73 protein-coding genes, 1 tRNA gene and 1 riboswitch are annotated in these 55,632 nt (G+C 34.2%); of the genes, 69 read left to right on the top strand and 5 right to left on the bottom strand.

The genetic code is table 11. The annotated features are described in order from the left end of the window. Window positions 1-133 precede the first annotated feature (133 nt). The 14 genes from polA (at window position 134) to BG262_RS02800 (ending at window position 10,979) form a co-directional block, all read left to right on the top strand. The gene (gene polA, locus BG262_RS02735) at window positions 134-2,758 is read left to right on the top strand and encodes a DNA polymerase I (protein ID WP_070787372.1); all 2,625 of its coding nucleotides are present in this window, start codon (window positions 134-136) and stop codon (window positions 2,756-2,758) included. Window positions 2,759-2,959: 201 nt separating this feature from the next. Continuing rightward, window positions 2,960-3,400: a CoA-binding protein gene (locus BG262_RS02740; RefSeq protein WP_070787373.1), complete on the top strand. Its 441-nt coding sequence runs from the start codon at window positions 2,960-2,962 to the stop codon at window positions 3,398-3,400. A gap of 82 nt (window positions 3,401-3,482) precedes the next feature. After that, window positions 3,483-3,875, top strand: a complete 393-nt coding sequence (locus BG262_RS02745; RefSeq protein ID WP_233278814.1) for a DUF1033 family protein — start codon at window positions 3,483-3,485, stop codon at window positions 3,873-3,875. Window positions 3,876-3,963: 88 nt separating this feature from the next. Beyond that, entirely contained in the window at window positions 3,964-4,902 is a 939-nt protein-coding gene (gene comGA / locus BG262_RS02750) for a competence type IV pilus ATPase ComGA (RefSeq protein ID WP_070787375.1), read from the top strand. Continuing rightward, complete coding sequence (comGB, locus tag BG262_RS02755) at window positions 4,826-5,869, top strand: competence type IV pilus assembly protein ComGB (RefSeq protein ID WP_070787376.1); 1,044 nt, start codon at window positions 4,826-4,828, stop codon at window positions 5,867-5,869. Before comGA ends, comGB begins: the two co-directional genes overlap by 77 nt. Continuing rightward, window positions 5,866-6,180 carry a competence type IV pilus major pilin ComGC gene (gene comGC, locus BG262_RS02760; protein WP_070787377.1) on the top strand — a complete coding sequence of 105 codons (315 nt, stop codon included), beginning with the start codon at window positions 5,866-5,868 and terminating at the stop codon, window positions 6,178-6,180. The genes comGB and comGC overlap by 4 nt, the downstream gene beginning before the upstream one ends. Further along, a complete protein-coding gene (gene comGD / locus BG262_RS02765) occupies window positions 6,140-6,574 on the top strand; it encodes a competence type IV pilus minor pilin ComGD (protein WP_083312879.1) in 435 nt (144 codons plus the stop codon). The genes comGC and comGD overlap by 41 nt, the downstream gene beginning before the upstream one ends. Beyond that, a complete protein-coding gene (gene comGE / locus BG262_RS02770; protein WP_070787378.1) occupies window positions 6,546-6,839 on the top strand; it encodes a competence type IV pilus minor pilin ComGE in 294 nt (97 codons plus the stop codon). Before comGD ends, comGE begins: the two co-directional genes overlap by 29 nt. After that, window positions 6,826-7,263, top strand: coding sequence for a competence type IV pilus minor pilin ComGF (comGF, locus tag BG262_RS02775; RefSeq protein WP_070787379.1), 438 nt, complete (start codon window positions 6,826-6,828; stop codon window positions 7,261-7,263). The genes comGE and comGF overlap by 14 nt, the downstream gene beginning before the upstream one ends. Beyond that, window positions 7,263-7,571 (top strand): competence type IV pilus minor pilin ComGG, encoded by a 309-nt coding sequence (gene comGG, locus BG262_RS02780; RefSeq protein ID WP_070787380.1) that lies wholly within the window; start codon window positions 7,263-7,265, stop codon window positions 7,569-7,571. The genes comGF and comGG overlap by 1 nt, the downstream gene beginning before the upstream one ends. Window positions 7,572-7,596: 25 nt before the next feature. Beyond that, window positions 7,597-8,445 carry a 4-(cytidine 5'-diphospho)-2-C-methyl-D-erythritol kinase gene (gene ispE / locus BG262_RS02785; protein ID WP_070787381.1) on the top strand — a complete coding sequence of 283 codons (849 nt, stop codon included), beginning with the start codon at window positions 7,597-7,599 and terminating at the stop codon, window positions 8,443-8,445. Window positions 8,446-8,523: 78 nt separating this feature from the next. Further along, window positions 8,524-9,459 carry a metal ABC transporter substrate-binding protein gene (locus tag BG262_RS02790; protein ID WP_070787382.1) on the top strand — a complete coding sequence of 312 codons (936 nt, stop codon included), beginning with the start codon at window positions 8,524-8,526 and terminating at the stop codon, window positions 9,457-9,459. Beyond that, complete coding sequence (locus BG262_RS02795; RefSeq protein ID WP_070787383.1) at window positions 9,460-10,167, top strand: metal ABC transporter ATP-binding protein; 708 nt, start codon at window positions 9,460-9,462, stop codon at window positions 10,165-10,167. Next, complete coding sequence (locus BG262_RS02800; RefSeq protein ID WP_083312880.1) at window positions 10,167-10,979, top strand: metal ABC transporter permease; 813 nt, start codon at window positions 10,167-10,169, stop codon at window positions 10,977-10,979. The genes BG262_RS02795 and BG262_RS02800 overlap by 1 nt, the downstream gene beginning before the upstream one ends. A gap of 62 nt (window positions 10,980-11,041) precedes the next feature. Here the strand turns inward: BG262_RS02800 and BG262_RS02805 are convergent, their stop codons facing one another. Next, on the bottom strand, window positions 11,042-11,908 hold the full coding sequence (locus BG262_RS02805; protein WP_070787443.1) for an RluA family pseudouridine synthase: 867 nt from the start codon (window positions 11,906-11,908) through the stop codon (window positions 11,042-11,044). A gap of 65 nt (window positions 11,909-11,973) precedes the next feature. Here BG262_RS02805 and BG262_RS02810 point away from each other — a divergent pair, with 65 nt between their 5' ends. From BG262_RS02810 to thrC, 5 genes are all read left to right on the top strand, one after another. Next, window positions 11,974-14,238, top strand: coding sequence for a PBP1A family penicillin-binding protein (locus BG262_RS02810; protein WP_083312881.1), 2,265 nt, complete (start codon window positions 11,974-11,976; stop codon window positions 14,236-14,238). Window positions 14,239-14,291: 53 nt separating this feature from the next. Further along, a complete protein-coding gene (rpmG, locus tag BG262_RS02815; protein ID WP_070787386.1) occupies window positions 14,292-14,441 on the top strand; it encodes a 50S ribosomal protein L33 in 150 nt (49 codons plus the stop codon). Between the two features lie 23 nt (window positions 14,442-14,464). Then, window positions 14,465-14,647, top strand: a complete 183-nt coding sequence (gene secE / locus BG262_RS02820; RefSeq protein ID WP_070787387.1) for a preprotein translocase subunit SecE — start codon at window positions 14,465-14,467, stop codon at window positions 14,645-14,647. A 135-nt stretch (window positions 14,648-14,782) separates the two neighbouring features. Next, window positions 14,783-15,337, top strand: a complete 555-nt coding sequence (gene nusG / locus BG262_RS02825) for a transcription termination/antitermination protein NusG (RefSeq protein ID WP_070787388.1) — start codon at window positions 14,783-14,785, stop codon at window positions 15,335-15,337. A 258-nt stretch (window positions 15,338-15,595) separates the two neighbouring features. Continuing rightward, entirely contained in the window at window positions 15,596-17,086 is a 1,491-nt protein-coding gene (gene thrC, locus BG262_RS02830; RefSeq protein WP_070787389.1) for a threonine synthase, read from the top strand. On the opposite strand, the gene BG262_RS02835 is transcribed toward thrC, so the two are convergent. The 3 genes from BG262_RS02835 to BG262_RS02845 are packed head-to-tail and all read right to left on the bottom strand — an operon-like array spanning window position 17,078 to window position 18,333. Next, the gene (locus tag BG262_RS02835) at window positions 17,078-17,602 is read right to left on the bottom strand and encodes a hypothetical protein (protein WP_070787390.1); all 525 of its coding nucleotides are present in this window, start codon (window positions 17,600-17,602) and stop codon (window positions 17,078-17,080) included. The two genes, thrC and BG262_RS02835, sit on opposite strands and share 9 nt — an antisense overlap. 60 nt (window positions 17,603-17,662) lie before the next feature. Beyond that, window positions 17,663-18,127, bottom strand: coding sequence for a hypothetical protein (locus BG262_RS02840; protein WP_070787391.1), 465 nt, complete (start codon window positions 18,125-18,127; stop codon window positions 17,663-17,665). After that, the gene (locus tag BG262_RS02845) at window positions 18,124-18,333 is read right to left on the bottom strand and encodes a helix-turn-helix transcriptional regulator (RefSeq protein WP_070787392.1); all 210 of its coding nucleotides are present in this window, start codon (window positions 18,331-18,333) and stop codon (window positions 18,124-18,126) included. The genes BG262_RS02840 and BG262_RS02845 overlap by 4 nt, the downstream gene beginning before the upstream one ends. Before the next feature lie 288 nt (window positions 18,334-18,621). Between BG262_RS02845 and rpsJ the strand changes: the two genes are divergently transcribed. The 43 genes from rpsJ (at window position 18,622) to BG262_RS03060 (ending at window position 47,395) form a co-directional block, all read left to right on the top strand. Then, window positions 18,622-18,930, top strand: coding sequence for a 30S ribosomal protein S10 (gene rpsJ, locus BG262_RS02850; protein ID WP_070787393.1), 309 nt, complete (start codon window positions 18,622-18,624; stop codon window positions 18,928-18,930). 14 nt (window positions 18,931-18,944) lie between these two features. Beyond that, entirely contained in the window at window positions 18,945-19,571 is a 627-nt protein-coding gene (rplC, locus tag BG262_RS02855; protein WP_070787394.1) for a 50S ribosomal protein L3, read from the top strand. A 24-nt stretch (window positions 19,572-19,595) separates the two neighbouring features. Beyond that, window positions 19,596-20,222: a 50S ribosomal protein L4 gene (gene rplD, locus BG262_RS02860; RefSeq protein ID WP_070787395.1), complete on the top strand. Its 627-nt coding sequence runs from the start codon at window positions 19,596-19,598 to the stop codon at window positions 20,220-20,222. Next, window positions 20,222-20,509 carry a 50S ribosomal protein L23 gene (locus BG262_RS02865; RefSeq protein WP_070787396.1) on the top strand — a complete coding sequence of 96 codons (288 nt, stop codon included), beginning with the start codon at window positions 20,222-20,224 and terminating at the stop codon, window positions 20,507-20,509. The genes rplD and BG262_RS02865 overlap by 1 nt, the downstream gene beginning before the upstream one ends. A gap of 16 nt (window positions 20,510-20,525) precedes the next feature. Continuing rightward, a complete protein-coding gene (gene rplB, locus BG262_RS02870; RefSeq protein ID WP_070787397.1) occupies window positions 20,526-21,359 on the top strand; it encodes a 50S ribosomal protein L2 in 834 nt (277 codons plus the stop codon). 128 nt (window positions 21,360-21,487) lie between these two features. Continuing rightward, window positions 21,488-21,766, top strand: a complete 279-nt coding sequence (rpsS, locus tag BG262_RS02875; protein WP_000533765.1) for a 30S ribosomal protein S19 — start codon at window positions 21,488-21,490, stop codon at window positions 21,764-21,766. A gap of 15 nt (window positions 21,767-21,781) precedes the next feature. Beyond that, window positions 21,782-22,126, top strand: a complete 345-nt coding sequence (rplV, locus tag BG262_RS02880; protein WP_070787398.1) for a 50S ribosomal protein L22 — start codon at window positions 21,782-21,784, stop codon at window positions 22,124-22,126. Window positions 22,127-22,138: 12 nt separating this feature from the next. Continuing rightward, window positions 22,139-22,792, top strand: a complete 654-nt coding sequence (rpsC, locus tag BG262_RS02885; protein WP_070787399.1) for a 30S ribosomal protein S3 — start codon at window positions 22,139-22,141, stop codon at window positions 22,790-22,792. Window positions 22,793-22,795: 3 nt separating this feature from the next. After that, the gene (gene rplP / locus BG262_RS02890; RefSeq protein ID WP_070787400.1) at window positions 22,796-23,221 is read left to right on the top strand and encodes a 50S ribosomal protein L16; all 426 of its coding nucleotides are present in this window, start codon (window positions 22,796-22,798) and stop codon (window positions 23,219-23,221) included. Next, window positions 23,211-23,417 carry a 50S ribosomal protein L29 gene (gene rpmC, locus BG262_RS02895; RefSeq protein WP_070787401.1) on the top strand — a complete coding sequence of 69 codons (207 nt, stop codon included), beginning with the start codon at window positions 23,211-23,213 and terminating at the stop codon, window positions 23,415-23,417. The genes rplP and rpmC overlap by 11 nt, the downstream gene beginning before the upstream one ends. Before the next feature lie 19 nt (window positions 23,418-23,436). Then, a complete protein-coding gene (rpsQ, locus tag BG262_RS02900; RefSeq protein ID WP_070787402.1) occupies window positions 23,437-23,700 on the top strand; it encodes a 30S ribosomal protein S17 in 264 nt (87 codons plus the stop codon). A 21-nt stretch (window positions 23,701-23,721) separates the two neighbouring features. Then, window positions 23,722-24,090 carry a 50S ribosomal protein L14 gene (rplN, locus tag BG262_RS02905; protein WP_070787403.1) on the top strand — a complete coding sequence of 123 codons (369 nt, stop codon included), beginning with the start codon at window positions 23,722-23,724 and terminating at the stop codon, window positions 24,088-24,090. A gap of 83 nt (window positions 24,091-24,173) precedes the next feature. Continuing rightward, window positions 24,174-24,479, top strand: coding sequence for a 50S ribosomal protein L24 (rplX, locus tag BG262_RS02910; protein WP_070787404.1), 306 nt, complete (start codon window positions 24,174-24,176; stop codon window positions 24,477-24,479). Between the two features lie 23 nt (window positions 24,480-24,502). Next, entirely contained in the window at window positions 24,503-25,045 is a 543-nt protein-coding gene (gene rplE, locus BG262_RS02915) for a 50S ribosomal protein L5 (RefSeq protein WP_070787405.1), read from the top strand. A 17-nt stretch (window positions 25,046-25,062) separates the two neighbouring features. Then, window positions 25,063-25,248: a type Z 30S ribosomal protein S14 gene (locus BG262_RS02920; protein WP_070787406.1), complete on the top strand. Its 186-nt coding sequence runs from the start codon at window positions 25,063-25,065 to the stop codon at window positions 25,246-25,248. 124 nt (window positions 25,249-25,372) lie between these two features. Next, window positions 25,373-25,783 carry a 30S ribosomal protein S8 gene (rpsH, locus tag BG262_RS02925; RefSeq protein ID WP_070787407.1) on the top strand — a complete coding sequence of 137 codons (411 nt, stop codon included), beginning with the start codon at window positions 25,373-25,375 and terminating at the stop codon, window positions 25,781-25,783. Window positions 25,784-25,866: 83 nt separating this feature from the next. Next, on the top strand, window positions 25,867-26,403 hold the full coding sequence (rplF, locus tag BG262_RS02930; RefSeq protein WP_070787408.1) for a 50S ribosomal protein L6: 537 nt from the start codon (window positions 25,867-25,869) through the stop codon (window positions 26,401-26,403). A 146-nt stretch (window positions 26,404-26,549) separates the two neighbouring features. Next, window positions 26,550-26,897, top strand: coding sequence for a 50S ribosomal protein L18 (gene rplR / locus BG262_RS02935; RefSeq protein ID WP_070787409.1), 348 nt, complete (start codon window positions 26,550-26,552; stop codon window positions 26,895-26,897). Window positions 26,898-26,917: 20 nt separating this feature from the next. After that, complete coding sequence (gene rpsE / locus BG262_RS02940; RefSeq protein WP_070787410.1) at window positions 26,918-27,412, top strand: 30S ribosomal protein S5; 495 nt, start codon at window positions 26,918-26,920, stop codon at window positions 27,410-27,412. Between the two features lie 10 nt (window positions 27,413-27,422). Then, window positions 27,423-27,602, top strand: a complete 180-nt coding sequence (gene rpmD, locus BG262_RS02945) for a 50S ribosomal protein L30 (RefSeq protein ID WP_070787411.1) — start codon at window positions 27,423-27,425, stop codon at window positions 27,600-27,602. Between the two features lie 95 nt (window positions 27,603-27,697). Beyond that, the gene (rplO, locus tag BG262_RS02950) at window positions 27,698-28,150 is read left to right on the top strand and encodes a 50S ribosomal protein L15 (RefSeq protein WP_070787412.1); all 453 of its coding nucleotides are present in this window, start codon (window positions 27,698-27,700) and stop codon (window positions 28,148-28,150) included. Window positions 28,151-28,162: 12 nt separating this feature from the next. Next, complete coding sequence (gene secY / locus BG262_RS02955) at window positions 28,163-29,476, top strand: preprotein translocase subunit SecY (protein ID WP_070787413.1); 1,314 nt, start codon at window positions 28,163-28,165, stop codon at window positions 29,474-29,476. Between the two features lie 114 nt (window positions 29,477-29,590). Continuing rightward, complete coding sequence (locus tag BG262_RS02960; protein ID WP_070787414.1) at window positions 29,591-30,238, top strand: adenylate kinase; 648 nt, start codon at window positions 29,591-29,593, stop codon at window positions 30,236-30,238. A gap of 107 nt (window positions 30,239-30,345) precedes the next feature. Continuing rightward, window positions 30,346-30,564 (top strand): translation initiation factor IF-1, encoded by a 219-nt coding sequence (infA, locus tag BG262_RS02965; protein ID WP_070787415.1) that lies wholly within the window; start codon window positions 30,346-30,348, stop codon window positions 30,562-30,564. A gap of 44 nt (window positions 30,565-30,608) precedes the next feature. After that, window positions 30,609-30,725 (top strand): 50S ribosomal protein L36, encoded by a 117-nt coding sequence (gene rpmJ, locus BG262_RS02970; RefSeq protein ID WP_070787416.1) that lies wholly within the window; start codon window positions 30,609-30,611, stop codon window positions 30,723-30,725. 17 nt (window positions 30,726-30,742) lie between these two features. Further along, on the top strand, window positions 30,743-31,108 hold the full coding sequence (gene rpsM, locus BG262_RS02975) for a 30S ribosomal protein S13 (RefSeq protein WP_070787417.1): 366 nt from the start codon (window positions 30,743-30,745) through the stop codon (window positions 31,106-31,108). A 25-nt stretch (window positions 31,109-31,133) separates the two neighbouring features. Continuing rightward, window positions 31,134-31,517, top strand: a complete 384-nt coding sequence (rpsK, locus tag BG262_RS02980; RefSeq protein ID WP_070787418.1) for a 30S ribosomal protein S11 — start codon at window positions 31,134-31,136, stop codon at window positions 31,515-31,517. Window positions 31,518-31,566: 49 nt separating this feature from the next. Further along, window positions 31,567-32,505, top strand: coding sequence for a DNA-directed RNA polymerase subunit alpha (locus BG262_RS02985; protein WP_070787419.1), 939 nt, complete (start codon window positions 31,567-31,569; stop codon window positions 32,503-32,505). Window positions 32,506-32,525: 20 nt separating this feature from the next. Next, a complete protein-coding gene (gene rplQ, locus BG262_RS02990; RefSeq protein ID WP_070787420.1) occupies window positions 32,526-32,906 on the top strand; it encodes a 50S ribosomal protein L17 in 381 nt (126 codons plus the stop codon). Between the two features lie 336 nt (window positions 32,907-33,242). Beyond that, on the top strand, window positions 33,243-34,622 hold the full coding sequence (locus BG262_RS02995) for a glutamate--cysteine ligase family protein (RefSeq protein ID WP_070787421.1): 1,380 nt from the start codon (window positions 33,243-33,245) through the stop codon (window positions 34,620-34,622). A 189-nt stretch (window positions 34,623-34,811) separates the two neighbouring features. Then, window positions 34,812-35,348 carry a VanZ family protein gene (locus tag BG262_RS03000; protein ID WP_070787422.1) on the top strand — a complete coding sequence of 179 codons (537 nt, stop codon included), beginning with the start codon at window positions 34,812-34,814 and terminating at the stop codon, window positions 35,346-35,348. A gap of 161 nt (window positions 35,349-35,509) precedes the next feature. Then, complete coding sequence (gene ilvD, locus BG262_RS03005) at window positions 35,510-37,225, top strand: dihydroxy-acid dehydratase (RefSeq protein ID WP_070787423.1); 1,716 nt, start codon at window positions 35,510-35,512, stop codon at window positions 37,223-37,225. 145 nt (window positions 37,226-37,370) lie between these two features. Next, complete coding sequence (gene ilvB / locus BG262_RS03010; RefSeq protein WP_070787424.1) at window positions 37,371-39,080, top strand: biosynthetic-type acetolactate synthase large subunit; 1,710 nt, start codon at window positions 37,371-37,373, stop codon at window positions 39,078-39,080. Next, entirely contained in the window at window positions 39,070-39,333 is a 264-nt protein-coding gene (locus BG262_RS03015) for an ACT domain-containing protein (protein ID WP_070787425.1), read from the top strand. Before ilvB ends, BG262_RS03015 begins: the two co-directional genes overlap by 11 nt. 71 nt (window positions 39,334-39,404) lie before the next feature. After that, window positions 39,405-40,751, top strand: coding sequence for a branched-chain amino acid transport system II carrier protein (gene brnQ / locus BG262_RS03020; protein ID WP_070787426.1), 1,347 nt, complete (start codon window positions 39,405-39,407; stop codon window positions 40,749-40,751). A gap of 65 nt (window positions 40,752-40,816) precedes the next feature. Continuing rightward, window positions 40,817-41,143, top strand: coding sequence for a bacteriocin immunity family protein (locus tag BG262_RS03025; RefSeq protein WP_070787427.1), 327 nt, complete (start codon window positions 40,817-40,819; stop codon window positions 41,141-41,143). Window positions 41,144-41,262: 119 nt separating this feature from the next. Further along, the gene (locus tag BG262_RS03030; protein ID WP_070787428.1) at window positions 41,263-41,529 is read left to right on the top strand and encodes an ACT domain-containing protein; all 267 of its coding nucleotides are present in this window, start codon (window positions 41,263-41,265) and stop codon (window positions 41,527-41,529) included. A gap of 12 nt (window positions 41,530-41,541) precedes the next feature. Continuing rightward, window positions 41,542-42,891, top strand: a complete 1,350-nt coding sequence (locus tag BG262_RS03035; RefSeq protein WP_070787429.1) for a PFL family protein — start codon at window positions 41,542-41,544, stop codon at window positions 42,889-42,891. 251 nt (window positions 42,892-43,142) lie between these two features. Then, a complete protein-coding gene (gene ilvC, locus BG262_RS03040) occupies window positions 43,143-44,165 on the top strand; it encodes a ketol-acid reductoisomerase (protein ID WP_070787430.1) in 1,023 nt (340 codons plus the stop codon). A gap of 16 nt (window positions 44,166-44,181) precedes the next feature. Further along, window positions 44,182-45,435, top strand: coding sequence for a threonine ammonia-lyase IlvA (gene ilvA / locus BG262_RS03045; protein ID WP_070787431.1), 1,254 nt, complete (start codon window positions 44,182-44,184; stop codon window positions 45,433-45,435). Window positions 45,436-45,528: 93 nt separating this feature from the next. Further along, window positions 45,529-46,305, top strand: a complete 777-nt coding sequence (locus BG262_RS03050; RefSeq protein WP_070787432.1) for a PHP domain-containing protein — start codon at window positions 45,529-45,531, stop codon at window positions 46,303-46,305. Window positions 46,306-46,317: 12 nt separating this feature from the next. Beyond that, window positions 46,318-46,815, top strand: a complete 498-nt coding sequence (locus tag BG262_RS03055) for a methylated-DNA--[protein]-cysteine S-methyltransferase (RefSeq protein WP_070787433.1) — start codon at window positions 46,318-46,320, stop codon at window positions 46,813-46,815. Window positions 46,816-46,855: 40 nt separating this feature from the next. Then, the gene (locus BG262_RS03060; protein ID WP_070787434.1) at window positions 46,856-47,395 is read left to right on the top strand and encodes a GNAT family N-acetyltransferase; all 540 of its coding nucleotides are present in this window, start codon (window positions 46,856-46,858) and stop codon (window positions 47,393-47,395) included. 54 nt (window positions 47,396-47,449) lie between these two features. Here the strand turns inward: BG262_RS03060 and BG262_RS03065 are convergent. After that, window positions 47,450-47,522: transfer RNA gene (locus BG262_RS03065), tRNA-Thr, on the bottom strand. Between the two features lie 212 nt (window positions 47,523-47,734). Between BG262_RS03065 and BG262_RS03070 the strand changes: the two genes are divergently transcribed. The 7 genes from BG262_RS03070 to upp all read left to right on the top strand — a co-directional run bounded on the left by BG262_RS03070 (window position 47,735) and on the right by upp (window position 55,383). Next, window positions 47,735-48,631 (top strand): GRP family sugar transporter, encoded by an 897-nt coding sequence (locus BG262_RS03070; protein ID WP_070787435.1) that lies wholly within the window; start codon window positions 47,735-47,737, stop codon window positions 48,629-48,631. Between the two features lie 154 nt (window positions 48,632-48,785). Further along, window positions 48,786-49,799 (top strand): alcohol dehydrogenase AdhP, encoded by a 1,014-nt coding sequence (gene adhP / locus BG262_RS03075; protein WP_070787436.1) that lies wholly within the window; start codon window positions 48,786-48,788, stop codon window positions 49,797-49,799. 360 nt (window positions 49,800-50,159) lie between these two features. After that, window positions 50,160-50,255, top strand: a riboswitch (purine riboswitch). 76 nt (window positions 50,256-50,331) lie between these two features. Continuing rightward, complete coding sequence (locus BG262_RS03080) at window positions 50,332-50,913, top strand: xanthine phosphoribosyltransferase (protein ID WP_070787437.1); 582 nt, start codon at window positions 50,332-50,334, stop codon at window positions 50,911-50,913. Between the two features lie 15 nt (window positions 50,914-50,928). Continuing rightward, window positions 50,929-52,200 carry a nucleobase:cation symporter-2 family protein gene (locus tag BG262_RS03085; protein ID WP_070787438.1) on the top strand — a complete coding sequence of 424 codons (1,272 nt, stop codon included), beginning with the start codon at window positions 50,929-50,931 and terminating at the stop codon, window positions 52,198-52,200. Window positions 52,201-52,414: 214 nt separating this feature from the next. Further along, entirely contained in the window at window positions 52,415-53,500 is a 1,086-nt protein-coding gene (locus BG262_RS03090) for a cystathionine gamma-synthase (RefSeq protein WP_070787439.1), read from the top strand. 21 nt (window positions 53,501-53,521) lie between these two features. Then, window positions 53,522-54,688: a MalY/PatB family protein gene (locus BG262_RS03095; RefSeq protein WP_070787440.1), complete on the top strand. Its 1,167-nt coding sequence runs from the start codon at window positions 53,522-53,524 to the stop codon at window positions 54,686-54,688. A gap of 65 nt (window positions 54,689-54,753) precedes the next feature. Further along, entirely contained in the window at window positions 54,754-55,383 is a 630-nt protein-coding gene (gene upp / locus BG262_RS03100; protein WP_070787441.1) for a uracil phosphoribosyltransferase, read from the top strand. The last annotated feature ends 249 nt before the right edge of the window (window positions 55,384-55,632 follow it).

Here is a 55,632-nt window from a genome sequence, read left to right on the forward strand (position 1 = left end):
GTAATATTATCTTGTACTTCTTCTGAAGTACTTTTTTTGTGCAAAATTTTGGCTTTTGTATAGTGTATGCTGGCTTACTTTTTAACTCTTTTATGTTAACATTAATATATAAATAGAAAACACAGAGGAATCAATGAAAAAATTATTATTAATAGATGGAAGTTCCATTGCTTTTAGAGCTTTTTTTGCCTTATATACTCAAATAGACAAATTTAAAGCTCCTAATGGACTACATAATAATGCTATATATGGTTTTCACACAATGCTTTCAAATGTAATTGCTGCTGAAAATCCTACTCATATCTTAATAGCTTTTGACGCTGGAAAGACTACTTTTAGAACAAAGATGTATCCTGACTATAAAGGTGGTCGTGCAAAAACTCCTGATGAATTTAGAGAACAATTTCCGTTCATTAGAGAGATGATTGACGCATTAGGTATTAAACATTATGAGTTAGATGATTACGAAGCTGATGACATAATTGGAACTCTTGCTCATCAAGCAGAACTTTCCGATTTTGATGCTATTACTGTTGTAAGTGGAGACCGAGATTTAACACAATTAACTAGTGAAAAGACTACTGTTGAAATTACTATAAAAGGTGTTGGTGAGCTTGAAACTTATACACCTGATTATATGATGGAAAAACTTAGCTTAACAACTGATCAATTTATTGACTTAAAAGCATTGATGGGTGATAAATCTGATAATATTCCTGGAGTAACTAAAATCGGTGAGAAAACAGGTATAAAACTACTTTTAGAGTATGGAAGTCTCGAAGGTATTTATGATAATATCGATAGTATGAAGAAATCTAAAATGAAAGAAAACCTTATCAATGATAAGGATCAAGCTTTCTTATCAAAAGAACTTGCTACAATTGATAAACATTCTCCTGTTACAATTACTCTTGATGATACTGTTTATAACGGTCCAGATTTTGATAAACTTATTAAATTTTATGATACTATGGGATTTAAAAAATTTAAGGATGAGCTATCTAGTGATAATATTCCGCAAGTTGAAAAGTCAGAAATTGCTTATACAGTGATATCCAACCAAGACGAATTGAATGATCTGGAGTTTTCAAGTGATCAGTTCCTATATTTAGAAATTTTAGGTGAAAGCTATCACAAGGCTGATATTATCGGTTTTGCTTGGGGTAATAAAGATAACTTTTATGTGTCTAAAAATCTTTCACTTCTTTCAGATGAAAGATTCAAAATTCCACAAAATACTTATGATTTTAAGAAAAATAAGGTTCTTTTCCATCGTCAAGGTGTAGATTATCCGTTAGTTGAATTTGATAGTATGCTTGCTAAGTATCTCATTAGTACGACTGAAGATAACAAGATTTCAACTATAGCTGACTTCTATGAATTGGAGCCGATTGCTAGTGATGACGAAGTATATGGTAAGGGGGCTAAGATTGCTGTACCAGAAGATGAGGTGTTATTTGACCATCTAGCTCGTAAAGTGAGAGTTCTTGCTGAATCAAAAGGACTTATGGAAGAAGATTTGAATAACTATTCTCAAAAAGAACTGCTATCGGATATGGAAATGCCTTTATCTGACGTCTTGGCGAAAATGGAAATTCGCGGTATAAAAGTAAACCGTGATACCCTTAATCAAATTGGCCAAGAAAATGAAAAGTCGATTGAAAAGTTAACTTCAGAAATCTATGAGATGGCTGGTGAAGAGTTTAATATTAATTCTCCTAAGCAACTCGGTGTAATTCTTTTTGAAAAAATGGGACTTCCTGTCATTAAGAAAACGAAAACTGGCTACTCTACTGCTGTTGATGTGTTAGAAATTCTTGCGCCACAAGCTCCAATTGTAGATAAGATTTTAAAATATAGACAGCTTACTAAGATTCAATCTACCTATGTACAAGGATTAAGTAGTGAGATTGCTCCAGATGATAAAATTCATACAAGATATGTTCAGGACTTAACTCAAACTGGTCGTTTAAGTAGTGTTGAACCTAATCTTCAAAATATTCCAGTTCGTCTTGAAGAAGGTAGAAAAATACGTAAAGCTTTTGTTCCAGAATGGGATGATAGCGTACTTTTATCAAGTGATTATTCTCAAATTGAGTTACGTGTTTTGGCACATATTTCTGGCGATGAACACTTGATTGCTGCTTTTGAGAATGGTGATGATATTCATACTTCAACGGCTCAACGTGTGTTTGATATTGAAAACCCTGATGATGTAACTGCTAATGATAGAAGAAATGCTAAGGCAGTAAACTTTGGTGTAGTTTATGGTATTTCTGATTTTGGATTATCAAATAATTTAGGTATTTCAAGAGCTGAAGCTAAGAAATATATTGATACTTATTTTGAACGCTATCCTGGTATCAAAAATTATATGGAAGAAATAGTACGATTTGCTAAGGATAAAGGTTATGTTGAAACTCTTTATCATAGACGTCGTAAACTTCCAGATATCAATGCCCGTAATTTTAATGTTCGCCAATTTGCTGAAAGAACAGCTATTAATTCGCCAATTCAAGGAAGTGCGGCAGATATTTTAAAAGTAGCCATGATTAATTTAGATAAGAAATTAACTGAAGGAAACTTTAAATCTAAGATGTTACTTCAGGTACATGATGAAATTGTTTTAGAAGTTCCTAGTTCAGAACTAGAAGAAGTTGGGAAATTAGTTAAAGATACAATGGAAAGTGCCATTGAATTGAAAGTTCCACTAATTGCAGATGAAAATAGTGGTAAAACATGGTACGAAGCTAAGTAATATACTTGGCTTTTTTCTTTTATGGTTACTTAAAAATAGATTAATACATCATTACGATTTATACTAATAAGCTTGCTTATTAAAGTGTAATAGACAGTGTAGTAAAACGAAGATATTTCTATTTTAATCAACTATAGGACTTTGTGTAATTAAACGCTTACAAAATGTGATAAAATATACTTATACAAAGGAGGATGAATAATGACTTATGAATTTAAAAATCCATCAGATGATGTGATTTATTCTTATCTAGAAAATGCTAAAAATATTGCAGTAGTAGGTCTTAGCAATGATGAAAGTAAGACAAGTAATAGGGTTGCTAAGGTACTGAAAGATTTTGGTTACAAGATTATTCCTGTAAATCCTAGCCTTGCTGGACAAGAAGTACTTGGTGAAAAGGCATATGCGAGTATCAAGGATATTCCAGTTCATGTTGATATAGTAGATGTATTTCGTAGAAGTGAATTTTTACCACAAGTTGCTGAGGAATTTATTACAACAGATGCTGACGTTTTCTGGGCTCAACTTGGGTTACAAAATGAAGAAGCAGCAGAAATTTTACGTTCTAATGGTAAAAATGATATTGTAATGAACAGATGTATAAAGATAGAATTAGCAAATTCAGGACTTGTACGTAAATAATAAACAAATCTTTTGGCAAATTCTTTTTCACTTGCTAGAATGAATACAACGTAATATTAATAAGTGAAGGAGAGAAGACTGCTTGCAGTCTTTTAATAATTATATGTATCAAGTTGTAAAATTGGTTGGAGATACCGAACCCTGGTGGTTTTTTGAGGATTGGAAAAAAGATATCATAACTTTAGAAGAATTTGATAACTTTTATGAAGCATTAAAAATATATAAAAAGAATATAGAGCAGGCAGTTGATTCCTATGAAATGTACCAAAGTAGATCAGATTTTCTAGCAACATTTTGGAATACCCAGGAACAAATTTGGTGTGAAGAATGTGGTGATTATTTACAACAGTATCACTCTTTAACTCTGCTAGAAGATTGGCATCCAGTAACTAGTTATGAGAAAAGAAATGCCTATTCAAAAAAAACAGGATGTGTTCCTTTCAAGGTATGTTCAAGAAAATTAAAAAATGAATAATAAAAAATCGTTTCTTTTAAATAAAGAAGCGATTTTTTTGTTATAACTTATTCTAATTTTCGTATTAAAATTTACAAAGGAGAAGTACATGGTGCTAGAAAAAGCAAAAATAATAATTCAATTAGCTATAGAAAGAAGTGTTCATGATATATACTTCTTACCTAAAGAAAATTTTTATGAGATTAGATATAGATCATCCAAGGAAAATAGATTGCATGAAAAGCTTTCTATTGAAGAATCATTAGCATTAATTTCACACTTTAAATTTATCTCAGGTATGAATGTAGGTGAAAAGAGACGTTCGCAACTAGGATCTTGTAATTATAGTCTTGATTCAGTAAAGAAAAGGTTACGTCTTTCAACTGTTGGTGATGTATTCGGAATGGAAAGTATGGTAATTCGAATTCTCTATAGTGAGGAGGATGACGCACAATTTTGGTTTAATGGACAAGTAGAAATCGAAAAAATCATAAATAGACGTGGTCTCTATCTATTCTCAGGTCCTGTAGGGAGTGGGAAGACGACCCTGATGTACCTTTTAGCTAGATTGAAATTTGAAGGTAAGCAAGTTATTACCATTGAAGATCCAGTTGAAATTATTCAAAAAAATTTTTTACAACTTCAATTAAATAGAGCGATAGGAAATGACTATGATAATTTGATAAAACTATCTCTCAGACATATGCCTGATTTGGTTATTGTTGGAGAAATTAGAGATGAACAAACAGCTCGTGCGGTAATACGCGCTAGTTTGACTGGCTATACAGTTTTTTCAACAATTCATGCAAAGAGTGTTGGAGGTGCCTATGAAAGACTTTTAGAACTAGGAATAAGTAAATCAGAAATTGAAAATTCCGTATCAGCAGTTATTTATCAACGTCTTTTAGTTGGTAAAGGCCTAATTGACTTTTCTATAGGTAATATACAAAATCATAGAGGGGAGAAATGGAATGAACAACTTGAAAAATTATTTGCAAATGGACATATCTCTCATGATGAGAAAGAATCCGAAAAAATTATCACTTAAAAAACAAGTGAAGCTTATTCAACTCATGAATAATTTATTCTCAAGTGGATTCACATTAACCGAAATTGTTAATTTCCTGTCAAAAAGCGGACTAGTAGAACAAGGATTTACACAAGTAATGCATAAAGACTTGACGGAAGGGAAAAATTTGTCAGAAATATTGGATCATTTAGGTTTTTCTAAAAATGTTGTAACTCAGGTTACACTTGCTGATTATCATGGAAATATTGAACAATCATTAAATTTGATAGAAATAAATTTGAGAAAGATACTTGATGTTAGAAAGAAAATAATTCAAGTTGCTACATATCCAGTAATTCTTGTTTTTTTCTTAATAGCTATTATGGTCGGACTTAACAAATATTTATTTGAACAAAATGACTCTGAGAATTATGCAAGTTTTTTTGTAAGGAACTTACCACAAATATTTTTTATTGGATCTGTATTTATAAGTATTGTAATAATATGCATATTTCTATATTTCAAGAGAAAAAAATCAATTAATAACTATCAAATAATAATGAAAATCCCTTTTATTTCTTCAGTTGTACAAACATATTTGACCGCATATTACGCGCGTGAATGGGGAAATTTAATTGGACAAGGAATTGAAATGAATAGTATTGTAAGTTTAATGCAGAGCCAAAAAAATAAACTTTTTTCTGAACTTGGATTTGAATTTTCAAAGAGAATGGAAAAAGGTCAGGAATTTAGCAAACAAGTTGAATCATATTCTTTTTTTAAAAGAGAATTAGCACTTATTATCGAATATGGAGAGATGAAATCGAAACTTGGTAAGGAGCTAGAAATTTATTCAGATGAGTGCTGGAATGAATTTTTTATAAAAATAGATAGATATCTTCAACTTATACAACCTGTAATTTTTCTTTTTGTAGCACTTATGATAATTATGATTTATGCGGCTATGTTGCTGCCAATTTACCAAAATATGGAGGGATTTATATGAGAAAAATCTTAAGAAAACGTCTACCAGCCTTTACTTTAATTGAAATGTTAATCGTCCTTCTTATAATCAGTGTTTTGATTTTATTATTTGTACCAAATTTATCTAAACAAAAAGAAAAAATAAATGAAACCGGCCAAGGAGCAGTAGTAAAAGTTGTGGAGAGCCAAGCGGAGTTATTTGAGCTAAATAATGGAAAATCAGCTAGTTTAAAAGAATTACTAGCAGATAACAGTATCACACAGGAACAGTATAAGACTTATAAGGAATACTATGAAAAAAATTCAAATAAGACAGCTAAGATTCCGAATTAGTGCCTTTACATTATTAGAAAGTCTGATGAGTTTATTTGTAATATCCTTTATTCTTATTGTGTTTACAATATCATTTACAAATAAAATAAATATTATAAAAGGAGAGCTATTTATTTTGAGATTTGAGCGTATTTATAGGGATACACAATTTCAAAGTATGGTAAGAAAACAATCCAATAATTTAGAGATTGTAAATAAAAAGCTTTTGTATCTTGGAAAGGAAGTTGAAATTCCTAATCAAGTAGAATTTGTTAATTCATATAATATACGCTTTTCTGAAGATGGGGGAAATTCAAGTTTACAAAAAATTGAAATTTATCTTCCGTATACGAAGAAGAAGTTGAATTATCAGTTGTATGTAGGGAGTGGTAAATATAAAAAAAGTATTAGTTAAGGGATATATATTATTAGAAAGCCTATTTGCATTATCACTTCTATCTATACTTACTACGATTATCCTTTTCGAAGTAGATAAAAGTCGTAAAGAACATACGGAATTATTGCATCAAGCAGAAGTCTTAAATGTTGCTAAAATGGCTTACGATTCTGAGATAAATGATTTACAGATAAATGGCGTATCTGTAAAGATTGAAAAAAGCGAAACTACAATAAAAATTTATGACAATCAAAAGGAGGTATTAAAGCTTGAATTTAAATAGAATCAAAGCTTTTACTTTGATTGAGTGTTTAGTAGCTCTTTTTGTAATATCTGGAAGTTTAATGGTTGTACAAGGATTAACAAAACTGTTAAGTGAAGATATGAGGTATATAAATACAGATAAAACGCTTGATTGGCAACTTTTTTGTGGCATGCTCAGAAGAGAATTAGATGGAAGCGAATTAATAAAAGTTGAAAATAATTATTTATATGTGAAGAAGGATAATAGTCTTAGATTTGGTCAACCAGTGGGAAGTCCAGATTTTCGTAAGACACATTCGAGTGGTAGAGGGTATCAACCAATGATTTTTGGCCTAAAATCCACACAAATTAAAGAACTTGATAAATTGGTTACATTTGAAATTACTTTTGATAATGGACAGAGCTTTAGTATGCTCTATAAATTTCAAGAAGGGATGGAATAATGAAAGTTAGAGCAGGTATATTAATACATGTTTTATTTTTAGCAATAATTTTTACATTCATTTTAGAATTTTATATCACGGCGACTATAGATGATAGGAAAAATATCGAATCTCAAATAAATCAAATTAAGGCAGAAATGATTATCGATCTTGCTAAGAATAAAATTAAAACAAATAGGGAGGAGAAAGGACAATTAGAATTCGATAATGGAATTTGCTATTTTGAAACTGAAGATGAGCATTATAATTTTAAGATTCAATTTACAAAAGAAAAAGAACAGCCTTACTTCTTTAAGGTCGCAAAATAAATTTGATTTTGCTATACTTTAGATTATGGAAATAACAGAAAAAGCACCCGCGAAAATTAATTTAGGATTAGATATAATCGGAAAAAGATCAGATGGCTTTCATGAGCTTGATATGATTATGGCAAGTGTAGATTTAGCAGATCGAATAACTATCAAGGAGCTTGATAGAGATAAGATAGTTATCAAGTCGAATAGTATATCAGTTCCACAAAATAGTAAAAATCATGCTTATAAAGCTGCTCAAGTAATTAAACGAGAATTTAATATAAAAAAAGGAGTAGAAATTTTCATTCATAAGATTACACCTGTTGCAGCTGGTTTAGCAGGGGGATCAAGCGATGCTGCTGCCACACTTCGTGCTTTGAATACTTTATGGAATCTACAACTTTCTAAAGAAGAGCTTGCTAAACTAGGTGAAGAGGTAGGAAGCGATGTCCCATACTGTGTCTATGGTGGAATAGCACGTGTTGGTGGACGTGGTGAAATCGTAAACCCACTACCTAATAATTTAAACTATTGGGTAGTGCTAGTTAAACCAGAATTTGGAGTATCAACACCAGCAGTTTTTAAAAAAGTTAGCCTAGACTCAGTCAAACATGCTAATATTGATATTTTAGAAGAAGCTGTCATCAACAAAAATATGGACATAATAAATGAAAATTTAGCAAATTCATTGGAACCCATAACAGTAAATATGCACCCAGAGATATTAAAGATAAAACAAGTTCTTTCTGAGGCTGGTGCCGATGGTGTTCTAATGAGTGGTAGTGGTCCTACAGTATTTGCAATTTTTGATAAAAAAAGTAGAGCTGAAAGAGCAGTAAATAGCATAAAGGGATTTTGTAAAGAAGTATATTTAGTAAGAAATTTATGATTACACTTGTAAACGATAAATGTATTTGTTATAATTCAAACATACATTAATAAAGAAAGTATAGGATATAATAAACATATGAAAAAAATAGCAACTGTTTTTACAATTTTAATCGTGGCAGTAGGTTTAGTAGCCTGCAGTAAACAAAAAACAAGTGATAAGATTCAAATAATTACAACTTTTTATCCCATGTATGAATTTACTAAAGAAGTAGCTGGAGATCATGCTGACGTGTCTTACCTAGTACCAGCAGGTCAAGAAGTTCATGATTATGAACCAAGTGCGCGTGATATGGCAAAAATTACTAACAGCGATGTCTTAGTATATAATAATGATAATTTAGAAAAATGGTTCAGCAATGCTAAAAAGAACATCAAAAATAAAACATTAATTATTGAAGCAAGTAAAAATGTAAAAATGTTAGAATTTGATAAAGAGGCTGGACATGATCATAAGGAAGATTCTGATAGTGACCATAGTCATGACGAGGGATCTGTTGACCCTCATACATGGCTTTCGTTGAAAAATGCTCAGATTGAAGTTCAAACTATTGCTGATGATCTTTCAAAAAAATATCCGGATTATAAAGAAGATTTTCAAAAAAATGCCCAAGCATATTTGGAGAAACTTGATAATTTGGAGAAAGAGTATGCGACTAGTTTGGATTCTGCTAGTAATAAGAAATTTGTAACTCAGCATGCAGCATTTGGTTACTTGGCTAATGATTATGGATTGACACAAATAGCAATTGCAGGTCTTACTCCTGATGCTGAACCATCAAGTGCTACTCTTGCAAAACTCAAAAAAATAATGCAAGAAAATAATCTCAATATTGTTTACTTTGAAGAAAATGCTGACGATAAGATTGCTAAAACTTTAGCTAATGAGGTTGGTGCAGAAACACTAGTTCTTAATACTGTTGAAGGTATAACAAAGGATGAGCAGAAAAATGGAGCCACTTATATTTCAATAATGGAGGCAAACCTAGAAAATCTAAAGAAGAGCGTAAAGTAAATGCGATATATTGATGTAAAAGATTTGTCTTTTTACTATGATGACGAGCCTGTGTTAGAAGATATAAGTTATTATGTGGATGACAAAGAGTTTGTAACGTTGACAGGAGAAAATGGGGCTGCTAAGTCTACTCTACTAAAAGCAACTCTTGGAATATTACATCCTCAAAAAGGAATCGTAGAAATATCAAAACTTAATAATAAAGGAAAGAAATTAAGAATTTCATACCTACCTCAACAAGTGGCAAGTTTTAATGCTGGATTTCCTAGTACAGTTTATGAATTTGTATCTAGTGGGCGTTTCCCAAGAAATGGATGGTTTAAGAAACTAACCGCTCATGACTATGAGCATGTTGAAAAATCTTTGAAGTCAGTCGGAATGTGGGGATTTAAGGATAAGAAAATTGGGGAACTATCTGGTGGGCAAAAGCAAAGAATAGTCATTGCTAGAATGTTTGCTTCTGATCCTGATTTATTTATTCTTGATGAGCCTACAACTGGGATGGATGATGTAAGTAGACGTGATTTTTATGAATTAATGCACCATAGTGTTCATCATCATGGAAAATCAGTTTTAATGATTACACATGATGCTGAGGATGTTAAAGAATTTGCTGATAGAAATATTCATTTAGTGCGAAATCAAGATTCGCCTTGGCGTTGTTTTAGCGTCCATAATGAAAGTCATGACGATTGGAGGAGTGAGTGATGGAGATACTTCAATATGACTTTATGGTACGTGCCCTTCTAGCAATTGTTGCAATGTCACTTTTTGCCCCATTACTTGGTGTATTTCTGATTTTAAGAAGACAAAGTTTAATGAGTGATACACTGAGTCATGTTTCATTGGCTGGTGTTGCTTTTGGATTGTTACTCGGCATCTCTCCAACTATTACAACTCTAATAGTTGTAGTTTTAGCTGCAATATTACTCGAATATCTGAGAACCGTTTATAGTGATTTTCTCGAAGTAGCAACAGCCATATTGATGAGTTTGGGGTTATCAGTTGCTCTGATTGTTACAAGTAAATCAGGTGGTGCAAATTCGGTAAATATAGATCAATACCTTTTTGGTTCAATTGTTACAATTTCAAATACTCAAGTTATACTACTTTTTGTTATGGCTGCAGTTATTTTGGTTTTATTTCTACTTTTTATTAGACCAATGTACGTTTTAACTTTTGATGAAGATGTAGCCTTTGTTGATGGACTACCAGTGAGATTGATGTCAGTTGCATTTAATGTAGTTACCGGTATTGCAATTGCCTTGATGATTCCAGTTGCTGGTGCCTTACTTGTGAGTGCTATCATGGTAATGCCAGCTAGTATTGCCCTTCGTTTAGCTAGATCTTTTAAGACAGTTATGTTAATTAGTGTAGTTCTTGGATTTATTGGTATGGTGAGTGGATTACTTATATCTTACTACGCATCAACACCAGCCAGCGCAAGTATTACAATAGTATTTGTCTTTATGTTTATATTGATGTTTGTCTATAAGAGACTAACAATTAAAAATAAATAAACTAAAAATCCTCAGTTAACTTCTTGAAAAAGTTGTTCTGAGGATTTTTAGTTAAGTAAATTTTAAGAAAAAATTTGTAAAGTATCATCAAATGTCTTACTAGGTGCAAAAATTTGTATTTTTTGTTCAGTAAGAGGGTGAGTGAATGAAAGTTCTTTTGAATGGAGCATAAGTCTATTAGCTTTTAACTTACCATATACTTTATCACCAATAAGGGGATGTGACTCATAAGCAAGATGAACACGAATTTGATGTGTCCTTCCTGTCTCGAGTCTACACTCTACAAGGGAAACTTGAGAAAAGTTTTTAATAATTTTTACATTAGTTATTGCTTTTTTACCAGATGAACTTACAATCTGTTTCTTTTTATCATGACGGTCTCGTCCTATAGGCTTATTGACAGTGAAGCTTGTTTTGTTAAAATTACCTTGAGAAAGTGCCTGGTAAGTACGATGTATTTGTCGTTTTTCAAGCATTTGGCTGAGAATCGGTAGAATAAACTGGTTTTTAGCAAAAAGGATTGCTCCACTTGTTTCTTGATCTAGACGATGGACAACATAAGCTGGATGATTAAGGTATGCTGAGACGTGGTTCAAAAGAGCAATTTCGTTTGGATTATTAGGATGGGTTTTCATACCTTCCGGTTTATTAACGATTATGATATGTTCATCTTCGAAAAGGATGTCTACAAATTCTTTTTGACCATATGTTATTTTTGTTTGCGGAAAATCCTCAAGGTCAAATTTTATTGTGATAACATCTCCTTTCATAACCTTGTCGTTCCAATTGACATTTTGGTTATTTACAAGTATATTTTTTTTAGTCCTTAGAAAATGACGTTGTTTGCGAGGAACGAGCCATTTTTCTTCTAGCAAGTTATTTATTGTTATATTTTGAAATTTTTGTGGTATTGTAATCTTATATTCCATAATAAATATTTTATCATAATATTGCATTAATTATTATTAAATAAAAACAAGTGGAGGTTAAACACTTGAGCGAAAAATATAGTCGAACAAACAGAAATAAGAAGTCAAAGAAGGGAGGAAGGAAATTTTCTCCATTTGCTGATGAAAAAGAAACTAATAAAGACAATCAACAAACTACTAATGAAGATACAGTTGAAGTTTTTTCTGATGAATCATTAAAAAAACCAGTTGACAATGATAAGGAAAAAAAATCAAAGCATCCTAAATGGGATAAATTTAGAAATTGGTGGAAACGTCATAATTTAACTAAAGCACTATTACTATTGATTTTGACATTCATTTTAGTTATTGGGGGTTATCTTTTTTATCTTGCAAAGACAGCAAATGTTTCAGACTTACAAGAGTCTTTGAGAACTACTACTACAATTATGGATAAAGATGGTGACGCGGCTGGTACAATGTATGGTCAGAAAGGGACATATGTTGATATTGACAAAATATCGCCTAACGTCATTAATGCTGTTGTTGCAACAGAAGATAGGACATTTTATGAAAATAGGGGAGTTAATATTAAGCGTACCTTACTTGCCGTAGCTACTTTTGGTAGATTTGGTGGAGGCTCAACAATAACACAACAATTAGCAAAGAATGCATATCTTTCTCAAAATAGGACCATTGATAGAAAGGCCAAAGAAATATTTTTGGCTATGGAGATAACTAAGAAATATAAAAAAGATGACATCATGGCTATGTATCTTAATAATTCATATTTTGGTAATGGTATATGGGGAATCGAAGATGCATCTCATAAATACTTTGGGAAGAATGCAAGTGATCTAACGATTGATGAAGGGGCTACGTTAGCAGGTATACTTAAATGGCCTGAAGTATATAACCCTTTATATAAAGATGGTACTTATGCGACAGATAGACGTAATACAGTATTACAAAATATGACCAATGCAGGTTTCTTATCACAGGCAGATGCAGATCAGTATTCTGCAATTAATATGCAGAGTGTAATAGCAGATGATTATGTTGGGAAAAATAATGATTATAAATATCCATCATATTTTGATGCTGTGATTCAAGAAGCTATAAGTAAGTATGGCTTAACAGAAAATGAAATATTAAATAATGGATATAAAATATATACGGGATTAGATCAAAATTATCAATACGGTCTTCAACAAACTTATGCATCCACTGATTTATTTCCTATTGCAGCTGACGGAACTGTTGCTCAAAGTGCGAGTGTTGCACTAGATCCGAGTAGTGGAGCAGTAGCTGCCCTAGTTGGTAAGGTTCCTACAGAGGCTGATAATTCTTTCCGTGGATTTAACTTTGCTACACAGTCACAAAGAAGTCCGGGTTCTGCTATTAAACCATTGGTTGTATATAGCCCAGCTATTGAAGCTGGATGGTCTATCAATGAAATGCTTGAAGATCAACCTCATGATTATAATGGATACAAACCTGAAAATTATTCTAAAACTTATCAGGGTGAAATCCCAATGTATCAAGCTCTTGCCCAAAGTTTAAATCTTCCAGCAGTTTATACAGTGAATAAGTTAGGTGTTAAGACAGCAGTTGCGAAAGGTAAATCCTTTGGTCTCAACCTATCAGAAAAAAATGAAGAATTACAGGTGGCTCTTGGTGGTGGAGTAGCGACAAATCCATGGCAAATGGCACAAGCTTATGGTACATTTGCTAATAATGGAATTATGAATGAAGCACATTTAATTACTAAAATTGAAAATTCAAGTGGACAAGTAATTAAAACATATCAACAAAATCAAAAACGAGTAATTGATAAAAATACAAATGACAAAATGACAAGTATGATGCTTGGAACATATACTAACGGTACAGGTATATATGCTGTACCAAGTGGATACACGTTAGCAGGTAAAACGGGTACAACTGAAACTCCCGATAACACAGGGAATACTAATGACCAATGGGTTATTGGCTATACACCGGATATAGTTATGGCATTGTGGTTGGGATTTGAAAAAACTGATGAAACACATTTCCTACAAGGATCTAGTACCGATCAAGCATCCACAATATTTAGAACAGCAGCAAGCTATATTCTTCCTTATACCAAAGGTACACAATTCTCAGTAGAAAATGCTTATGCAATGAATGGGCAGGATCCTATAATAAATCAAACAGAGAAACCTAACACAGAGGCTCAGGATAATATACTTAAAGATGCTCAGGAAAAAGCTAAAGATATTTCTGGCAAAGTTAAGGATAAAGTTAAAGACTCTGGCATAGGAGATAAATTAAAAGATTTCTGGGATGATTTACGTTCAAGATTTTAGTAATTGTCAATTATGTTATAATATGATAAAATAAACTTTCGATAGGAGTAAACATGTTAAAAAAAGCATCTCTTGCGTGCACAGTATGTGGATCACGCAATTATTCAATAAATGTAAGTAGTAATGCTAAAGAAAAACGTTTAGTTGTAAATAAATTTTGTAAGCATTGTAAAAAACACACAGAACATAAAGAAACGAGGTAAGAGCTTATAGCTCATAAGAAAGTATGAATTTTATCAAAAGTGTCTTCGATTTAATGAAAAAAGTTACTTGGCCAACTAAAAAAGAAGCAGCAATTGATTTCGCGGGAGTTATCGAATATTCTGCTTTCTTCTTGGTTATCATTTATGTATTTGATACTTTGATTAAAACAGGTATCACATCAATCTTAAGTTTATTTGCAAAATAGTATAGCTAATTTAAACTTTTATGATATAATAAAAAAAACGAAGCCTTTAGGGGCTTTTTTAAGTTGAAAAGTTTGTTTTCTTGATGGTTAGACGAATAGAAAACTAGTGTAATTGACTAATTAAAAGGAGAAAAAATGGATAATTTAACAAGTTTCGATCAAGGTTGGTTTGTAATTCAAACTTATTCAGGATATGAAAATAAGGTAAAAGAAACTTTACTTGAACGTGCACAAACTTATAATATGACTGACAATATTCTTCGAATTGAAATTCCAACTGAAACAGTAACTCAAGAAGTTAATGGAAAAGTTAAAGAAACTGAAGAAAATATGTTTCCAGGTTATGTTTTAGTTGAGATGAATATGACTGATGAAGCATGGTTTGTTGTCCGTAACACACCTAACGTTACTGGTTTCGTAGGAAGCCATGGTAATCGTAGTAAACCAACGCCTTTGTTTGAAGAAGAAATTCGACATATTCTTAATGGTATGGGCAAAACATTACGTACTCAAGAACTTGACCTTAATATTGGTGATCCAGTTAAAATTATTGATGGTGCATTTGCTAACATGGTCGGGAATGTTGTTGAAGTTGTTGATAATCGTAAACTTAAAGTTTCAATCGAAATGTTTGGTCGTGAAACAATTGTTGACCTTGACATAGATCAAATTGACGAAATTGGTGAATAATCTAAAATTAGAGAGCTTGCTCTCTTTTTTTGAACAAAAATATTTTTGTAATATAGTCACTTAAAAATAGATTGATACATCGTTGCGATTTACACTAATAAGCTTGCATATTTAAGTGTAATTGACAGCGTAGTAAAACGAAGATATTTCCATTTTAATCAACTATATTTTCCTAAAATATTTTCTGTAAATTTTCGAAATATTCAACTTAAGGGATTTTTTTGTTATAATAGTAAAAACAAATTCAAGGAGAATCAGATGTCATTAATATATCAAAGTACAAGAGATAAGAACAATCAAGTAACATCAAGTCAAGCAATACTTCAAGGTCTTGCAGTTGATGGGGGGCTATATGTTCCTACAGTTATTCCAAATATTGACTTAGATTTTGATTTCTTAAAAAATGCAAGTTATCAAGAGGTAGCAAAAGTTATTTTGTCTGTATTTCTCGATGATTTTACAGAGGAAGAACTTTCTTATTGTATTGATAATGCATATGACAAAAAATTTGATGATTCTTTAATTGCTCCTTTGATGAAGGTAGGTGAACACTATAATTTAGAATTATTCCATGGAAACACAATAGCTTTTAAAGATATGGCCCTATCGATATTACCTTATTTACTTACAACTTCTGCTAAAAAAGAAGGAGTTGAAAATGAAATTGTAATCCTTACTGCTACAAGTGGAGACACTGGTAAGGCTGCGATGGCTGGATTTGCTGATGTTCCTAATACTCAAATTATTGTTTTTTATCCAAAAGATGGCGTAAGTGAGATTCAAAAACAGCAGATGGTTACTCAAACGGGTGACAACACACATGTTGTTGCTATAGATGGTAATTTTGATGATGCTCAGACTCAAGTTAAGAAGATGTTCAATGATACTGACCTTAGGGAGAAGATGCTAGCTAACAATAAGCAATTTTCAAGTGCTAACTCGATGAATATCGGTCGACTAGTACCACAAATCGTCTATTATGTTTATGCTTACGCTCAGCTCCTGAAAAATGGTGCAATAGTGGAAGGTGAGAAAGTTAATTTTAGCGTTCCAACAGGTAATTTCGGAAATATTTTAGCTGCCTACTATGCTAAACAGATTGGTTTACCAATTAATAAATTAATCTGTGCTTCAAATGAAAACAATGTTCTAACAGACTTCTTTAATACAGGAGCCTATGATAGGAATCGTGATTTCTTTGTTACATCAAGCCCGTCAATGGATATTTTGGTTTCTAGTAATCTAGAAAGATTAGTTTTCCATGCAACAGGTAATAATGATGTTGAAACACGTGACTTGATGGATAAGCTAGTTCAAAGTGGCAAGTATGAAATATCTGATGAGATGAATAATAACTTGGAAGATTTTATTGCAGGTTTTGCCAGTCAAAAACAAACAAGCGATGAAATAGCTACTATCTCTAATAAATTCTCTTATGTGGAAGACCCTCATACTGCAGTGGCAAATGCAGTTTATGATATTTATAAGGAAGGGGCAGATGATAAGACAATCACAGTTGTTGTTTCAACTGCTAGTCCTTATAAATTCCCACGTGTAGTAGTTGAAGCATTAACTAGTAAAACAAGTGAGCTAGATGACTTTGCTTTAGTTGATGAACTTGAGAAATTATCAGGAGTTAAACCACCTGCTGCAGTTAAAGATTTGAAGACAGCGCCTGTTCTTCATAAAACAGTAGTTGATGTTGATCAAATGCAAAATGAAGTTGAAAAATATTTGAAATTAAAATAAAGAATCGAGGGAATTAGTTTCCCTCGATTTTTTGGCTATTTTATTAATGTATGATTCAAATAATACATCTATAAGAAAGATAAATAGTACTATCATATGGAGATTTAAACTATTATTTGTATCAATAAGAGTTATGAACCAGAGCATTATTATACTCACGTTAGCAACAAAATATTTTTTAGAAATAGTTTGTAGTGCTAACTTGTAGTTTCTCTCATCAGTCAACTCAATCCTTTTTTTGTGGAGGACATTTTCATCTTTCATCTCGCTATATTCGTTATAAAGCATGTAGAGGTGGTAGCTAATAAAAATAAGTGAAAGTGTAGTTGCGAGCACGGGACTATTTTTAAAGACAATACTTGATAAAAGAAAAACAATAAAAGTAACCATAAGAGTTAAGGTTATAATCTTCAAAGGAAAAATCTTTTTTCGATAAAGCTTTTCGAATTTATCATCTGTTGAATAGTCATCCAAATCAAATAAATACCATAATAAATTACTTGAATCCCAAAACATATAAGGCCCCTTTCTGATAAAAAGCAAACTTTCTTCTATATAAATGATTAACTATTAATTTTAAAAATCTTTTTCTTCTGGAAAAGGAAAAGAAATATAAATACCGTTGATAAGGGATAAAATAATTACTGACATCAATAATAGATCTATATTATTTGTTAATATACCTAAGCCTGTGATAAGTATAAGTCCTAAATAATTAATAACTTCTAATTTAGTGAATGCAATTCTCACAATTTGTAAATTTCTCTCGTCTAAAAGTTCAATTCGAGCTTTCTTTAAATTTTGAGAATTACTGTAGTATTTAATATCACGTGCTGTACCCTTAACGGCGAATGTAATACAAATGCTGCAGATTAAAACGTTGATTAAAGTAGAATGAAATAATAAATTTACAGATGCTGTTAAAATGATTGTAAGTACCATATATTCAATAATATTTATAAATAAAATTTTTTTGAAAAATAATTCTTTTACATCTGAATCACTTTTTAGTTTATTAAGATCAAATAAATACCAAATCATAAATTTTCCTCCTCCAGGTCAAAAATGAAAATGTCTTCTATGGTTTTATCAAAGTATTGAGCAATTTTATGTGCTAATACTAATGATGCCTTATATTTTCCAGATTCAAGTGAAATAATTGTTTGTCTAGATACCTCTAAGATATCAGCTAGTGCTGTTTGTGATATACCTTCAGCTTCTCTCAGTTCTCTAAGTCTAGTTTTCATATGCAATGTCTTTCTGTTAAGTATACTTTACACTTGAAGTATAAAATATAAAAACTTCATTGTCAAGCTAGCTTTACATATCAAAGAAATAAAAAATATTTTTCAATTTATAAGGAAAAAGACTTGCAAAGACAAAAACATTTTGTTAGTATAGTCAAGTACTGCGTAAAGCGCAGACTATGGCATTGAAGCAAGAGGTTGCGACACACCCGGGAGCATTGCCAAGCCCGAAATGTTGGTTTTCTTGTGGAGCTAGCCTATTCAAGACAATAGACGAGAGGAGAAAAAATGGCAAACAAAAAAATTCGCATTCGTTTGAAAGCTTACGAACATCGTATCCTTGATCAAGCGGCTGAAAAGATCGTAGAAACTACAAAACGTACAGGTGCTAAAGTAAGTGGACCAATTCCATTACCAACTGACCGTAGCCTATACACAATCATCCGTGCGACTCATAAATACAAAGATAGCCGTGAACAATTCGAAATGCGCACACACAAACGCTTAATCGATATCATCGAACCAACTCAAAAAACAGTTGATGCATTGATGAAACTTGATTTACCAAGCGGTGTAAACATCGAAATTAAATTATAAGAAAGGGAACTCTAATGACAAAAGGAATCTTAGGGAAAAAAGTGGGAATGACCCAAATCTTCACTGAGTCTGGAGAATTAATTCCAGTAACTGTCATCGAAGCAACTCCAAACGTTGTTCTTCAAGTTAAAACTGTTGAAACTGACGGTTATGAAGCAACACAAGTTGGTTTTGATGATAAACGTGAAGTTTTGAGTAACAAACCTGCCAAAGGTCATGTTGCTAAAGCAAATACGGCTCCTAAGCGCTTCATTCGTGAATTTAAAGGTATTGAAGGCTTAGAAGTTGGTTCAGAAATTACTGTCGATACATTCGCAGCTGGAGATATCGTTGATGTCACAGGTACGACTAAAGGTAAAGGTTTCCAAGGGGTTATTAAACGCCACGGGCAATCACGCGGGCCAATGGCTCACGGTTCTCGTTACCACCGTCGTCCAGGGTCAATGGGTCCTGTAGCGCCTAACCGCGTGTTCAAAAATAAACACTTGGCAGGTCGTATGGGTGGTAACCGTGTAACAATTCAAAATCTTGAAGTTGCACAAGTAGTTCCAGAAAAGAATGTTATCCTTATTAAAGGTAATGTTCCTGGATCTAAAAAATCGCTCATCACAATCAAAACTGCAGTAAAATCTGCGAAATAATAGAGAAGGGAGAAACTTACCAAAATGGCTAACGTAGCATTATTTAAACAAGATGGTAGCAAAGCTGGCGAAGTTACTCTGAATGACGCAGTATTTGGTATTGAACCAAATGAAACTGTAGTTTTCGATGTAATCCTAAGCCAACGTGCTAGCAAACGCCAAGGTACACATGCTGTTAAAAATCGTTCAGCAGTATCTGGTGGTGGTCGTAAACCATGGCGTCAAAAGGGTACTGGACGCGCTCGTCAAGGATCAATCCGTAGCCCACAATGGCGTGGTGGTGGAGTAGTCTTCGGACCAAACCCACGTAGCTATGCATACAAACTTCCACAAAAAGTTCGTCAATTAGCACTTAAATCTGTTTACTCAGAAAAAGTTGCTGAAGACAAACTTGTTGCTGTTGATGCATTAAACTTTGACGCACCAAAAACTAGCGAATTTACAAAAGTTCTTTCAGCACTAGCAATCGACAAGAAAGTTCTTGTTATTGTAGAAAACGAAGGAAATGAATTTGCTGAACTATCTGCTCGTAACATTTCAAACGTACAAGTAACAACTGCTAACTCAGCAAGTGTACTTGATATCGTTAACAATGATAAATTATTGGTTACTCAAGCAGCTCTATCTCAAATCGAGGAGGTCCTTGCATAATGAACCTTTATGATGTAATCAAAAAGCCAATCATCACTGAAGCATCTATGCTTGCAATGGATGAAAAGAAATATACTTTTGAAGTTGACTCACGTGCTCACAAATTAGTTATCAAACAAGCTGTTGAAGCTGCCTTTGATGGAGTAAAAGTTGCTTCTGTAAATACAATTAACGTTAAACCAAAAGCAAAACGTGTCGGACGTTATTCTGGATATACAAACAAGTATAAAAAAGCAATCATCACACTAACAGAAGATTCTAAGAACATCGAAATCTTCGGTGAATAATTAAAGGAGGAAAAACGTGGGAATTAAAGTTTATAAACCTACCACTAACGGTCGTCGTAATATGACTGGTAGCGACTTTGCAGAAATCACTACAAGTACTCCTGAAAAGAGCTTGTTAGTTTCTCTAAAAAGCAAAGCAGGTCGTAACAACAACGGTCGTATCACTGTTCGTCACCAAGGTGGTGGACACAAACGTAAATACCGTTTAGTTGACTTCAAACGTACTAAAGATGGCGTTGTTGCTAAAGTATCACAAATCGAATATGATCCAAACCGTTCAGCTAATATTGCATTAATTACATACTCTGACGGTATCAAATCTTACATTCTTGCACCTAAAGGTCTAGAAGTTGGAATGACTGTTGTTTCAGGTCCTGATGCAGATATTAAAGTTGGTAATACATTACCACTTGCTAATATCCCAGTTGGTACATTGATTCACAACATCGAACTTAAACCTGGTAAAGGTGGACAACTTATCCGTTCTGCTGGAACAAGTGCACAAGTACTTGGTAATGAAGGTAAATACGTATTAGTTCGTCTTAACTCTGGTGAAGTTCGTATGATTCTTTCAACTTGCCGTGCAACTATTGGTGTAGTTGGGAATGAACAACACAGCCTTATCAACATTGGTAAAGCTGGACGTAACCGTTGGAAGGGTATCCGCCCAACTGTACGTGGATCTGTAATGAACCCGAACGATCACCCACACGGTGGTGGTGAAGGTAAACAACCAGTTGGTCGTAAAGCTCCAGTATCACCTTGGGGACAACCAGCAATCGGACTTAAAACACGTAGCAAAAAAGCTAAATCTAATAAGCTTATTGTTCGTCGTCGCGGTCAAAAATAAATCTTCAAAGTTGAAATTTTACAAGGAGTTGATTGCTTAGCAATCAACTATCTTGTTGAAATATATCAATCCGCCAACCCTGCCATAGTAGCAGTCGTGGTTAATATTTAAAGGAGAAATTAAATAAAATGGGACGCAGTCTTAAAAAAGGACCTTTCGTCGATGAGCATTTAATGAAAAAAGTTGAAGCTCAAGCAAATGACGAAAAGAAAAAAGTAATTAAAACTTGGTCACGTCGTTCAACGATTTTCCCAAGTTTCATCGGATACACTATCGCTGTTTATGATGGACGTAAACATGTACCAGTTTACATTCAAGAAGACATGGTAGGTCACAAGCTTGGTGAATTTGCACCAACTCGTACTTACAAAGGTCACGCAGCAGACGATAAGAAAACAAGACGTTAATAGGAGGAGAATGAAATGGCAGAAAATACTTCAGCTAAAGCTACTGCACGTACAGTACGCGTTTCGCCTCGTAAATCACGTTTGGTTATCGATTTGATCCGTGGAAAAAACATTGCAGAAGCAATTACAATTTTAAAATTTACACCAAATAAAGCAGCAGGAATTATTGAAAAAGTATTGAACTCAGCAGTTGCAAACGCTGAAAACAATCTTGGTCTTGAAAAAGCTGATTTGTATGTAAGCGAAGCATTCGTAAACGAAGGACCAACGATGAAACGTTTCCGTCCACGTGCGAAAGGTAGTGCTTCACCAATCAACAAACGTACAAGCCACATTACAGTGGTTGTAAAAGAAAAATAAGGAGGTAAAATCGTGGGTCAAAAAGTAAATCCAATCGGTATGCGTATCGGAGTTATCCGCGACTGGGATGCCAAGTGGTATGCTGAAAAAGAATACGCGGATTACCTTCATGAAGATCTTGCAATCCGTAATCTTATTCAAACTCGTTTAGCAGATGCTTCAGTATCAACTATTGAAACTGAACGTGCTGTGAATAAAGTAATCGTTACTATTCACACTGCTAAACCAGGTATGGTAATCGGTAAAAGTGGAGCAAACGTTGATGCACTTCGTGCAGATTTGAATGCTCTTACTGGAAAACAAGTTCATATCAACATTGTTGAAATCAAGAAACCTGATCTTGATGCTCATCTAGTTGGTGAAGGAATTGCACGTCAATTAGAAGCACGTGTAGCATTCCGTCGTGCACAAAAACAAGCTATCCAACGTACAATGCGTGCTGGAGCTCGAGGAATTAAAACTCAAGTATCTGGTCGTTTGAATGGTGCTGATATCGCTCGTGCTGAAGGTTATTCAGAAGGAACTGTTCCTTTACATACACTTCGCTCAGATATCGACTATGCTTGGGAAGAAGCTGATACAACTTACGGTAAACTAGGTGTTAAAGTCTGGATCGACCGTGGAGAAATTCTTCCAACAAGAAAATCAGTGAAAGGAGATAAATAGTTCATGTTAGTACCTAAACGTGTAAAACACCGTCGTGAGTTCCGTGGGAAAATGCGTGGTGAAGCTAAAGGTGGTAAAGAAGTATCATTCGGTGAATACGGTCTTCAAGCGACAACAAGTCATTGGATTACTAACCGCCAAATCGAAGCTGCCCGTATCGCAATGACTCGTTACATGAAGCGTGGTGGGAAAGTTTGGATTAAAATCTTCCCTCACAAATCATACACAAGTAAAGCCATTGGGGTTCGTATGGGTAAAGGTAAAGGGGCTCCAGAAGGCTGGGTTGCACCAGTTAAACGCGGTAAAGTAATGTTCGAAATCGCAGGAGTTTCTGAAGAGGTTGCTCGTGAAGCTCTACGCCTTGCTTCTCATAAATTGCCAGTAAAAACTAAGATTGTAAAACGTACGGAGGATTCAAATGAAGCTTAATGAAGTAAAAACACTTTTGACTGAACTTCGTGGACTTTCTGCAGATGAGCTTGCAAATCGTGAGCAAGAACTTAAGAAAGAATTATTCGAACTACGTTTTCAAGCTGCAGCTGGTCAACTTGAAAATACAGCGAAAATTGACGAAGTTAAAAAATCAATCGCACGTGTAAAAACTGTTGCACGTGAATCAAAATAATAGATAGGGGAGGAAGATCATGTCTGAACGTAACCAACGTAAAGTTTATCAAGGTCGTGTGGTATCTGACAAAATGGATAAAACAATAACTGTTGTTGTCGAAACTAAACGTAACCACCCTGTCTATGGTAAACGTATTAACTATTCTAAAAAATACAAAGCTCATGACGAAAACAATCAAGCGAAAACAGGCGACATCGTTCGCATTATGGAAACTCGTCCATTGTCAAAAGACAAACGTTTCCGCTTAGTTGAAATCGTTGAAGAAGCTGTAATTATCTAAATCTGAAAGGAGAACAAAACAGTGATTCAAGCAGAAACTCGTTTGAAAGTTGCTGATAACAGCGGTGCTCGTGAAATCCTTACTATCAAGGTTCTTGGTGGTTCAGGACGTAAAACAGCAAACATCGGTGATGTTATCGTTGCAACTGTAAAAGCTGCAACTCCTGGAGGAGTTGTGAAAAAAGGTGAAGTTGTTAAAGCAGTAATCGTACGTACTAAAACAGGCGCTCGTCGTGCTGATGGTTCATACATTAAATTTGATGAAAATGCTGCTGTTATCATCCGTGATGACAAAACACCTCGTGGAACTCGTATCTTTGGCCCAGTTGCCCGCGAATTGCGTGAAGGAAACTTCATGAAGATCGTTTCACTTGCACCAGAAGTTCTATAATAATAGAATAATCGCATAGTCCCCTCCTCTAATTTGAGTGAGGGTGTCCATTGGACGTAAGAAAATAAAGGAGAAACCTAATAATGTTTGTAAAAACAGGCGATAATGTTAAGGTCATTGCTGGTAAAGATAAAGGCAAGACTGGTAAAGTTATCAAAGCTTTACCAAAAGTAAATAAAGTTGTTGTTGAAGGTGTTGCTATTATGAAAAAACACCAAAAACCAAACAACGAAAATCCAAATGGTGCTATTCTTGAATTAGAAGCACCAATCAACGCATCAAATGTTCAAGTTCTTGACAAAAATGGTGTTGCTGGTCGTGTTGGATACAAAGTTGAAGGCGACAAAAAAGTTCGTTACAACAAAAAATCTGGCGAAATCCTAGATTAATCACGTAAGAGAGGAGGAAAAAAATGGCTAATCGTTTAAAAGAAAAATATAGTGCTGAAGTAATTCCAGCTTTAACTGAAAAATTTAACTATACATCTGTTATGGCAGTGCCTAAAGTTGAGAAAATCGTTCTTAACATGGGTGTTGGTGATGCAGTAAATAACTCTAAGAACCTTGATAAAGCAGTTGAAGAACTTGCTATTATTTCAGGACAAAAACCACTTATCACAAAAGCTAAGAAATCAATCGCTGGTTTCCGTTTACGTGAAGGTATGCCAATCGGTGCGAAAGTAACTCTTCGTGGCGAACGCATGTATGAATTCTTAGATAAATTAGTAACTGTCTCTCTTCCACGTGTACGTGACTTCCACGGTGTGTCAAATAAATCATTTGATGGACGTGGTAACTACACACTAGGGGTGAAAGAACAACTAATTTTCCCAGAAATCAATTTTGACAATGTAGATAAAGTCCGTGGATTAGATGTAGTAATCGTTACTACTGCTAACACTGACGAAGAAGGACGCGAATTGCTTGCCCAAATGGGTATGCCGTTTGCTAAATAATATAGGAGGCAAAAGACGTGGCAAAAAAATCAATGATTGCTAAAAACAAACGTCCAGCAAAATTCTCAACACAAGAATATACACGTTGTGAACGTTGTGGACGTCCACATTCAGTTTACCGCAAATTTAAATTGTGCCGTATTTGCTTCCGTGAACTTGCTTATAAAGGGCAACTTCCGGGCGTTAAAAAAGCTTCATGGTAAATTGAAGCGGCATACGCCACTTCAATTTAACTATTGCTTATAAGCAAGATTAATTTGCAAGTGGGATAATGACGTTTTAGATAATAAAACAACCCAAACTACAAATAATAAGGAGAAAACCACAATGGTAATGACAGATCCAATCGCAGACTTTCTAACACGCATTCGTAATGCTAACATGGTTAAGCATGATGTTGTTGAAGTTCCTGCATCAAAAATTAAACGCGAAATTGCTTCAATTTTACTTGAAGAAGGATTCATTAAAGATTTCGAATCTATTGAAGATGACAAGCAAGGAATCATTCGTGTTTATCTTAAATACGCTCAAGATGGTGAACGCAAAGGTCAACGCGTAATCACAGGACTTAAACGTATTTCTAAACCAGGTTTGCGTGTATACGTTAAATCTGCAGATGTGCCAAAAGTTCTTAACGGACTTGGTATCGCAATCGTTTCTACTTCTGAAGGTGTGGTAACTGATAAAGTTGCTCGCGCTAAAAACATTGGTGGAGAAGTATTAGCATACGTTTGGTAGAATAAAGGTGGTTGTAGTTTAAAACTACTCTCGCCCCCGTGAAAACCCATTATTTCAATGGGAAAATTTAACAGGAGGAAAATATGAGCCGTATTGGTAATAAAGTAGTAGTACTACCTGCTGGCGTTACTGTTGACGCTAAAGATGGTCTAACTACTGTTAAAGGTCCTAAAGGAGAACTTACTCGTGAGTTCCCTACAGCGATCGAAATGAAAGTTGAAGGACAAGAAGTAACATTCGTACGTCCTAACGATTCAAAAGAAATGAAAACTATTCATGGTACAACTCGTGCTAACTTTAATAACATGGTTATTGGAGTATCTGAAGGTTTCAAAAAAGAACTTGAAATGCGTGGGGTTGGTTACCGTGCACAATTACAAGGAAATAAACTTGTATTGAGCGTTGGTAAATCTCATCCTGACGAAGTTGTTGCTCCAGAAGGAATTACTTTTGAAGTACCAACTCCAACTACAATTAACGTGACTGGAAGCAACAAAGAAGTTGTTGGTGAAGTTGCAGCTTACATTCGTAGTAAACGTCCACCAGAACCTTATAAAGGTAAAGGGATTCGTTATGTTGGAGAATTCGTACGTCGTAAAGAAGGTAAAACTGGTAAATAGTTTTAGTAAAATAGTTATAAGATTTTTCAGTAGTTTATATTCTTCAAAGATTATAAATTGCTGAGTATCTAGCTATTTTAAGTAAATTATTAACAGTTAAGATAGGCAAAAACTTATCATAATATAGAAATAGAAGAGGTAGAATTGTGATTTCTAAACCAGACAAAAATAAAACGCGTCAAAAACGCCATCGTCGTGTACGCGGAAAAATCTCTGGTACTGCAGAGCGCCCACGTTTGAACGTATTCCGTTCTAATACAAACATCTACGCGCAAGTAATTGATGACGTAGCAGGTGTAACGCTCGCAAGTGCCTCATCACTAAATGAGACTGGAACTAAATCAGAACAAGCTCAAAAAGTTGGTGAATTAGTAGCAAAAGCAGCAACTGCCAAAGGTATTACTGAAGTTGTCTTCGACCGTGGTGGTTACCTATATCATGGACGTGTGCAAATCCTTGCAGAATCTGCACGTGAAAATGGACTTAAATTCTAAAGAAAGGGGTAATCATAATAATGGCTAGAGATACAGAAGTAAATGAATTCGAAGAACGCGTTGTTGGAATTAACCGCGTAACTAAAGTTGTTAAAGGTGGACGTCGTCTTCGCTTTGCTGCATTAGTAGTTGTTGGTGACCGTAATGGTCGTGTTGGATTTGGTACTGGTAAAGCTCAAGAAGTTCCAGAAGCAATCCGTAAAGCAGTTGAAGCAGCTAAGAAAAATCTTATCGAAGTTCCAATGGTTGGCACTACAGTACCTCATGAAGTTATTGGTCAATTTGGTGGAGGACGTATCCTTATCAAACCAGCCGTAGAAGGATCTGGAGTAGCAGCTGGTGGAGCTGTTCGTGCCGTACTTGAGCTTGCTGGAGTTGCTGACGTTACAAGCAAATCATTAGGTTCAAATACTCCGATTAACGTTGTTCGTGCAACTGTTGATGGATTAAAACAACTTAAACGCGCTGAAGAAGTTGCTGCATTACGTGGCAAATCTGTAGAAGATTTGGCATAAGGAGGATAAAATGGCTCAATTAAAAATTACTTTAACTAAGTCTCCAATCGGTCGTCTTCCTGTTCAACGCAAAACAGTGACTGCATTAGGACTTAACAAGTTACAATCTAGTGTTGTTAAAAATGACACACCTGCTATCCGTGGAATGGTTAACTCAATTTCACATTTAGTAACTGTAGAAGAAATTTAATTAATTCTACAAAATATATAATATAAGCGAGCTAGACTTTCGCCGACTCCGGCGGAAGTTTTGGCGCATAGTAAAGAATTAGGAGAAAATATATAATGAAACTTCATGAATTAACACCATCGGCTGGTAGCCGTAAAGTTCGTAACCGCGTAGGTCGTGGTACTTCATCTGGTAATGGTAAAACATCTGGACGTGGACAAAAAGGTCAAAAAGCTCGTAGTGGTGGTGGCGTTCGTCTAGGTTTTGAAGGTGGACAAACTCCATTATTCCGTCGTATGCCAAAACGTGGATTCTCAAACGTAAACCGTAAAGATTACGCTGTTGTGAATCTAGAAACTTTAAATCGTTTTGAAGACGGAGCAGAAGTAAATGCTGATACTTTAGTTGCTGCAAAAATTGTTAAAGATGTTAAATCTGGAATTAAAGTTCTTGCAAATGGAGAACTTACAGCAAAAAATCTTAAAGTAACTGCTACAAAAGCTTCAGCAAGTGCAGTAGCTGCAATCGAAAACAACGGTGGAACTGTTACACTACCAAAAGCTGACTAGTAAGGAGGCGTTATGTTTTTCAAGACATTGAAAGACGCTTTCAAGGTAAAGGATATTAGAAATAGGATTCTATTTACCATTTTCATACTTTTCGTTTTTCGTTTAGGAACACATATTACAGTTCCTGGTATAAATGTAAACAGCTTAAACCAATTAGCTGATTTACCATTTATTAATATGATTAACTTAGTTAGTGGTAATGCGATGCAGAATTTCTCTGTCTTTGCAATGGGTGTGTCGCCGTATATCACTGCGTCAATCATTGTGCAACTTCTTCAAATGGATATACTTCCAGTTTTTGTTGAATGGAGTAAGCAAGGTGAGGTTGGACGTCGAAAACTTAATCAAACTACTCGTTATATAACTCTTGTTTTAGCGATGGCTCAGTCAATTGCTATTACTGCGGGATTTAATGCTATGAGTTCTACTGGTATTGTTAATACACCAAATGTTAGTACTTATCTTATGATTGGTATGATTCTTACAACAGGATCTATGATTGTAGTGTGGCTAGGAGAACAAATCACTGATAAAGGGTTTGGAAATGGTGTATCAATGATAATCTTTGCAGGTATCATATCATCAATTCCGCAAGCAGTTAAAACTGTATATGATGAGAAATTTGTTAATATTCGTCCTGAGCAATTGCCTAGTTCAATTGTATTTGTAATTGTTTTATTAATAGCAATGGCTATAATTATTGCTTTTACTACATACTTTACACAAGCAATTTTAAAGATTCCAATTCAATATACTAAGCTAGTTCAAGGTGCGCCGACAAGTTCATACTTGCCACTTCGCCTTAATCCTGCTGGTGTAATCCCTGTAATCTTTGCAAGCTCAATTACAGCTCTTCCAGCCACTCTTTTACAGCTATTAAAAGCGACTAAAGGCAATGTTGGTTGGATCGAAAACTTACAACGTGCATTAGACTACAATACTTGGACAGGTATGTTGGTATATGCGATATTGATTGTTCTCTTTACTTTCTTCTATTCATTTGTACAGGTTAACCCTGAGAAAATGGCAGAGAATTTACAGAAACAAGGATCATATATTCCAAGTGTACGTCCAGGTAAAGGAACTGAAAAATATATTTCTTCAATTCTTATAAGACTTGCTACTGTGGGTTCAATTTTCTTAGGCCTTATTTCAGTTATTCCAATCGTTGCAACAAATCTTTGGTCTTTACCAAAAATGGTTGCACTTGGGGGAACTAGCCTACTAATTGTAATTACAACAAGTATTGAAGGTATTAAACAACTTGAAGGTTATCTTCTTAAAAGAAAATATACTGGATTTTTGGATGATCCTATTGAAGAATAATTCAACATTGAGGCGATTCTCTTCGCCTCTCTTGTTTTGAATTATAAATTGAGATATAATCGTTATGTTTGAATTTATAACTTAAAACATTTAATAATATTTAAGGAGAAAAAAATGAATCTTTTGATCATGGGTTTACCTGGTGCAGGTAAAGGGACTCAAGCAGAAACTATTGTTGAAACTTATGGTGTAAAACATATTTCAACTGGTGACATGTTTAGAGCTGCTATGAAGAATGAAACACCTATGGGGCAACTTGCTAAACAATATATTGATCAAGGGAAACTAGTCCCTGATGATGTTACAAACGGTATTGTAAAAGAAAGACTTGCGGAAAGTGATATTAAAGAATCTGGTTTCTTATTAGATGGATATCCACGTACAATTGAACAAGCATATGCTTTAGATGAAATGCTAAAGGAATTAGGAATTGAGCTTGATGCTGTTATTGACATCGAAGTAAATCCTGATATTCTTGTTGATCGTTTAAGTGGTCGTTATATTTGCCGTACTTGTGGGGCAACTTATCATAAAATATTTAACCCAACAAAGGTTGAAGGGACTTGTGATAAATGTGGTGGACATGATTTCTATCAAAGAGAAGATGATAAGCCAGAAACAGTTAAGAATCGTTTAGATATCAATATCGAACAAGGACAACCAATCTTAGAGCATTATTCAAATCTTGGACTAGTTAAAGAAGTAAATGGAGAACAAGATATAGAAAAAGTGTCTGAGGATATTATTAATATTCTTTCATAATAGGTAGTCTAAAGGACTTGCAAAATTAAATATTATATGTTAAAATAATCTAGTCCGACTTTTAGATATTATTATCGTAGCGGGAAATTTAAAGGAGGTGCTTTTGCGTGGCAAAAGATGATGTAATTGAAATCGAAGGTAAAGTAATAGATACTATGCCGAATGCGATGTTTACAGTTGAGCTTGAAAACGGTCATCAAGTTTTAGCGACTATTTCAGGTAAAATGCGTAAAAATTATATTCGTATTTTGACTGGTGACCGTGTTACCGTTGAACTTAGTCCTTACGATTTATCTCGTGGGCGTATTACATACCGCTTTAAATAAGCCCAAAGGGGGTTTACCCCTATAAAATAATAGGAGGTATTATAATGAAAGTAAGACCATCAGTAAAACCAATTTGCGAATACTGTAAAGTTATTCGTCGTAATGGTCGTGTTATGGTAATTTGCTCTGTAAATCCAAAACACAAACAACGTCAAGGTTAGAAAGGAGAAAAAACTAAATGGCTCGTATCGCTGGAGTTGATATTCCCAATGACAAACAAGTAGTGATTTCACTTACTTATGTATACGGAATCGGTCTACCAACATCTAAGAAAATTCTTGCTGCTGCTGGAGTTCCTGAAGATGTTCGTGTAAAAGACTTAACAACTGATCAAGAAGATGCAATTCGTCGTGAAGTAGACGCGCTTAAAGTCGAAGGAGACCTTCGTCGTGAAGTAAATCTAAACATCAAACGTTTGATGGAAATCGGTTCATACCGTGGAATTCGTCACCGTCGTGGATTGCCTGTTCGTGGTCAAAATACTAAGAACAACGCTCGTACGCGTAAAGGACCTGCGAAATCTATCGCTGGTAAGAAAAAATAATAATTAGTTAGAAAGGAGATAAACATTGGCTAAACCTACACGTAAACGTCGTGTGAAAAAGAATATTGAATCTGGGATTGCTCACATTCATGCTACTTTTAACAACACAATCGTTATGATTACAGATGTTCATGGTAACGCTATTGCTTGGTCATCAGCTGGTGCTTTAGGATTTAAAGGTTCAAGAAAATCAACACCGTTTGCTGCTCAAATGGCAAGTGAAGCTGCTGCGAAATCTGCTCAAGAACATGGTTTGAAAACTGTTGCTGTTACTGTAAAGGGACCTGGATCAGGACGCGAATCTGCTATCCGTGCATTGCAAGCTGCTGGTCTACAAGTTACTGCTATCAGTGATGTGACTCCAGTACCTCACAATGGTGCACGTCCTCCAAAACGTCGTCGTGTATAATTTTCGTAAGTGCTGAATTACACACTTTTATAATTTAGGAGATATACACATGATTGAGTTTGAAAAACCAAAAATTACAAAATTTGATGAAGAAAAAACATACGGCAAATTTGTCGTAGAACCTCTTGAACGTGGTTATGGTACAACTCTTGGTAATTCATTACGTCGTATCTTGTTGTCTTCTCTTCCAGGTGCAGCTGTAACTGGTATCCAAATTGATGGAGTACTTCATGAATTTGCTACTATTCCAGGTGTCCGCGAAGACGTGACTCAAGTTATCTTGAATATCAAAGGTCTTGCGATCAAATCATACGTAGAAGGTGAAAAAAATATTGAATTAGATATTACAGGTCCTGCAGTTGTTACCGCTGGTGACATCTTGACTGATAGTGATATCGAAATTACAAACAAAGATCATTACCTATTTACTATTGCTGAAGGACATAGTCTTAAAGCTAAAATGACTGTAAATACAGGTCGTGGTTATGTACCTGCTGATGAAAATAAAGTGGATGATGCACCAATTGGTTTACTAGCTGTTGACTCAATTTACACACCAGTAAATAAAGTTAACTATCAAGTTGAACCTGCTCGAGTTGGTGGACAAGACGGTTTTGATAAACTTACACTTGAAATTGTAACAAATGGTACAATTGATCCAGAAGAGGCGTTAAGTCTTTCTGCTAAAATTTTAACTGATCATTTAAGTCTTTTTGTAAATCTATCTGAAGTGGCACAAAGTGCTGACATCATGGTTGAAAAAGACGAAGTTTCTCCAGAGAAGACTTTGGACAAACCTATTGAAGAACTTGATTTATCAGTTCGCTCTTATAACTGTTTGAAACGTGCAGGAATTAATACTGTTCAAGATTTAACAGATAAGACTGAAGCTGAAATGATGAAAGTTCGTAACTTAGGTCGTAAGTCAATGGAAGAAGTTAAATTCAAAATTGCTGATCTTGGTTTAAAATTTAAAAACGAAAAATAAAATTTAAGAAGGGAGAAATAATGAGTTACCGTAAACTTGGACGTAAAAGCGCACAACGTAAAGCAATGCTACGTGATTTGACAACAGATCTAATTATGAATGAATACATTGTTACTACTGAAGCTCGCGCAAAAGAAATCCGTAAATCAGTTGAAAAAATGATTACTCTTGGTAAACGTGGAGATTTACATGCACGTCGTCAAGCAGCTGCATTTGTTCGTAATGAAGTATCTTTAAAAGACTTTAACGAAGAAACAGAAACATTCCCAACTGCATTACAAAAATTATTTGATGATATCGCACCTCGCTACGAAGGACGTAACGGTGGATACACACGTATTCTTAAAACTGAACCACGTCGTGGAGATGGCGCACCAATGGCTATCATTGAATTAGTATAAAAAATAAATAGAAGTGCTTTCTTCATCACTTTTTGTTGAGTGTTATGATGGTGGTATAGGTGAAGAGAATATATCTTTTCTAACGAAAGTTGGCCTGTACTTAGTCTAGCTCTGGCTTTCCGGGGTAGGTTACCTACTCCGGAGCACTCATCATAAAGTGTTATTTTTTATTTTAAAAGCAATATTTATACGCACGCAATGTGCTTTTTTTTTTGCATTTTTTTGATTAAATTCAGTAATTAATATTTTTTATTAGCTCTTTCATTTTTTTTATTACAATTTTCAGAAAAAATATTGTATAGTAAAGGAACTAGAATTTTAGAGGGGCACTCCATCATGAAAACAATAGCTAAAGAGCTTTTAGAAAAAGCATATTTTAAAAAACTAAAGGAAACTCCAATCCTTTATACGGGAGTTGAATTAGAATTTCCAATAATTAATTTAGATGGAAGTGCGACAAATCATGAGTTACTTATTAACTTATTAGATAAATTTACCGATGAGGAAGGTTTTACAATTACTCATACAGATTTTGATGGTAATACTATTGAAATCGTTTCGGAGAATAATGATGATACAATTCTTTTTGAATGTGGGTATAATACATTAGAGATCGCATTTGCGCGCACTCAAGATATAAACGAAATTGCGAAACGATTTAAGAAGTATTTTTCTGTGATTCAACCATATTTGCTTGAGAATAATCATAGTCTTACAGGTTTAGGTGTTAATCCTTTTTGGAATAAAAATGATAATACACCTGTAAATTCTTCTCGCTATCGCATGCTTCGAGAATATCTTTTGATGGCAAAGAATATGGATAGTGAATTTAGATTACATAGTCATTATGAATATCCAACTTATATACAAGGTAGTCAGGTTCAATTTGATATTTCAAAAGGACAATTGACTCAAACTATTAATTTGTTTAATAAAATAGAGCCAGCTAAGGCATGGCTATTTGCAAACTCATATATGTGGGACGAGGTTTGGAATACTGGTATAAGTAGAGATATTCTTTGGGAGGATTCAATGCATGGTATTCTTAAAGAAAATGTCGGAGTATATGATCATGAATTTATAGATGCAGATGAAGTGTTAGAGAGTCTTGTTGACACAGCAATTTTTACTGTTGAAAGAGGATCTGAAACTTATTATTTTCAACCATTAACAGTTTCCGAATATTTTAATCGAGAAGAAATTAAAGCTTTTGATATCGAAGGAAGAGAAGCAATACTTGTACCAGATATAAACGATTTAAAGCTTCATCGTTCTTACAAATATCAAAGTTTAACAAAACGTGGAACTTTGGAGTTTAGGAGTATTTGTACCCAACCGTTAAACGCAACTTTTTCTACTGCCGCTTTTCATTTAGGGTTACTTGAAAATTTATCAAGTCTAGATACTTTATTAAATCAATATTTCTTTTTCGAAAAATATGGATCCGACATTAAAAAATTGAGGAGAAAATTTGCTTTCTTTAATCTTTCAGAGGAAGAAAAAAATGATATTATCAAGTTTTCTAATGATTTATTAAATATTTCAAAGGAAGGGCTTGAGAAAAGAGGTTATGGCGAAGAAAAGTATCTACAGGACTTAGTGATAAGGGTTGAAGAAAAAGAAAATCCAGCTGAACATAGCGTTAGATTATTAAAGGATGGGAAAAGTTTAGTAGATATTTCAAGAGAGTTTGCTAATATTGATGCTCTAAAATAATTGTTCTATAGTTAAATGAAATATAAAAATATTACTTTTGTGAATATTATTTAAATTTTAAAAGAGTTTAAATAATAATCTGCATATTATCATATTGCATAAAATATTTCTAAAGAATCGGATAAGTTATCTTTAAGCAATGTATGTTATATTATGAACTATATTTCTTAGTTAGGATGTTTCAATTCAATGGATGAGAAAAAAACTATAAATAAAAAGTGGATTTGGTTAATAATTTTAATTTTAGTAGTAATAATTTTATTGATTAGTTCAAGTATGACATATAGTCAACAGAGCTTAGTGCCTGATCTTGATAAGATATTTCCAAACCAACCGTTTAAAGATGTATTAAGTAAAATTTCATTTAATTATGCTGGTGAGAATATATCTATTGCTAATTATGGATATGCCAAGTTTATTGAATTTTTTATTCGCAAACTAGCTCATTTTGTCACATTTGGGGTATTATCTCTTGCAATCTATAAATCACTTAGTGCCTTTCTTTCAAAAAATAGGACAAGACAGAATGAAAATAATTTCTATAATAAGCTTTTAGTAATTTCATTGGTTATTATAATAATATTAGCCTCATTAGATGAATTTCATCAAATGTTGACTGGTGATAGAACACCTACAATTGAAGATGTGATTTTAGATTCTGTTGGTGGATTAACTTTTCTATTAATTAATCGTTTTGTTCAGTATCGAAAACAACAAAATAAATAATGAATTAAGTAAGGGTAAAATGGGTACTCTTCTTTTTTTGTTTTCTTTTGGAGGGGCTAAGAATCTAAGTAAAATTAATTAAAATTTTCTGATTATTCAATTGATTTTTAATTTTTAGATGTTATAATGTTACTAACGTTTTTGAATGTGAAGGAGAAATTATGCGTAGTGATACTATAAAAAAAGGAATAGAACAAGCACCAGCAAGATCGCTTTTGTATGCAACTGGTCAAGTAAAATCAGCAAGGGATATGAATAAACCCTTTATTGCTATCTGTAACTCTTATATTGACATTGTCCCAGGCCATGTTCACTTAAGGGAGTTAGCTGATATTGCCAAAGAAGCGATTAGAGAAGCAGGCGGAATTCCTTTTGAGTTCAATACAATTGGTGTTGATGACGGTATTGCTATGGGGCATATTGGAATGCGTTATAGTCTTCCAAGTCGTGAATTAATCGCAGATAGTGCTGAAACAGTAATTAATGCTCATTGGTTTGATGGTGTATTCTTTATTCCAAACTGTGATAAGATTACTCCGGGTATGATTATGGCATCAATGCGTACAAATGTTCCAAGCATATTTTGTTCGGGTGGACCGATGAAGGCTGGTGTAGACGTACGAGGACATCAAACAACTCTTTCATCACTCTTTGAAGCTGTCGGTAGTTATAAAGAGGGAATAATGAATGAAGAAGAACTCAAGTTTATGGAGCAAAATGCTTGTCCAACTTGTGGTTCATGTGCCGGAATGTTTACAGCAAATTCTATGAACTGTCTAATGGAAGTTTTAGGACTTGCCCTACCAGGAAATGGGACAGCTCTTGCAGTTGGTCAAGAACGTAGAGATTTAATCAGAGAAGCTGCTTTCAAACTAATGGATCTTGTCAAAAATGATGTAAGACCGAGAGATATTGTAACTAAAGATGCTATAGATGATGCCTTTGCACTGGATATGGCCATGGGTGGAAGCACAAATACCGTCCTGCATACTTTAGCTATCGCTAATGAAGCAGGAATAGACTATGATTTAAGTACAGTAAATGACATTGCAAAACGTGTACCTTATCTTTCGAAAATTGCTCCAAGTTCGGAGTATTCTATGCATGATGTACATGAAGCTGGTGGTGTTTCAGCAATTATAAAAGAACTAGTCGACATAGACGCTGTTCACTCAGACCGTATTACTGTTACGGGTAAGACACTGAGAGAAAATGTAGCTGATGCTTCAATAAAAAATACAAAGGTAATTCATCCAGTAGACGATGCTTATTCAAAAGTAGGTGGTTTATCGATTTTATATGGAAATATTGCACCAAAAGGTGCGGTAATTAAGGTAGGAGGAGTAGATCCTTCTGTTAGAAAATTTGTTGGTAAAGCTATTTGCTTTAGTTCACATGATGAAGCCGTAGAAGCAATTGACAATAAAATTGTTGATAAAGGACATGTGGTGGTAATTCGTTATGAGGGACCAAAAGGTGGACCAGGAATGCCTGAAATGCTTGCACCGACAAGTTCAATTGTAGGTCGTGGTTTGGGTAAATATGTTGCCTTAATTACAGATGGTCGTTTTTCAGGAGCAACACGTGGTATTGCAATTGGTCATATAAGTCCAGAAGCTGCAAGCGGAGGACCTATCGCATTAATTGAAGATGGTGATGAAATTGTAATTGATTTAGATGAACGTACTTTGAATGTTAGTCTAACACAGGAGCAACTTGAATTTAGAAAAAATCATGTTCCAGTCTTTGAGCCTAAAGTTAAAACAGGTTGGTTAGCTCGATATACAGCTCTTGCTACAAGTGCAGATACAGGTGGTATCTTACTTTCCCCAGCAGAATTACAACGACTTATCCAAGAAGAAATCGAAAAGAGATAATTGAGTAAAAAGGAGAGAGAGCAAAGCTTCCCTTTACTTTCTTATAATATTTTTCTATAAAAAGAATCTTACTAATTCTAGTAATTAATGGACTAGGAAGCTCAATAAATTAGTGAAAATATAGAAAAAATGAAAGGATTAATTAATGAATAAAATAAAGCTTGAACAGCCTAAATCTGGTTCACGACTTGCTTTGGATACTTTAAAAGATTTGGGTGTAGATACAATTTTTGGATATCCAGGTGGTGCGGTATTACCTTTTTATGATGCACTTTATTCTTTTGAGGGAGTAAAACATATTCTTGCTCGTCATGAACAAGGTGCGGTACATGAGGCAGAAGGATATGCAAAATCAACTGGTAGACCAGGAGTTGTTGTTGTAACTAGTGGACCTGGTGCGACAAATGTTGTTACAGGTATTGCAGATGCTTATATGGATTCTGTCCCCTTAATTGTTCTTTCAGGTCAAGTAGCAGTACCTGGTATTGGAAGAGATGCCTTTCAAGAAGTTGACTTCCTTGATATTACCTTACCAATTACAAAATATAACTATCAAGTAAGAGATGCATCAGACATTCCACGTATTCTAACTGAAGCTTATTACCTTGCCAATACTGGTCGTAAGGGTCCAGTTGTAGTCGATTTTCCTAAAAACATTTCGGCTGATATTGTAGAAGAAATTAATAACCCATTATTAAATCTTCCAAACTATGAATATACTAAGTATCCTAATGCTGATAAATTAATAGAAATTTTTCAAGGACTAAAGAATGCAAAAAAACCACTAATTTTAGTTGGTGGTGGTGTTCAATATGCTAATGCTCAGGAGGAATTTCTTAAATTTGTAGAAGCTAATAATATACCAGTAACTGCAACTCTTTTGGGACAAGGAATTATGAATGTCGCCCATCCACTGTATTTAGGTATGGCAGGGATGCATGGTACATATGCAGCTAATCAAGCTTTAATGGAAACTGATTTTCTTTTAAACATTGGTAGTAGATTTGACGATCGAGTAGTAAGTAATACAAAATCTTTTGCTCCAAATGCTACTATCGCTCATATTGATATTGATGAGGTTGAAATTAATAAGATAGTTAATACTGATATTGGACTTGTTAGTGATGCCAAAAGAGCCTTGGATGCTTTGGATGAGCTAGGCCAAGTTGGCGGTTCTTATGATGAATGGCTTGAAAAAGTTCAATCAGATAAGAAACGTGCTCCTTATTATTATAAAAAGCATAAAAATTATATTAATCCACAAGAAGTTGTAGAACTTGTTGGTGAGTATACTGATGGAGAAGCAATTATTGCTACAGATGTTGGTCAACATCAAATGTGGGCTGCACAATATTATCCATTTAAAAATAGTAAACAGTTAATTACAAGTGGTGGATTAGGTACTATGGGATTTGGGATTCCCGCAGCTATTGGTGCTAAAATCGCTAACCCAGAAAAAGAGGTTATTCTTTTTGTTGGTGATGGTGGTTTCCAAATGACTAACCAAGAACTTGCTCTTTTGAACCTTCATGATATTCCAGTAAAGATTATTCTTATTAATAACGGTTCGTTGGGTATGGTTAGACAATGGCAAACTAGTTTCCATGATGAGAATCTAAGTCATAGTGTTTTAGGTAATAATGATCCAAACTTCCAAAAGCTAGCTGAGGCTTACGGAATCAAACATTATAAACTAACAGATCCATCGACTTTGTCCGAAGATTTATTAGCTATCAAGGAAAATGTTCCCATGCTGATTGAAGTTATTGTAAGTCCGACAGAGAAAGTCTTGCCAATGATTCCACCAGGAAAGGCAAATGATAAAATGATAGGGGTGAAATTTAATGACGAATGATACTGAGTTTCCAGTTCATAAATTGAAGGCGCTACTTTCCAATAAGGCAGGAGTATTGGGGCGTGTTATGACAGTACTTACTCGTATGCAAGTTAACGTTTTAAGTGTACATGCAGACGTTACTGAGAATCCTGATATTTCGGAAATTATTTTTACTTTCACAGAAAACAATAAGGGTGAAACTGAATTGGTGAGTAAACAACTTCGAAGACAAGTTGATGTTTTAGATGTTGAGAATTTGACAGAATATTAAAAAAATCATGAAATTGTTGCTAAATTATGATATTATAAGTCCTATATTATTTTATTGAGGAGCAATTTTTTATGAATAGCAACAAATTAACTAAAAAAGATTACTTTTTTATAGGCTCAATGTTGTTTGGCCTATTTTTTGGTGCAGGTAACCTAATATTCCCTGTCCATATGGGACAAGCAGCCGGTGGGAATGTCTTGATGGCCAATCTAGGTTTCCTAGTGACAGCTATTGGATTGCCATTTTTAGGTGTTATCGCAATGGGACTCACTCGTTCAAATGGCCTATTTGATATGGCTAAACGAGTTAATAAAGGATATGCCTATGTCTTTACAATTCTTTTGTACCTTGTTATTGGTCCATTCTTTGCTTTACCACGTCTTGCTACAACATCATATCAGATTGGTATAGCGCCATTTGTTCCCGAGCAAAATACCAAGTTGGTTTTAGCAATATTCAGTATAGTTTTCTTTGTAGTAGCTTGGGCAGTATCTAGAAAACCAGGTAAAATATTGGATTATGTCGGTAAGTTCTTGAACCCTATATTTTTACTTCTTTTAGGAGTGCTAATTTTTTTAGCTTTCTTAAATCCAATGGGTTCAGTCTCTGGCTCTGCAGTACAAGAAGCTTATGTTAGTAATGCTTTTCTGACAGGTTTTACTGATGGATATAATACTCTTGATGCATTAGCATCACTAGCCTTCGGTATTATCGTTATTAATGCTATTCGTTCAAAAGGAGTTGAAGAACCTTCTGAGATTGCAAAGGATACAGTTAAGTCAGGTGTTATCACACTTCTCTTGATGGGATTGATTTATACTTGTCTTTCTTACATGGGTGCCATGAGTCTTGGAAAATTTGAAATGAGCGAGAACGGTGGGATTGCCCTTGCTCAAATTGCTAAGTATTATTTGGGAACTGGTGGGTCAGTCCTTCTTGCACTTATTGTAATCGTAGCATGTTTAAAAACAGCAATTGGACTAATTACTGCCTTTTCAGAAACTTTTGCTGAGCTATTCCCGAGTATTTCTTATAATGTATTTGCGGTATTTGCAAGTTTCCTACCATGTATCTTTGCTAACTTTGGATTAAATAATATTATTTCTTATTCACTGCCAGTATTATTCTTTATTTACCCACTAGCAATAACTTTAATTCTATTGTCACTTGCAGGTCCTTTGTTTAATAACGACAAGCGGGTTTATCAAATGACTACTCTACTAACCTTAGTTGCCTCATTCTTTGACGCTATAAAAGTATGTCCAGAATGGGTTCAAAAAACTGATTTCGCTCAGAGTATGCTCAAGTTTGCCAATGCTCATATTCCCTTTTATAGTTTAGGTATGGGTTGGATTACTCCTGCACTTATAGGGTTTGTAATTGGATACGTCTGGTATATTCTTTCTAGAAAAAAGTAAATTAATCTATCCTTTACAAATTGCCTTAAAGTGGTATTCTATTGCCATAATATAAGGGAGATAAAATGAAGGAAGATAAGAAAGAAATTGAAAATCAAGAAGTAGATGAATTTTTAGAAAGAATACATACTGCTTATGAAACAGAAAATTTACTGCCAGAAATTCGCCAGATTTTTGAAAATGCATATTTGGAGTTGGGTAAAAAAAGAAATTTAGATAATTTATCATATAGACTTTTTTCTGAACTTAGAATTTATGCTGTAAAAAATCAATTACCAGGGGAAGCTGGAAAACTTTTTCTATCTATAAGTAACGATTCAGATACTTTAAAAAATATTGGTAACTCTGCTAAAGGATATTCAACAATATTTGGAGTAAATGGAAATCAATAACACAAAAGATGAACGATAAGTGTTAAATAAAACTTGTCGTTCGTTTTTTATTAAATATATAAAGAAAATATATCAAGTTTATGATATAATGTTAAAAAATTCAAAGGAGAAATTAAAATATGCGTGGGATTTTAACAGTAATCGGAAAAGATAAGGTAGGGATTGTTGCTGCTGTAAGTAACAAACTTTCTCAATTGGATATTAATATTGAAGATATCAGTCAAACAATCATGGATGATTATTTTACAATGATTATGTCTTTGACATTGCCACATGATTCAGATTTTAGCCAATTAAGGACAGAGTTTGATAGCCTTAGTGAAGAACTTGCGGTGAAGATTACTATTCAAAATGCAGAGATCTTTGATGCCATGCATAAGCTATAATAAGGAGAAATCATGGAATCAAATCAAATACTTGAAACAATTAGAATGGTTGATGAGGAGAATCTAGATATTCGTACAATTACAATGGGAATTTCATTGTTGGACTGTATGGATGCTGATGTTGATAAGGCTTGTCAAAAAATTTATGATAAAATCACAACAAAAGCGCGTGATTTAGTCAGCGTTGGGGAAGCAATTGAAGCTGAGTACGGTATTCCAATCATTAATAAGAGAATTTCGGTAACTCCCATTGCCATTGTGGCATCTGCAGCTAAAGCAAGTTCAGAAGAATGTGTTAAATATGCCCAAACTCTTGACCGTGTTGCACAAGAAGTTGGTGTAAACTTTATTGGGGGGTATTCTGCTCTAGTTGAAAAAGGATATCAAGGAAGTGATATTGAACTTATTAAATCAATTCCACAAGCTCTAGCTCAAACAAATTTTGTCTGCTCTTCAGTAAATATCGGCTCTACTAAGGCGGGTATAAATATGGATGCTGTTAAATTAATGGGTGAAACTATTAAGGAGACAGCTGCAGCTTCAGATATGGGATGCGCTAAGCTTGTTGTATTCGCTAATGCAGTTGAAGATAATCCTTTTATGGCCGGGGCTTTCCATGGAGTAGGAGAAGCTGACTGTGAAATAAATGTTGGTGTTTCAGGTCCAGGAGTTGTTTACAAGGCTCTTGAAAAAGTTAAAGGTCAATCATTTGATGTGGTTGCTGAAACTGTTAAGAAAACAGCATTTAAGATTACACGTATGGGACAAATGGTTGGACGAATTGCTTCGGAACGATTAGGTGTACCTTTCGGTATTGTTGACTTATCCCTTGCTCCGACTCCTGCAGTAGGAGATAGTGTTGCACAAATTCTTGAAGAAATGGGTCTCGAATCAGTTGGAACGCATGGAACAACTGCAGCCCTTGCCCTCCTTAACGATGCTGTTAAAAAAGGTGGAGTAATGGCTTGTAATCATGTTGGTGGATTATCAGGTGCCTTTATCCCAGTATCAGAAGATGCAGGGATGATTAAAGCTGTAGAAACCGGTCATTTAAATCTTGAAAAGCTTGAAGCGATGACTGCAATCTGTTCTGTTGGACTAGATATGATTGCTATTCCAGGTGATACACCAGCTTCTACTATTGCTGCCATGATAGCAGATGAAGCAGCAATTGGGGTAATTAACCATAAGACTACAGCCGTCCGTATTATCCCAGCCAAGGATACTAAAGTTGGCGATATGGTAGAGTTTGGTGGACTTCTTGGAACAGCTCCAGTCATGAAGGTTAACGATGCAAAGTCAATAGATTTTATTGAACGCGGTGGTCGAATTCCAGCACCTATTCATTCATTTAAAAATTAATTATTACGATAGCATATGCTGTCGTTTTTTTATAGAAAATATCTAACTTCAACTTCAAAGATTACATTGCTTAAATCGATAATTATTAACTATAAATAACTGAAAAAAGTAACTGAAAAGCATGTTTTAAAAATTAGCAAACGCTTTATTCAGAAAATTATATAATATTTCAAAAAAACTCCACAATTCCCCTTGATAAATTGTCAGAAAAATTGTAACATTATATAAAATTCAAAAAGGAGAATTTATAAATGCCAGTAACTATGTATTATGAAAACGATGTTAAAGAAAATGCTCTTGAAGGTAAAAAAATTGCAGTAATTGGATACGGAAGCCAAGGTCATGCCCATGCTCAAAATTTACGTGACAGTGGCCAAGATGTAATTATTGGTATCAGACCGGGTAAATCATTTGATAAAGCCAAAGATGATGGGTTTGATGTATATCCAGTAGCTGATGCAGTAGCTCAAGCTGATGTTGTAATGATTTTAGCACCAGATGAAATTCAGGGTGAACTTTATAAAAACGAAATTGAACCTAACTTAAAGGACGGAGTAGCAATTGGATTTGGTCATGGATTTAATATTCATTTTGGATTTATCCAACCACCAGAAACTGCTGATGTATTTATGTTAGCACCTAAGGGACCAGGACATCTTGTACGTCGTACATTTGAAGATGGATTTGGTGTTCCTGCATTGTTTGCTGTTTATCAAGATGCTACAGGTACAGCTCGCGATATTGCAATGGACTGGGGACGTGGTGTAGGTGCTGCGCGTGTTGGTATGCTTGAGACATCTTTCAGGGAAGAAACAGAAGAAGATTTATTTGGTGAACAGGCAGTTCTATGTGGTGGTGTAACAGCCCTAATTGAAGCAGGTTTTGAAGTGCTTACAGAGGCAGGTTATGCTCCAGAACTTGCATACTTTGAAGTATTGCATGAGATGAAACTGATCGTAGATCTATTCTATGAAGGTGGATTCAAGAAGATGCGTCAATCAATTTCAAATACAGCAGAATTTGGAGATTATACAGCTGGTCCACGTTTAATTACTGAACAAGTAAAAGATAATATGCGTGAAGTTCTTAAAGATATTCAATCAGGTAAATTTGCTCAAGAATTTATGGATGATCATAAAGCAGGTAATCCTAAGATGAAAGAATATCGTGAACGTGCAAAAAATCTAGAAATTGAAAAAGTAGGTGCAGAATTACGAGCTGCAATGCCATTTACTCAATCAGGTGATGAAGATGCCTTCAAGATTTATGAATAATAATTAGAAAGAACAGATGGAATTTACAGTAGATAGAATTTTAAGAGCCCAAGAGATACTAAAGGATGTTGTTTCTAGGACACCTCTTATAAAAGATCCATCCCTGTCTGAAAAATATCAAGCAAACATTTATCTTAAACAAGAAAATGTTCAGCTTGTACGCTCCTTTAAATTAAGAGGAGCGTTTTATGCTATTTCAAACCTACCAGCTGATAAATTAGCTAAGGGAGTTGTAGCAGCCAGTGCAGGGAACCATGCTCAAGGCGTTGCTTATACTTGTCATCAATTAAGAGCTCCAGCAACAATCTTTATGCCAACAACCACTCCACAACAAAAAATTACTCAAGTTAAATTTTTTGGGGGAGAACATGTGACTATAGCTCTTGTCGGTGATGCATTTGATGAATCAGCTAAAGCAGCTAAAGAATTTTCACAAGAACATGATATGACTTTTGTAGATCCCTTTGATGATTATGATGTTATTGCAGGGCAAGGAACAGTAGCTTATGAAATATTTGAAGATGCTAATAAAGAAAATGTAGCTATTGACTTTCTCCTATCAGCAGTTGGTGGTGGAGGATTGATTTCGGGTGTATCGACCTATGCAAAATCAGTTAGTCCAAGTACTAAGATTATTGGAGTAGAAGCTGCAGGTGCACCTAGCATGCAAGCAGCTTTTGACAAGGGACATCCAGTAAGATTAGAGAAAATTGATAAATTTGCTGATGGAATTGCAGTTCAACAAGTCGGTCAAAAAACCTATGAAATAGCTAGAAATAATGTAGATGAGCTAGTAACAGTTGATGAAGGGTTGATTGCTGGTACTATAATCGATCTTTATTCTAAACAGGGTATAGTTGTAGAACCAGCAGGTGCCGCAACTGTTGCAGCCTTGGATATAATTGCTGATCAAATAGAAGGTAAAAATGTAGTTTGTATCATCAGCGGAGGTAATAATGATATAAATCGCATGCCAGAAATTGAAGAAAGAAGTTTAGTTTATCAAGGACTGAAACATTACTTCATCATTAATTTTCCGCAAAGACCAGGAGCGTTACGTGAGTTCGTAAGTGATGTTCTAGGGGCCGGAGATGATATTACACGATTTGAATACATGAAGAAAGCAAATCGCGGTCAAGGACCAGCACTAGTTGGTGTCCTTCTAAGTGACAAGGAAGATTATGAAGCTCTTATATCACGAATGACTCAGTTTGATCCAACATTTATTGACTTAGAATCAAACAATAGCTTGTACAGTCTTTTAGTATAGAAAATCATAACGCGCGTGATTGCGTGTTTTTCTTTATTTACCAACAAATTTTTCAAAAGTGCTATAATTGCAATAAATAATAAAGGAGAAATCATGAAAATTTACGATCAACATTTACATTCAAACTTTTCTTTCGATTCAGAAGAAAATATCGAAAACTATTTTATAAGTAATGAAAATAATATTGTCACAACAGAGCACATGGATGTGGCAAATCCTGTAACTGGTAAAAATGATTTCCCAGATTATCCTAGCTATGATAAAAAAATCAGGGAATTAAATGAAAAATATAATAATCGTGCTTATAAGGGAATAGAAATTGGCTTTTTCCCAGAGAAGGAAGAAGAAACACTTAAATATCTCGATGGTAAGACATATGCCTTAAAACTATTGTCGGTTCACCACAATGGAAAATTTGATTTCATGGACGATATTGTGACTACCTTACCAGTCGATCAAGTGCTTGATGATTATTTTAATCGAATGATTCAGGCTTTGGAAAGTCATGTATCAGCAAACGTACTCGCCCATTTCGACTATGCTTTGCGTAAGCTAGATGTCACTCCAGAACAATTAGATTCTTATGCAAAAAAATATTTAGATAAAATAATTCACCTTACAGTGGGTAAAGAGATGTCGCTGGAATTAAATGCTAAAAGTATGTACCTTTATGGTAACGAGAAACTATACTCGTATATGGTTGAAAAGTATATTGGTTTGGGTGGCAGACTATTCACATTGGGGTCTGATGCTCATAGTCTTGATCAGTATGGTAATAAATTTGATAAAATGAGAGAATTTTTATTGAAGTATAAGATAAGCGAAGTTGCTGAATATACTAACGATTTAAAAATGCGACCTCTAAGATAAGAGACGAAAAAAATGAAATATATTAAAGATATTGAGAGTCCAGTAGGAACGCTAACTATAGCCAGTGATGGTCAATCTTTGACGGGACTTTGGATAAAAAATCAAAAATATTATGGGCTAGGTATAGATCAGTCATCTGAAAGTATTGACCTTCCTGTTTTTGCTGAGACAAAAAGGTGGTTAGATTTATACTTTTCAGGAGCCAATCCTAATTTTTGTCCACCACTAAATCCTAAAGGTACAGAATTTCGGCAAGAGGTATGGAAACTTTTGACTCAAATTCCTTATGGTCAAATAGTGACTTATGGTCAACTATCACAAATGATGAAAGACAATGGACTCAAATCCTCCCCTCAGTCAGTAGGTGGAGCAGTAGGACATAATCCAATATCAATTATAATTCCATGTCATCGTGTATTAGGTTCTGACAGAACACTGACAGGCTATGCTGGTGGTCTTGAGAATAAAATGAAGTTTTTGGATTTAGAGAATATTAGATATGAAAAATGATAATTAATAATAAAGTTAAACATTGTTTTAGGAGTTAAATATGATAATTGAAACTGAAAGAACGATTCTTCGACCATGGAATGATATCGACGCAGAAAGTTTATTTGAGTACGCTTCTGACCCGAGAATTGGCCCATCAGCTGGTTGGCCAGTACATGAAAGTGTAGAATATAGTCTTGAAAGTATTAGAAAATACTTGAGTGATGATTACACTTTTGCTATTACCTTGAAAGGTATTGACAAGGCTATTGGCTGCGTAAATCTGAAATTTGGTGAAGACTTGAAGTCATTTGCAGATGAAAATGATACGGAAATAGGTTGTTGGATTGGTGCTCCATTTTGGGGGCAAGGTTTGGTTCCTGAAGCAATCAATGCCTTGCTTGCCTTAGCTTTCAATGAACTTAAGAAAGATAATGTATGGTATGGTTACTTCATTGAAAATGACAAATCAAAGAGAGTACAAGAAAAATTGGGTTTCAAGTTTAGTCATATTGAAAACAATGCTTATGCCAAATTTCTAGATAAACATATAGATGAAGCTTTCTCAAAAATTAGGCGTGAAGATTGGTTAAATAGATAAAATAAAAAATAACTGTGAGGTAGATTAAATCTCACAGTTATTTTAACGTCATTATGCCACAAATCAGAATCGAACTGACGACCTTCACCTTACCATGGTGCTGCTCTACCGACTGAGCTATTGCGGCTTATGTTTTTATTATAGCAAATGTTGTTTCACTTGAAAATATGCCGTATATAAGTTTCTTTTACACTTTATTTGTGAAATAAAGTACTAAGAATATTGATATTTCAATAAAAAAGTATTAGAATATAACAATAGATATTAGGATTTTTTTTATTTTTAAATGTAAATGTCAGAATTTTAAGATAAATTTTGTCTAGAAAGAGAAATAAATTTATGATGTATTTAATAGCCTTAGTTCCAGCTTTTGCTTGGGGGTTAATTGGACTTGCTTTAGCTAAGACCAAAGCTAAGCCAGAGGAAGCAACTCTTGGATCTATGACAGGGTTCCTAATTTTTTCTACTGTTATCACTATATTTAGTGCAACTTTTATGTCGCCAGCCCTATTTGTCGTAGGATTTGCTAGCGGATTTCTGTTGTCGCTTGCAAATATCGGACAATTTGCTGCCATGACAGAGCTAGGAGTATCAAAAACAGTGCCTTTAGTTGCAGCACTTCAATTAATATTAAATTCTTTATTAGGTGCTTTCCTTTTTCATGAATGGACACAACCTATGCAATGGATACTTGGGATTGTTTCTATTATACTAGTAATTGCAGGAGCATCTTTGACAAGTTATCAAGAAGGTTCTGATAAAACAAAATCTAAAATTTCAACCAAAGGAATAATAAGCGTTTTAGTAGCAGGAGTTTTTGGAGGATTATATTCAGTACTGCCAAAAGCTTATCAATATTTTAATCATATTGAAGGTAACAGAGAATTTACAAATAGTTTATTATTACCTCAAGCAATTGGTGGTATGGTAGGTGCCTTGATTATCTATGCAGTAGTAAGCAAAAGTAATCCACTTACTGGTTTTAAGAAAATTCCAGTATGGAAATCTACTTCGATTGGATTTTTATGGGCAATCGGTAATATGTGTTTGATGATAGCATCAACCAGTTATCTGGGGCTTGCAACAGCCTTCACCTTCTCACAATTAAATCTGGTAATTGGAGGATTTAGTGGAATCTATTTACTTCATGAACACAAAACTAAAAAAGAGTTTAAATATTTTTTAGTTGGCATTATTTTAGTAGTTATTGGAGCTATAATTACTGCACTCATATAGATTTTTTATGACCATCTACATGTAGGTGGTTTTTTATGTTCTTTTTTTTGATATTCGTAAAAAATCACAATAAATTATTGTCAATTTCGATTTATAATGATAAAATAATCACATAAAATGATAGCGTTTTCAAAAAAATATATGGAGGATCAAAATGAAAGCAGCAGTAGTAGCTAAAGACAAAAAGGTAGATGTAGTTGAAAAAGAATTACGTCCATTAAATGCTAATGAAGCATTACTTAAGATGGAGTACTGTGGTGTATGCCATACAGATTTACACGTAAAAGATGGAGATTTTGGAGATGTTGAAGGGCGTGTTCTTGGACATGAGGGCATTGGTCGTGTAGTTGCAGTTGGTAATGATGTGACTAGCTTAAAAGTTGGCGATAGGGCTAGTGTTGCCTGGATGTATAATGCCTGTGGCCATTGTGAATACTGTGTAGAAGGTAATGAGACACTTTGCCGTAACGTACAAAATTCTGGATATAGCGTTGATGGAGGAATGGCTGAAGAATGTATTGTAGATGCCGACTACGCTGTTAAAGTTCCAGAGGATCTTGATCCAGCAGCAGCAAGCAGTGTTACCTGTGCTGGTGTAACAACTTACAAAGCAATTAAAGAATCAAACATCAGACCAGGTCAATGGATTGCAATTTATGGATTAGGTGGATTAGGAAACTTAGCTTTACAATATGCAAAAAATGTTTTCGGAGCTAAAGTTATTGGAATCGATACTAACGATGCACAATTAGAATTCGCCAAAGAATTTGGAGCTGATTTACTTATTAATCCACTTAAAGAAGATGCAGCTAAAGTGATTCAAGAAAAAGTTGGTGGAGCTCATGCAGCTGTAGTAACTGCCGTATCTAAGCAAGCATTTAACTCAGCAGTAGATGCAGTTAGAGCAGCTGGAACTATTGTAGCTGTAGGATTACCATCAGAAAGTATGGATTTAAATATTCCTCGTCTAGTTCTAGATGGAATTATTGTTAAAGGTTCGCTTGTGGGAACACGCCAAGATTTAGCAGAAGCTTTCCAATTTGCTGCCGAAGGAAAAGTTGTTCCAAAATACAAGACACGTAAAATTGAAGAAATAAATGATATCTTTGATGAAATGCTATCAGGTAAAATTCAAGGAAGAATGGTAATAGATTTTTCTGAAAAATAATAGATAACAAACCGGTATAAAGTTTATGCCGGTCTTTTAGTTTTCATTAAGTTTTTAAAGATATACTAACTTTACTCCTAAAAAAACAGCCTTAAATTTGCTGTAAAAACTTTTTCATAAATTAAACTCCTAAGTCTAGCTCTAGTAAAGTTAGACTTTTTTTGTTGATTATTATTAATTAATAAAATGAAATTTCTTTGACAAGTGCTGTAATGTGGTCAAAAACGAACAATTAGATGTGTAAAAGTAAAAATTTGTCGGATATTATAGATTTTTAAGAAAAAGATGATATAATTATCTCTGTTGAATGTCATAATGCTAATAAAAGAGCAATATGAATGTCGAATGTACATATTTTAAAGTAAAATCTTAGTTATCACTTATTTATACTTGGAATTGGCCAAGCGTTTCTACCGAACACCGGAATGTTCGACAATGAGTGAAAGTCGTCTTATCATTTTCGAATGGGCTAGCACACTTTCACATAAGTGGCTAGTTTTTATTTTGAAGAAAGATAGGAGAATAAGGAATAATGCAATTACTTGAAGAAAGAATTAAAGCTGATGGACGTGTTTTAGGAGATAGCGTTCTTAAAGTCGATAATTTTTTAACTCACCAAGTTGACTACAAGCTAATGAAGGAAATTGGAAAACAATTTGCTGAAACTTTTGCTGATGCAGGAATTACAAAGGTTGTTACTATTGAAGCAAGTGGTATCGCCCCAGCAGTATATGTAGCAGAAGCTCTTGATGTTCCTATGATTTTTGCAAAAAAATCAAAAAATATTACTATGAATGAAGAGTTACTTACTGCTGAAGTTTACTCATTTACAAAACAAATCACAAGTACTGTGTCAATTTCCCGTAAATTCTTGAGTCCTGATGATAAAGTTCTAATCATTGACGATTTCCTTGCAAACGGTCAAGCAGCTCTTGGTTTAATTAAAATAATTAAAGAAGTTGGAGCTGATATTGAGGGAGTTGGTATCGTAATTGAAAAATCTTTCCAAGATGGAAGAAAATCTCTTGAAGATGCTGGTTATAGAGTAGTATCTCTTGCTAGAGTTGCTAAGTTCGAAGATGGTCAAGTTGTCTTCGCACAAGCAGATGCATAAGGAGGGATAAATAAAATGGAATTTAATGAAAATAAAAATGGTCAAGCAGCTGTATTAGGTTTACAACATTTGCTTGCTATGTATTCAGGAAGTATTTTAGTTCCTATTCTTATTGCTGGTGCTTTAAACTATAGCCCTCAACAATTAACATATCTAATTTCAACTGATATTTTCATGTGTGGAGTTGCAACTTTCCTTCAATTACAACTTAACAAGTATTTTGGTATCGGTTTACCAGTAGTTTTAGGTGTAGCATTTCAGTCTGTAGCACCGCTTTCAATTATTGGAGCTAAGCACGGAGCTGGAGCAATGTTCGGTTCAGTAATTGCTTCAGGTATCTTTGTAGTATTAATTGCAGGGGTCTTTTCGAAAATTAGAAGTCTCTTTCCACCAATTGTTACAGGTAGCGTAATTACAACTATTGGTTTAACACTTATTCCAGTAGCTGTAGGTAACATGGGAGGAAATTCTGACGCACCAACAATGCAAAGTGTAATCCTTGCCTTTACAACAATATTTATCATTTTAGCAATTAATTATTTTTTCAAAGGATTCATCCGTTCAATCGCTATTCTTATTGGTTTAGTAGTTGGAACAATAATTGGAGGATTCTTCGGAGTAGTCGACACTAGTGCTTTAGCTAGCGCTCCATGGGTTCACGTACCAACTCCATTTTATTTCGGTAAACCAGTTTTTGAGTTATCAAGTATCATAATGATGTGTATTATCGCTTTAGTTTCTCTAGTTGAGTCAACAGGTGTATACTTTGCCCTTGCTGATATTACCGGTGAAGAGTTGACAGAAACACGTTTAAGAAATGGTTACCGCGCAGAAGGCTTAGCCGTTATCTTAGGTGGTATCTTCAATACCTTCCCATATACAGGTTTCTCACAAAACGTAGGACTTGTTCAACTTTCAGGTATCAGATCTCGTAAACCGATTTACTACACAGCAGCCTTTCTTGTAATTCTTGGTTTGCTTCCAAAGTTCGGAGCTCTTGCTCAGATGATTCCAGAACCAGTTCTCGGTGGAGGAATGCTCGTAATGTTTGGTATGGTAGCCCTTCAAGGTATCCGTATGCTTACACATATCGACTTCAAAAATAATGAACATAATTTATTAATCGCGGCAGTTTCGGTTGCTAGTGGAGTTGGATTTAACGGAACAAACCTTTTCCAATCTTTCCCACAAAATGCTCAAATGTTCCTAACAAACGGAATTGTAATTGCTGCAGTTGTCTCTATCGTCCTTAACCTTATCTTTAATTCAGGTAAGAATGATAAATAAAATAATATTGAATTAAGCAGATAAAGAAATTTATCTGTTTTTTACTTGCCTGACTAAGTTAAGAAATTCTTCAAAGTTCCTTAACTTTCTTCTATCTGAAACACTATTCAACTTACAAACCTATAAGTTTTTATAGCTAATAACTATAAGTGTGGATATGTTTATAGTCTATAATAATGATATAATGTTGCATAAAAAGAAAAGGGAGTCTTTTATGGTAAAGGATATAGAAACAATTTTGGCCCATACGGGTGTAAACTCAGATAAAGAGACTGGAGCATTGACCGCACCCTTACATTTTTCAACTACTTATCAGCATCCAGAGTTTGGTCAGTCAACAGGCTTCGACTACACTAGGACTAAAAATCCAACAAGAGCAACACTAGAAGAGACCTTGGCATTAATAGAATCTGGAAATTATGCACTTGCTACCTCAAGTGGTATGAGTGCAATTGTTCTTGCCTTTGAGATTTTTCCAGTTGGAGCAAAAGTAGTGTCAAGCCGTGACTTATACGGTGGTAGTTATAGGTGGTTCCAACAAAAAGAAGAAGAGGGAAGATTTAATTTTTACTATGTAAATAATCAAGCGGAGTTTGAAGCCGCTATTGATGATGCTACGGATATAGTCTATATTGAAAGCCCAACAAATCCACTAATGGTAGAAGTAGATATTGAAAAACTAGCAAAAATTGCCCATTCCCATGGAGCAAAGGTAATTGTCGATAATACTTTCTATACTCCAATTTATCAAAAACCATTAGAACTAGGTGCAGATATTGTTCTTCATTCAGCTACAAAGTATCTTTCAGGACATAATGACGTTTTGGCAGGAGCTGTGATTGTTAAAGAAGAAGAACTATATCAAAAATTGATTTTTAATCTTAATACGACTGGGGCTGTACTATCTCCATTTGATAGTTATTTGTTGATGCGAGGAATAAAAACTTTAGCCCTGCGTATGGAGAGATCAACTGAAAATGCACAAAAAATAGTTGATTTTTTAAGAACCAAAGAAGAGGTTGAAGAAGTCATCTATCCAGGTAAGGGTGGTATGATTAGTTTCAAAATTCATGATGCTAAAAAAATTCCTCATATTTTAAATAATCTTAAAGTTATTACTTTTGCTGAGAGTCTTGGTGGTGTAGAAAGTTTAATTACCTATCCAACAAGTCAGACACATGCTGATATTCCAGTAGAAATTAGAGAATCATATGGGCTAACAGATAACTTGCTCCGCTTATCAATTGGTATTGAATCAGTTAAGGATTTAATTGATGATTTAGATAAAGTATTAGATTAACTTATAGAAGAAAGGTAACTTATGTATAATTTTACTGATAAACCAAATAGATTAAATACTCATAGTATAAAGTGGGTGGAAACAGAAACTAATCCCGAGCTCTTGCCTTTATGGATTGCTGACATGGATTTTCAAGTGTTGCCTGAGATTAAAGAGGCTATTAAAAATTTTGCAGATTATGATGTTTATGGTTATTCTTACGCACCTGACAGTTTATATCAAGCAATAATAAACTGGGAGTCAAGTGAGCATGGATATAAAATTACTAAGGATGATATTACTTTTATAGATGGAGTTGTTCCAGGTATTTCAATAGCAATCCAAGCATATACAGAAGTTGGCGATGCTATTATAATAAATAGTCCGGTCTATCATCCTTTTGCCAGAACGATTAAACTTAATGAAAGAAAATTAGTTGCAAATTCCCTTTTGGAACATGACGGCCGATTTGAAATAGATTTTGAAAGACTCGAACAAGATATTGTAGAAAATGATGTGAAGCTTTATATTCTATGTAGTCCTCATAATCCTGGAGGACGCGTGTGGTCAAAAGAAGAGTTAGTTAAGATTGGTCAACTATGTAAAAAACATGGAGTAATTTTACTTGCTGATGAAATTCATCAGGATTTAGTTCTTTTTGGAAATACTCATCATTCTATAAATACCGTTAATCCTGATTTTTCTGATTTTACAGTTGTACTAACTGCTGCTACAAAAACGTTTAACATTGCTGGTACCAAAAATTCTTTTGCTATTATAGAAAATTCAGAGTTAAGAGAGGAATTTAGAGCTATTCAGCTAAGAAATAATCAGTCAGAAATTTCTACAATTGGCTATATTGCAACTGAAGTTGCTTATAACAATGGTTTGGAATGGTTGGAAGAATTAAAAGTTGTCTTAGAAGATAATATTAATTATTTAATAGAATACTTTAAAGTACATGCTCCCATCTTAAAAGTTATGAAGCCTCAAGGGACATATCTTTTATGGCTAGATTTTACAGAGTATGGATTAGACGATTTGGAATTACACAGATCATTAATGGAAGATGCAAAAGTGGAACTTAATCAAGGTATAGATTTTGGTCCAGAAGGACAAGCACATGCTAGGTTAAATGTCGCAGCTCCTTTAGAAATAATTAAGGAAGCTTGTAAACGCATTGCTGATACTCTTGCAAAGATTAAGTGATATCTGAGTTTATTTTTGAGTTTTTTTTGCTATAATTATCATAGAAATAATAGAGGAGACTTAAAATGGGAACTTTTCAAGTAATTGATCATCCACTTATTCAACACAAATTAACGATTATTCGTCAAACTAAGACTGGAACAAAAGAATTTCGCGAGATTGTAAACGAAATTGCTATGCTTATGGGATACGAAATCAGTAGAAATCTTCCACTAGAAGACGTTGAAATTGAAACACCTATAACTAAGACAGTTCAAAAACAACTAGCTGGTAAAAAACTTGCTATTGTACCTATTCTTCGTGCAGGTATTGGGATGGTTGATGGTATTTTAAGCTTGATTCCTGCTGCTAAAGTTGGACATATCGGAATGTACCGTGATGAAGAAACGCTTCAACCAGTAGAATACCTAGTGAAACTTCCTGAAGATATTGATCAACGTCAAATTTTTGTTGTTGACCCTATGCTTGCAACAGGTGGTTCAGCAATTCTTGCTATTGATAGTTTGAAAAAACGTGGAGCAACAAATATAAAATTTGTATGTTTAGTTTCAGCACCAGAGGGTGTGAAAGCTCTGCAAGAAGCACATCCAGATATTGATATTTATACTGCAGCTCTTGATGATCATTTGAATGAACATGGATATATTGTTCCTGGTCTTGGAGATGCTGGAGATCGTTTATTCGGTACAAAATAAATACTACTTGTCAGTAAATATATTAGATTATATTAAAAAATAAAATTACAAAAATACGAACTATAAAAATATCGAGTTGAACAAATTCGATATATAGTTCGTATTTTATTTTAAAATTACCTCAATGTTTAAATTTTAAAAAGTAAAAATCGAACTAAGTAGTATTGAGAAGTGAAAAGATTAAAAATAAGATTGTTAAAAATTTAAAAAAGTTATTGACAAACAAATGTGGGGATGATAAGATAATAA

Source organism: Floricoccus penangensis, from assembly GCF_001832885.1.
In the GTDB taxonomy this organism is placed as follows: Bacteria; Bacillota; Bacilli; order Lactobacillales; family Streptococcaceae; genus Floricoccus; species Floricoccus penangensis.

Excerpts from the sequence above, each read along its gene's own strand:
- polA (WP_070787372.1), top strand. The coding sequence starts at position 134 with ATGAAAAAATTATTATTAATAGATGGAAGTTCCATTGCTTTTAGAGCT.
- BG262_RS02740 (WP_070787373.1), top strand. The coding sequence starts at position 2,960 with ATGACTTATGAATTTAAAAATCCATCAGATGATGTGATTTATTCTTAT.
- comGA (WP_070787375.1), top strand. The coding sequence starts at position 3,964 with ATGGTGCTAGAAAAAGCAAAAATAATAATTCAATTAGCTATAGAAAGA.
- comGB (WP_070787376.1), top strand. The coding sequence starts at position 4,826 with ATGAACAACTTGAAAAATTATTTGCAAATGGACATATCTCTCATGATG.
- comGC (WP_070787377.1), top strand. The coding sequence starts at position 5,866 with ATGAGAAAAATCTTAAGAAAACGTCTACCAGCCTTTACTTTAATTGAA.
- comGD (WP_083312879.1), top strand. The coding sequence starts at position 6,140 with ATGAAAAAAATTCAAATAAGACAGCTAAGATTCCGAATTAGTGCCTTT.
- comGG (WP_070787380.1), top strand. The coding sequence starts at position 7,263 with ATGAAAGTTAGAGCAGGTATATTAATACATGTTTTATTTTTAGCAATA.
- ispE (WP_070787381.1), top strand. The coding sequence starts at position 7,597 with ATGGAAATAACAGAAAAAGCACCCGCGAAAATTAATTTAGGATTAGAT.
- BG262_RS02790 (WP_070787382.1), top strand. The coding sequence starts at position 8,524 with ATGAAAAAAATAGCAACTGTTTTTACAATTTTAATCGTGGCAGTAGGT.
- BG262_RS02795 (WP_070787383.1), top strand. The coding sequence starts at position 9,460 with ATGCGATATATTGATGTAAAAGATTTGTCTTTTTACTATGATGACGAG.
- BG262_RS02800 (WP_083312880.1), top strand. The coding sequence starts at position 10,167 with ATGGAGATACTTCAATATGACTTTATGGTACGTGCCCTTCTAGCAATT.
- BG262_RS02805 (WP_070787443.1), bottom strand. The coding sequence starts at position 11,908 with ATGGAATATAAGATTACAATACCACAAAAATTTCAAAATATAACAATA.
- rpmG (WP_070787386.1), top strand. The coding sequence starts at position 14,292 with ATGTTAAAAAAAGCATCTCTTGCGTGCACAGTATGTGGATCACGCAAT.
- secE (WP_070787387.1), top strand. The coding sequence starts at position 14,465 with ATGAATTTTATCAAAAGTGTCTTCGATTTAATGAAAAAAGTTACTTGG.
- nusG (WP_070787388.1), top strand. The coding sequence starts at position 14,783 with ATGGATAATTTAACAAGTTTCGATCAAGGTTGGTTTGTAATTCAAACT.
- thrC (WP_070787389.1), top strand. The coding sequence starts at position 15,596 with ATGTCATTAATATATCAAAGTACAAGAGATAAGAACAATCAAGTAACA.
- BG262_RS02835 (WP_070787390.1), bottom strand. The coding sequence starts at position 17,602 with ATGTTTTGGGATTCAAGTAATTTATTATGGTATTTATTTGATTTGGAT.
- BG262_RS02840 (WP_070787391.1), bottom strand. The coding sequence starts at position 18,127 with ATGATTTGGTATTTATTTGATCTTAATAAACTAAAAAGTGATTCAGAT.
- BG262_RS02845 (WP_070787392.1), bottom strand. The coding sequence starts at position 18,333 with ATGAAAACTAGACTTAGAGAACTGAGAGAAGCTGAAGGTATATCACAA.
- rpsJ (WP_070787393.1), top strand. The coding sequence starts at position 18,622 with ATGGCAAACAAAAAAATTCGCATTCGTTTGAAAGCTTACGAACATCGT.
- rplC (WP_070787394.1), top strand. The coding sequence starts at position 18,945 with ATGACAAAAGGAATCTTAGGGAAAAAAGTGGGAATGACCCAAATCTTC.
- rplD (WP_070787395.1), top strand. The coding sequence starts at position 19,596 with ATGGCTAACGTAGCATTATTTAAACAAGATGGTAGCAAAGCTGGCGAA.
- BG262_RS02865 (WP_070787396.1), top strand. The coding sequence starts at position 20,222 with ATGAACCTTTATGATGTAATCAAAAAGCCAATCATCACTGAAGCATCT.
- rpsS (WP_000533765.1), top strand. The coding sequence starts at position 21,488 with ATGGGACGCAGTCTTAAAAAAGGACCTTTCGTCGATGAGCATTTAATG.
- rplV (WP_070787398.1), top strand. The coding sequence starts at position 21,782 with ATGGCAGAAAATACTTCAGCTAAAGCTACTGCACGTACAGTACGCGTT.
- rplP (WP_070787400.1), top strand. The coding sequence starts at position 22,796 with ATGTTAGTACCTAAACGTGTAAAACACCGTCGTGAGTTCCGTGGGAAA.
- rpmC (WP_070787401.1), top strand. The coding sequence starts at position 23,211 with ATGAAGCTTAATGAAGTAAAAACACTTTTGACTGAACTTCGTGGACTT.
- rpsQ (WP_070787402.1), top strand. The coding sequence starts at position 23,437 with ATGTCTGAACGTAACCAACGTAAAGTTTATCAAGGTCGTGTGGTATCT.
- rplX (WP_070787404.1), top strand. The coding sequence starts at position 24,174 with ATGTTTGTAAAAACAGGCGATAATGTTAAGGTCATTGCTGGTAAAGAT.
- rplE (WP_070787405.1), top strand. The coding sequence starts at position 24,503 with ATGGCTAATCGTTTAAAAGAAAAATATAGTGCTGAAGTAATTCCAGCT.
- rpsH (WP_070787407.1), top strand. The coding sequence starts at position 25,373 with ATGGTAATGACAGATCCAATCGCAGACTTTCTAACACGCATTCGTAAT.
- rplF (WP_070787408.1), top strand. The coding sequence starts at position 25,867 with ATGAGCCGTATTGGTAATAAAGTAGTAGTACTACCTGCTGGCGTTACT.
- rpsE (WP_070787410.1), top strand. The coding sequence starts at position 26,918 with ATGGCTAGAGATACAGAAGTAAATGAATTCGAAGAACGCGTTGTTGGA.
- rpmD (WP_070787411.1), top strand. The coding sequence starts at position 27,423 with ATGGCTCAATTAAAAATTACTTTAACTAAGTCTCCAATCGGTCGTCTT.
- rplO (WP_070787412.1), top strand. The coding sequence starts at position 27,698 with ATGAAACTTCATGAATTAACACCATCGGCTGGTAGCCGTAAAGTTCGT.
- secY (WP_070787413.1), top strand. The coding sequence starts at position 28,163 with ATGTTTTTCAAGACATTGAAAGACGCTTTCAAGGTAAAGGATATTAGA.
- BG262_RS02960 (WP_070787414.1), top strand. The coding sequence starts at position 29,591 with ATGAATCTTTTGATCATGGGTTTACCTGGTGCAGGTAAAGGGACTCAA.
- rpmJ (WP_070787416.1), top strand. The coding sequence starts at position 30,609 with ATGAAAGTAAGACCATCAGTAAAACCAATTTGCGAATACTGTAAAGTT.
- rpsM (WP_070787417.1), top strand. The coding sequence starts at position 30,743 with ATGGCTCGTATCGCTGGAGTTGATATTCCCAATGACAAACAAGTAGTG.
- BG262_RS02985 (WP_070787419.1), top strand. The coding sequence starts at position 31,567 with ATGATTGAGTTTGAAAAACCAAAAATTACAAAATTTGATGAAGAAAAA.
- rplQ (WP_070787420.1), top strand. The coding sequence starts at position 32,526 with ATGAGTTACCGTAAACTTGGACGTAAAAGCGCACAACGTAAAGCAATG.
- BG262_RS02995 (WP_070787421.1), top strand. The coding sequence starts at position 33,243 with ATGAAAACAATAGCTAAAGAGCTTTTAGAAAAAGCATATTTTAAAAAA.
- BG262_RS03000 (WP_070787422.1), top strand. The coding sequence starts at position 34,812 with ATGGATGAGAAAAAAACTATAAATAAAAAGTGGATTTGGTTAATAATT.
- ilvD (WP_070787423.1), top strand. The coding sequence starts at position 35,510 with ATGCGTAGTGATACTATAAAAAAAGGAATAGAACAAGCACCAGCAAGA.
- ilvB (WP_070787424.1), top strand. The coding sequence starts at position 37,371 with ATGAATAAAATAAAGCTTGAACAGCCTAAATCTGGTTCACGACTTGCT.
- BG262_RS03015 (WP_070787425.1), top strand. The coding sequence starts at position 39,070 with ATGACGAATGATACTGAGTTTCCAGTTCATAAATTGAAGGCGCTACTT.
- brnQ (WP_070787426.1), top strand. The coding sequence starts at position 39,405 with ATGAATAGCAACAAATTAACTAAAAAAGATTACTTTTTTATAGGCTCA.
- BG262_RS03025 (WP_070787427.1), top strand. The coding sequence starts at position 40,817 with ATGAAGGAAGATAAGAAAGAAATTGAAAATCAAGAAGTAGATGAATTT.
- BG262_RS03030 (WP_070787428.1), top strand. The coding sequence starts at position 41,263 with ATGCGTGGGATTTTAACAGTAATCGGAAAAGATAAGGTAGGGATTGTT.
- BG262_RS03035 (WP_070787429.1), top strand. The coding sequence starts at position 41,542 with ATGGAATCAAATCAAATACTTGAAACAATTAGAATGGTTGATGAGGAG.
- ilvC (WP_070787430.1), top strand. The coding sequence starts at position 43,143 with ATGCCAGTAACTATGTATTATGAAAACGATGTTAAAGAAAATGCTCTT.
- ilvA (WP_070787431.1), top strand. The coding sequence starts at position 44,182 with ATGGAATTTACAGTAGATAGAATTTTAAGAGCCCAAGAGATACTAAAG.
- BG262_RS03050 (WP_070787432.1), top strand. The coding sequence starts at position 45,529 with ATGAAAATTTACGATCAACATTTACATTCAAACTTTTCTTTCGATTCA.
- BG262_RS03055 (WP_070787433.1), top strand. The coding sequence starts at position 46,318 with ATGAAATATATTAAAGATATTGAGAGTCCAGTAGGAACGCTAACTATA.
- BG262_RS03060 (WP_070787434.1), top strand. The coding sequence starts at position 46,856 with ATGATAATTGAAACTGAAAGAACGATTCTTCGACCATGGAATGATATC.
- BG262_RS03070 (WP_070787435.1), top strand. The coding sequence starts at position 47,735 with ATGATGTATTTAATAGCCTTAGTTCCAGCTTTTGCTTGGGGGTTAATT.
- adhP (WP_070787436.1), top strand. The coding sequence starts at position 48,786 with ATGAAAGCAGCAGTAGTAGCTAAAGACAAAAAGGTAGATGTAGTTGAA.
- BG262_RS03080 (WP_070787437.1), top strand. The coding sequence starts at position 50,332 with ATGCAATTACTTGAAGAAAGAATTAAAGCTGATGGACGTGTTTTAGGA.
- BG262_RS03085 (WP_070787438.1), top strand. The coding sequence starts at position 50,929 with ATGGAATTTAATGAAAATAAAAATGGTCAAGCAGCTGTATTAGGTTTA.
- BG262_RS03090 (WP_070787439.1), top strand. The coding sequence starts at position 52,415 with ATGGTAAAGGATATAGAAACAATTTTGGCCCATACGGGTGTAAACTCA.
- BG262_RS03095 (WP_070787440.1), top strand. The coding sequence starts at position 53,522 with ATGTATAATTTTACTGATAAACCAAATAGATTAAATACTCATAGTATA.
- upp (WP_070787441.1), top strand. The coding sequence starts at position 54,754 with ATGGGAACTTTTCAAGTAATTGATCATCCACTTATTCAACACAAATTA.